We start from the raw sequence: 54,666 nt of genomic DNA on the forward strand, positions 1-54,666 counted from the left end.
ATAATGCTCCTACTGCGGATAGAAAAATTACAACTGATGCGTGGGGTACATTTATTTCAGGATATGCACCTATTCGCGATACCACTGGAGTGACTATTGCGATACTGGGCGTAGATAGCGATGGTACTTCTATACAGATTATGCAAAAAAGTACCAAGACGCGCGGAATAATTGTATTATTTACAGGTTTACTATTTATTATTTCGTTTACGACTTTAATAAAATATCATTAATTTATGAGAATTAATTTAATCTTAATATTATTTTGTTTAATCTGTTTTAACAGGGTATCTGCCGAGGAAAAACTTAATTGGGGTGATTGTATTAAAGAGGCTGCTAAGAATCACCCTGATTTAATTGCTGCTTTGGAAACTGTTAAACAATCCGAGGCTTCTAAGCAGCAAACTGTAAGCGGCTTATTTCCTCAAATAACCGCGGATGCAAGTGGAACTAGAGCAAAAACTACAGGTAGCTCAGGCAGCACAACTACTGATACGTATAGTTATGGAGTAACTGGTACGCAGCTAATTTTCGACGGGGCCAAGACAATTAACAATGTAAAGGCGGCTGCTGAAAACATATCTGCGGCAAAACAGGGTTTTAAATTTACCTCCACCACGGTTAGGTTTAGATTGCGTTCGGCGTTCATTGATCTCTTGAAAGCTCAGGAGTTGTTGCGTATTACTGAAGAGATTTATAATATACGTAGGGATAATTTAGAGTTAATTACTTTACGTTATAGTTCCGGGCTTGAACATAAAGGCGCCTTATTAACTGCCGAGGCGGATCTTGCTCAGGCAAAATACGGGATTTCCCAAAATAAGAGAGAAGTTGAGGTTGCCCAGAGAGAATTGGTTAAAGAAATGGGAAGAAAAGAGTTGACGCAGATATATGTTAATGGTGATTTCCAGGTAAAAGACAGTGCTGCAGAACAGCCTGATTTTACGAAATTGGCTAAAAACAATCCATCTTTACAACAACTTATTGCTCAGAAACGTTCAGCCGAATTTAGTTTAAAATCTACTTACGCTAACTTTTTTCCGGAACTTACCGGAACTGCGGTGGCAAATAGAACAGGATCTCATTGGGCTCCCAGGCAAGATCAGTGGAGTTTAGGGTTAGGATTATCTTTGCCTTTATTTGAAGGTGGTTTAAGGATTGCGCAGGTTTCTCAGGCTAGTGCTTTAGTAAGGCAATTGAAGGAAAATCAGAGGAGTGCCTACGATGGAGCAATTTTGACATTACAGCAAACTTGGGCGTCTTTGCAGGATGCGATAGAAAATGTTTCTGTGCAGTATAAGGTGTTGATTGCTACGCAAGAACGTTCTAAGATTGCTCAGGCGCAATATTCAATCGGGCTGGTTAGTTTTGATAACTGGACGATCATTGAGGATAATTTGGTAAAAGCCAAAAGTAATTATTTAGATGCTCAAGCGGCTGCGTTGCTAGCCGAAGCAAAGTGGATTCAGGCCAAAGGGGAGGTTTTAGAATATGAATAAAAAATTAAAAATAGGTTTAATTGCCGTAGGAGTTTTGATTGTTATCGTTTTTATCGTGATGAAGTTTAAGCCTAAGGTGGATACGGATAGTGTTGTTAGAGAGATAAATCCTGTTCGCGGCTCAATCCAGGCGATTATATCGACTACCGGGACAGTTTTACCTAAAAACCGGCTTGAAATTAAACCTCCGGTTGGCGGACGGGTAGAAAGTGTTTTAGTTAAAGAAGGCCAAAAGGTTAAAGCAGGACAGATACTTGCCTGGATGAGTTCAACTGAAAGGGCGGCCCTTCTTGATGCTGCACGCGGCCAAGGGGAAGAAAAATTAAAATATTGGCAGGAGGCTTATAAACCAATAGCTTTGTTGGCTCCTATCAATGCAGAGGTTATTGTGGCTACGACTCAACCCGGGCAAACCGTAACTACCGCGGATGCAGTGGTTGTTTTGTCAGACAAGCTTATCGCTCGGGCTCAGGTTGATGAAACAGATATAGGAAAAGTAAAGCTTGGGCAGAAAGCGATGGTTATTCTTGATGCTTACCCCAATACGAAGATTAAGGCTGCGGTTGAGCACATATATTATGAATCACAAACCGTAAATAATGTAACCATATATCCGGTTGACCTTCTTCCCGATAAAGTTCCGGAGTTTTTTCGTTCCGGGATGAATGCTACATTAGATTTTGTAGAGAAAAGTAAAGAAGATGTCCTGCTTGTTCCGGTGGGGGCTGTATATAGAGATAAACAAAAAAGTTTTGTTTTAATCAAAAAGGAAAACCAAGTTGAACCTGTGGTTCAAATGGTTGAATTGGGCATAACTGATGACAAAAATGTTGAGGTTATTTCCGGGGTTACCGAAAAAAATACGTTAATATTGAAAAATAAGCGATTTGTTCTTCCAAAAAGCAATACAGGCAGTAGTCCGTTTACGCCGTTTGGCCAGAAAAAAGAAGCGCCTAAAAAATAGTTTAAAATGATTGAAATTAAAAATATATTTAAAACCTATTCCATGGGCCAGTCAGAGGTTAAGGCCCTAAATGATGTGTCTTTAAAGATCTCATCCGGAGAGTTTGTAGCTATTATGGGGGCTTCTGGAAGCGGTAAGTCTACGCTCATGCATATTTTAGGTTTACTTGACCGTCCGGATTCAGGTTCTTATTATTTGGGTGGCCGTGAGATTACCAAGTTGTCTGATGAAGAGTTGGCTACTTTACGAAACAGGACTATCGGTTTTGTTTTTCAGCAGTTTCATCTGTTGCCGCGTATGACTGCTCTTGAAAATGCTGAATTGCCTTTAATTTATGCGGGTAAAAGGCATTTAAAAGCAAGGGCTAAACAGGAGCTTGAGGATGTGGGTTTAAAAGAAAGAATTCTGCATCGGCCTAATGAAATGTCAGGAGGTCAGCAGCAGAGAGTTGCAATCGCCCGCTCTTTGGTTAACGAGCCTTTGATTATATTTGCGGATGAGCCTACTGGTAACCTGGATTCAAAAAGTAAAACCGAAATAATTACTATATTGCAAAAACTCAACCAAAAAGGAAAGACGGTAGTTATTGTCACGCACGAACCAGAGATTGCTTCTTACTGCCGCAGAGTTATTCAGATGCGTGACGGGATAATTATTTCCGATGAGCGCAGGCAGCAAGAATCAAGAACAACCGAAGTGATTTCTATAGAGGATAATTTGGTAAATAGTATTCTCTCTAAACCGAGAAAAATTTCCGGAGAAACTAAATTCCTCGATTATCTACGCCAGGCAGTATCGGCTATGTTCTCCCATAAGATGCGTTCAGTTCTGTCTATTCTAGGTATATTAATTGGAGTTGCCGCGGTTATTGCTATGTTGGCATTAGGCCAAGGTGCTAAGGATGCTATTGAAAAACAATTGGCATCTTTAGGATCTAATCTTTTGGTAATTAGGCCTGGTTCTTCAAGGCTTCACGGTGTAGCAATGCAGACAGGTACGGTTACGCGCTTTACTCTAGAAGATGTGGCTGCTATTGGAAGGTTAACTGACGTGGTTAAGAGCGCTAGTCCTTCGGTGAGTGGACGCGGCCAGATGGTTTACGGGAATACTAATTGGAATACACGGGTTGAAGGGGTGGGGGCTGAATATGAATTTATCCGTGCGACATCTCCGCCAGTAGGGAGATTTTTTAGTGAGAGTGAAGTAAAGATGAGAGATAAGGTTGTTTTACTTGGCACAACAGTAGTTAAAGAATTATTCGGAGAAGCCGATCCTATCGGCCAAACTATAAAAATAAATCTGCTTAATTTTAAGGTAATCGGAATCCTACCTGCTAAAGGGGCTAATACTTTTCAAGATCAGGATGATACAGCGATTATTCCGATTACCACGGCTATGTTTCGGGTTTTTGGCAAGGAGTATGTTGATACTATTTACGTGGAAGCAAAAAGCCCGGATTTGATTGATATAGCTCAAACTGAAATATCTGATTTAATCATTAGGCTGCATCGGATTAATCCTAAAGAAGCAGGTGATTCATTCCAGATCCGTAATATGGCCGATATTAAGGATACGCTTGAGGCTACTACTAAAACGATGTCATTGCTATTAGGCGCAATTGCTGCGATATCGCTTCTTGTCGGCGGCATTGGTATTATGAATATTATGCTTGTTTCGGTAACCGAACGAACGCGTGAGATCGGATTACGTAAGGCAATCGGAGCAACCAATAAAGATATTATGGTGCAGTTTCTTATTGAAGCGATGTTGATGTCATTTTTGGGTGGAGTCTTTGGCGTGGCGTCAGGATGGGCGGTAGCTTCCTTGATTACAATCTTTGCCGGATGGAGCGTAAAAGTTTCATTATTTTCTGTGCTTTTATCGACCATATTTTCTTTAGCCATCGGAATAATCTTCGGCATTTGGCCTGCCAAAAAAGCTTCCGGCCTTGATCCTATTGAAGCATTGCGTTATGAATAATAGGGACAGCGACCGTTTATTTTTAAAGTGTCATTGCGAGGAGGGCCAAGCCCGACGAAGCAATCCATGCATTAGATTGCTTCGCTCGCTACCGCTCGCTCGCAATGACACATAAAATTTTAAAATAATGAAAATTTTAACCCAATTTGAAAGAAAACCTCTTTTATTTCAGGATCCGGAATTTATCATATCCTGCACGGATCCGGAATTTTTTGTAAAAAGTTTTGAGGGTATCGAGAGTGCTCTTGATAAAGGTTATTATTTGGCCGGGTTTATTTCTTATGAGGCTGGGTATTATTTTGAGAAAAAATTATACAAAGATAAACAATATGATTTTCCGCTTATCTATTTAGGGGCATATAGGAGGCCGCAGAAAAATAAAATTCATTATTCTAGAGAGATTCCTGTAGGCTATTTGGAAAATCTATCGTTAAACATTACCCGTAAGCAGTATTCTTTAGATATAGAAACAATCCGCGACTATATTGCCAAAGGTGATGTATACCAGATTACTTATTGCATTAAACTTCTTTTTAAATATTGCGCCGACCCGCTGCGCCTTTATTATCAGCTTTTTAATGAACAGCCTGTGCCGTATCCTGCCTATATTCAAACAGATAAATTTCATATTCTTTCATTATCACCGGAATTATTTCTCAAGAAGAATTATACTTGCCTGGTAACTAAACCGATGAAAGGCACCTGGCCGCGGGGAGTAAATATCTTTTCTGACCTATTTGCTCCCATACACCTTAAATATGACAAAAAAAACCGGGCAGAAAATGTAATGATTGCTGATCTTTTAAGAAATGACTTAGGAAGGCTTGGAGTTAGTATTAAGGCGCCGACATTATTTGAGGTAGCCAGGTATAAAACTCTTTGCCAGATGACCTCTACCGTGACTGCTAAGATAGACAAAAGGATATCTATCTACAAACTTTTTTCTTCAGTTTTTCCTTCCGGATCGGTTACCGGGGCTCCGAGGATTCGCGCTATGCAGGTAATAAATGAGCTAGAGAGACAGGAGCGCAAGATTTACACTGGTGCTATCGGATATATCAGCCCAGATAGGGATCTATTTTTTAATATTCCTATTCGTACACTTTTAATCCAGGGGGATCAGGGAGAGATGGGTATAGGCGGTGGGATTGTCTGGGATTCGACGCCTGAGGGGGAGTGGAATGAGGGATTGCTTAAGGCTAAGTTCCTTACCGGTCTTTCCAAAGCGCCTTTTACTCCAGAATAGTTTGAAAAAAGTGACAGTCACTGTCGTGTCTAATTTAATTATGGTTGACAAGCCGGATTTAAGGGGTATAATATAATAAAGATTAGAGAATTTTACGCCGCCAAGGACACCAACTAACCTTTGCGGCTTTTTTATGGTTTTATGGGTTAAGGAGGTGCAAGATCAAAAAAATAAAGACTTCACTCAAAGGAAGAAAATGTAAATATTTACACTGTAAGAACATTCTGAGTATTTATAATCATGAATCTTATTGTCATATTCACCTGGGTCTTTTAGCTTATGATGATAAACCTAAGATGATGGCTAAAGCCGCATGAATAGCAAGCCGATAATTACAAATAATACTGTACAAGTTAGCGCTAATTTTTATGGTTTAGGTATCGCTCCGAAAATCTTAGATATTTTAGAGCGTATGAAATTTAAAGTACCTACGCCTATTCAGCTAAAAGCAATACCTCTTGCCCTCGAAGGGAAGGATATTGTGGGCATTGCCCAGACTGGAACCGGCAAGACACATTCTTTTGCTATTCCGATGGTGCAGCGTCTTGTGCAGAAAAAGGGAATAGGGCTTGTGCTTGCTCCGACCAGAGAATTGGCGATTCAGATTGATGAAGCTTTTCAGGAAATTGCCCGCGCATTTAGCATGAAAACTGCTTGCCTTATTGGCGGAGCGCCGATGCCTCCTCAGGTGCAGGCTTTGCGCAGGGATCCGCATATAGTTATTGCAACACCCGGAAGGTTAATTGACCATATGTCGCAGTGGAATTTTATGCCGGATAGTGTGGTTATGCTTGTGCTTGATGAAGCCGACCGTATGCTGGATATGGGTTTTGCTCCGCAGATCGAGAAAATCCTACGTTTCCTGCCTAAAGACCGGCAAACGATGTTGTTTTCAGCGACTATGCCCAAAGAGATTATGAATATTGCCGCTAAATATATGAAATTGCCTTTGAGCGTTGAGATTGCCCCTTCAGGTACTACTGCCGAGCGCGTTACTCAGGAATTATTTATTGTTAAAAAAGAGGCCAAGACCCAATTATTAAAAAAATTGCTTGCTCAATATCATGGGGCAGTTTTATTATTTTCACGCACAAAATATAATGCCAAAAAAATCGTCAGATCCATCAGAGATATGGGGTATTCGGCTTCGGAGATACATTCCAATCGGTCCTTAGCCCAGCGCAGGGATGCCTTGGAAGGTTTTAAATCCGGTAAATACAGGGTATTGGTTGCTACTGATATTGCTTCCCGCGGAATTGACGTTACTGGTATTGAGTTAGTAGTTAATTATGATTTACCTGAGGATGCGGAGAATTATGTGCATCGTATCGGGCGCACTGCCCGCGCAGGGCATAAAGGGCACGCTATTTCCTTTGCTACTCCTGATCAAGGTCATGATGTGCGTGATATTGAAAAACTTATTAAGGCAACACTTCCGGTATCAAAACATGCTGAGCTTACCCTTGATAAATTTAGTGAATCCAGCCGTCAGTTTGGCCGCGCTTCAAACCATCAATCAAGAAATGGGCAGCCAAGGTATGCACAGGCGAAAAAACCCTTTCGATATCCCAAACCTAAATTTTATCGTTAGCAGGGTCAAAGGTGATAGTCATCTTTTTTGTTATATAATAATTCCCGCCACAAAGATTCCCGCCACAAATCCCAGCGCAGCCGCCAATTCTTATGGCGCAGGCGGGTCCTCCAAAGCAGTAATGGCGGAAATTTCTTGTTTTTTTAATCTCTCACCCTATAATAGGTATATCTGTTTTGGTTCCTTAACTTAAAATATGAAGAAAATAAACATAAAGAAATTATTATTTTTTAGTTTATTACTTTTTTTCTTTATTGCTTTAGCGATAGGTTCATTTACCGTATTTTTTGATCAGGCAGTAATTGTAAGAAGGGATACGATTTATCGCGTTCCTTCTAAAGAAAAAGTAGTAGCTTTGACCTTTGATGACGGCCCGTCTTTGATCTGGACTCCTCAAATCTTAGCTGTACTTAAGGCGGAGGATGTTAAGGCGACATTTTTTATGATTGGTGAACATGTTCAGCAATTTCCGGAATTAGCCATGAGTGTTGCCGAGGCAGGCCATGAGGTAGGTAATCATACTTATGATCACCACGGTATATTTTATTATAAGCCTGATGAATTAAATAAAGAAGTGGAGGAGGCGGAAAAGATAATAAAGATTGCTACAGGTGTTAAAACTAAATATTTTCGCCCGCCTAAGGCTTGGCTTACGAAACAAGAGAAGCAACAGCTCAAGGATATGGGTTATGAAACTGTACTCTGGTCGTTAAATTCCAAAGATTGGGTTACTTTTGATGATCGTTATATCGTAAACTATATATTGCATCATATTCGTCCGGGAGATATACTTCTTTTTCATGATAGTGGAGGAGTATTTAAGCCTGAGGGCGGAAACCGTAAGGAAACAGTAAAAGCAGTAAGCCGTTTGATTGAGAAACTAAAACAGCGCGGTTACAGGTTTGTAACTATTAGCCAGCTTCTGGGGCTACAGGTAAAAGATGAAAAGCAATAAATTTATAAAACATATTATTGTTTTAGCTATCCTTTCATATTTTTGTTTTATGTTTGGCAACGGTTTGCTTAGCCTTACTATCCCCGATGAAGTTTTTTATGCTCAAACTGCTAAAGAGATGGCCCAGCAGCATAGCTGGATGACTCCTTATTTATTTGGCCAGCCGCAGTTTGAAAAACCGATATTTCTTTATTGGTTGCTAAGATTAGGATTTATGATTTTTGGGATAACCAGTTTTGCTGCCAGGTTTTTCCCTGCATTATTTGGAATAATAGGAGTAATTGCTGTCTATCTACTTGGAAGGATAGGTTTTAAGGATCCAAATAAAGCTTTTATTTCAGCAATAGTTTTGATGACTGGTGGGCTCTATATAGGCTTGGCCCGTACCGTATTTACGGATTTGATTTTTGGTGTATTTATTCTGCTATCTTTATTATTCTTTTATTGGGGGTATTCATTTGTCAACAGAAAAGGCTTAGGAATAAAGTTATTTTTTGTTTTTGCGGCCTTGGCAACTTTAACTAAGGGGCCTTTAGGTTTACTCATTCCCTTCTTAACTGTAGCCTCATTTTTGTTTATCAAAAATGATTTAAAATATTTGATTGATCGGTATTGGCTTGGGGGATTATTAATTTTTGGATTAATCGCTTTGCCTTGGTATTTGCTGATGTTTAAGCTCTATGGCAATACTTTTATTCAGGAATTTTTCTATAATGATCATTTTAGAAGAATTATTGAAGCCGAGCATATTGGAAATGATACCTGGTATTTTTATCCTTTATCTATGGTAGGCTGTATTTTTCCCTGGAGTATTTTTTTTATAGCTTCCTTATTTTTCCTGCCGAGATATTTAAAACAGAAAGATAATCATTTTTACGTTTTTTTAATCTGCTTGATAGCCGCTGTTTTGATTATTTTTCAGAGCGCGCATTCCAAATTAGTAAGTTATATTTTTCCGCTTTTTCCTGCGCTAGCGTTATTAACGGGTAATTTTATTATTGATTTAATCACTAAAGAGAAGAAGCGGCTAATTTACTCTATTTTATTCTCTTGTTTGTTCATTGTTTTCCTAGTTCCTGTAGCTTTCAAAGTTGTTTCTTTTTGGTTTAAGGGTTATTTGAATCCTTATATCCCATCGCAATTACTAATTAATTTTTTTATTTTTATATTTTTGGTATTCGGTTTCACCATGTTTTTTTTAATAATAAAAAGAAAAATATTAAAAAGTATTTATTGCCTAGCTTTGTTTGTTCCTTTAACGTTATACTTTACTCCATTTGTTAAAAACGATATCGAGCCTTATCTTTCTCCTAAATACTCCTGTGAATATCTGTTTAAGAATTATAAAATTGATAACATGATTTTGAGTTCTAAGTTTTTTGTGCGTGGGGTAAAGTATTATACGGATAAAGAAGTAGCAGTAATTGATGTACCGGGGACTCCTTTTTTTAGTCCGCATCCGATACCTTTTTTAAACTCTGAAATTAAGATACGTGATTTTTTACGTAAGCAGAAAATCACTTATTGTGTTTTAAAGGAAAGTTCAGTGGAAGATATTCAACGTATTACTTCAGGTTTATTTAAATATACGGTGCTAAAGGTTATCGGCAACGAATATATCCTAAAGATCGAAACGCTCTAGAATAATTAGGTATGAATAATCACAAAAAATCTGCATTTCAATTAATTCTGCTTTTCGGGCTGGTTAGCCTTTTTGGAGATATGGTTTATGAGGGGGCCCGTTCTGTCAATGGGCCGTACCTTAAAACGCTCGGAGCCAATGCTGCGATAGTTGGATTGGTTGCCGGGGTTGCTGAATTCTTAGGGTATGCGATACGCCTGCTGTCAGGATATTTTGCCGATAAGACAAGAGCCTATTGGCTTTTTACCTTTTTAGGTTATGGGTTGTTAATCAGTGTGCCTTTACTTTCTTTGGCCGGAATATGGCAGGTTGCGGTTATTTTTATCATTATGGAAAGATTAGGCAAGGCTTTGCGTAGCCCGGCAAGGGATACTATTCTTTCACAAGCCACTAAGCAGGTAGGTACGGGGATTGGTTTTGCCATAGCTGAGGTACTTGATCAGATTGGAGCAATCAGCGGCCCGTTAATTTTTACCTTACTTTTTGTGATTCTCGGTAAAGGGGAACGCAACCTAGTAGACTATCAGCGTGGTTATGTTTTACTTTGGGTTCCGTTGATTTTAGTTTTACTCTGTCTTATTTTTGCCTGGCGCCGAATACCTCATCCTGAAGTTTTAGAGGAAGCAGCGATTAAAAATCCGCCAACAGATAAACTAAGTAAAGTTTTTTGGATTTATACCATTTTTACTTTTGTTACTACACTTGGGTTTGCTAATTTTGCTTTAATCGGTTATCACCTGAAAGCCAAGCATGTACTTACTGATGCGCAGATTCCTTTATTTTACGCTTTGGCTATGGGGGTTGACGCCGTAGCAGCTTTGGCCATTGGAAAGATCTACGACGTTTTTAAGTTAAGGCACGATAATGAAAAGGCAGGTTTAATTACTTTAATTGCTATCCCGGTTTTTTCGTTATTTATTCCCTTGCTTGTTTTTTCTAACAGTTTTTCTTTAGTTTTAACAGGAGCAATTATCTGGGGTGTCGTTATGGGCTGTCATGAAACAGTGATGAGGTCCGCAATCGCAGACACTACTGCATTAAAGAAAAGAGGAACAGGTTATGGCATATTTAATACCGCTTATGGCTTGGCAGTCTTTATTGGTAGCGTGTTCGTAGGCTTGCTATATGAGCATTCTATATTTGCGGTTATTGCTATTAGTATTATTATTGAAATAGCGGCGATATTTGTATTTTTTATTTTGAAAAAAGAAGTTTTAAAATAATATGCATATTCCTGATGGATATCTGGGCCCGGTAACATGCGGATTTTTTTATGCTGTAATGCTGCCGATATGGGGAATAGCTTCAAAGGTTGTGAAGAAAACACTCCTGGTGCGCCAGATTCCCATGTTGGCAATTGGGGCGGCATTTAGTTTTGTAATAATGATGCTTAATCTTCCTGTCCCGGGAGGGACAACGGCGCATGCGGTAGGGGGCGTTATAGTGGCAATATTACTGGGGCCCTGGGCTGCTTGTATTGCCGTAACTGTTACTTTAGTCATTCAAGCATTCTTATTTGGTGATGGGGGTATTACCGCTATCGGCGCCAATTCTTTTAATATGGCTTTTATTTTACCCTTTAGCGGATATTATATTTATAAAGCAATTAGTTATAAATCCCTTTTAAATTCAAAAAGAAGGATTATTGCTGCCGGGGTTGCCGGTTATCTTGCTATAACCTTAGCAGCTTTATTCACCGGAATTGAGCTGGGCTTGCAGCCGTTGTTGTATCAGCCAAGCGAACAGGTTTTTTATTTTCCTTATGGATTAAAAATAGTTTTGCCGGCAATGCTAGGTGGGCATCTCTTGCTAATAGGCTGGGTAGAAGCGGTTATGACTGGTTTGGTAATAAAATATTTACAAAAATATTCTTCGAAACTTTTTGCAGAAAGTAAGGGAAATTCTTAAACAAAAAAAGTAATTTATGATATAATTTCTAAATTACTTAATTTTATAAAAATCCTGTGTTAAAAACTCCACTTTACGATATTCATCTTGCGCTCGGCGCAAAAATTGCTCCTTTTGGCGGATGGCTGATGCCTATTCAATATCAGGGGATTTTGGCTGAGCACTCCCATATCCGCAATGCAGTTGGCGTATTCGATATCTGCCATATGGGAGAGTTTATGCTTGAGGCGGACCTGGCTTTAAGCGGCCTGGACCGTATTGTTACGCAGAATATAATTTCAATGCCGCAAGGTTCCTGCCGTTATGGTTTTATGCTCAATGATCAAGGGGGAATCCTGGATGACCTTGTCGTATACCGTGTTAATGAAAATAATTGGATGCTGGTAGTTAATGCCGCAACTACCTTGAGTGATTATGAACATCTAAAAAGAAATCTTTCAGGCCAATATATCCTGGAGGATGTTTCCAGCAAAACAGGAAAACTTGATGTCCAGGGGCCGCAATCACTGGATGTGCTGAAAAATATTTTTGGCGGCGGCATATTAAAACTTAAATATTATACTTCTTCTGAATTCTTTTTTCAAAACCAACGTTGTATAGTTAGCCGTACCGGTTATACCGGAGAGCTTGGGTTTGAAATATATATATCAACCGATTATGTTATAAAACTATGGGAAGTTTTACTTAAAGATGGGCGTGTAAAACCCGCTGGCCTTGGCTGTCGTGATACTCTGCGGCTTGAGATGGGGTATCCTCTTTATGGACAGGATTTGGATATAAATCATACGCCGTTATCTGCTGGCCTTATCAAGTTTGTGGATTTATCTAAGAATTTTATTGGCAAGGATGGCTTGTTAAAGGAGCAAAAGAGCGGCTCAAAAGAGTATTTAATTTATTTTCAGGCGGATTCGCGTAGAGCACCGCGGCATGGTTTTGCAATCTTTGCAAATGATCAACGTGTGGGCACAGTAACTAGCGGTTCATTTTCACCCAGTCTTTCTGTGGGTATTGGGATGGGATATGTTTCGGGTAATTATGATATTGGCGCAGAGCTTATTGTTAAAGAGGCAGGCATAGAAATTCCGGTAAAAGTTGCCAGGAAGCCTTTTAAAAAATTGACTTCGTTATAACAACTTCAATGGGGACAGTCATTTACTAGTAAATGACTGTCCCCATTGAAAAAGGAGAGATTTGATGAATATACCAAAAGATCTTTTTTATACCAAGGACCATGAATGGGCGCGTATTGATGGAGATACTGCTTATATCGGGATTACTGATTATGCCCAGCATTCCCTAGGTGATATTACTTTTGTGGAGTTGCCAAAAAAAAGTGAGGAGCTCAAGCAATCCAGATATTGCGCTACTGTTGAATCGGTTAAAGCTGCATCCGAAGTCTATGCGCCTTTATCGGGCAAGGTTTTATCCAATAATGAGCAGTTAGCGGCTCATCCGGAATTAATTAATCAGTCTGCATACGAAAAAGGTTATTTTTTCTCAATGCAGATTTCAAATGAAGCTGAAAAAGAAAAACTTATGGATGCAGTAAGTTATGAGCGTTATCTGGAAGGGCTTGCCAAATGAGCTATACCCCGCATACGCAGGAAGATATTAAACAGATGCTCTCGGCAATAGGAGCCAAGAGTATTGATGATCTTTTTCAAGATATCCCAGCGGCGCTTGCTCCAAAATCTTTTAATATTCCTGCTCCAAAATCGGAATTCGTTGTAACCCAGATTCTGCATAAGCTTTCTTTAAAGAATGCTACTAACCTGGTTAATTTTGTCGGCGGCGGTTTCTATGATCATTTTATTCCTGCTTCAGTTGAAGCTATTGTTAGCCGACCGGAGTTTTATACCGCTTATACTCCGTATCAGCCGGAATGTTCCCAGGGGTGGTTGCAGGCAATCTATGAATATCAGAGTATTATTTGTCAGCTAACCGCTCTTGATGTTTCAAATGCTTCTTTGTATGACGGTGGCACCGCTCTTTTTGAGGCGATGATGATAGCAATTAGGCAGACCGGGCGCAAAAAAATAATTTTGGATAGCGGAGTGAATCTAATTTATCGCACGATGCTTTATACTTATACAAAAAATCTTTCCGTAGAATTTATAGAGATTCCGGTTGCGCACGGCCAGAGCAGCAGAGAGGAATTAGTTAAATATTTAGATGATAAAACCGCCGCGGTAATTTTACAGAATCCTAATTTTTTCGGCGCTATTGATGACCATACTGATATAGTTGAAAAGGTTCATAAGTTTGGTGCTTTGGCAATTGCTTCGGTATATCCGGTTTCTTTGGGTATGTTAAAGTCTCCAGGAGAAATGGGGTTTGATATCGCTACAGGAGAAGGACAAAGTTTAGGGATTCCGCTTTTTTTTGGCGGCCCTTATTTGGGGTTTATGGCTGTAAAAAGTCAATTAGTGCGTCAGATGCCTGGTAGAATTGTAGGGGCTACGGTTGATAGCGATGGAAAAAGAGGGTTTGTATTAACTCTTCAGACACGCGAGCAGCATATTCGCCGCCAGAAAGCAACTTCTAACATTTGTTCAAATGAGGCTCTTTGCGCATTACGGGCAGCAGTGTTTGTTTCTCTCTTGGGCAGGGAAGGCTTAAAGGAATTAGCCGAGCATAACTATTCAAAAGCAGAATTTGCCAAAGAGCAACTATCGCGCATTAGCGGTGTGCAGGTGAAACGTTCTTCTCCGACTTTTAATGAATTTACGGTGTTATTGCCAAAAGGCGCCGATGAAGTAGTGCACCGGATGATTGATAAAGGTTTTGCCTGTGGTTTTCCGCTGGGCAGGTTCTATAAAGGGATGGATAATTATTTATTGATTGCTGTTACCGAGAAGAGGACTAAAGAAGAGATTCGTAGGCTTGTCGATAGCCTGGAGGCAGTGCTATGATTTTTCTTTTAAAAACATGGGACCGTTTCTATTTTTCTAAATTTAGAAAAATAGAAACGGTCCCAAGATTCAACATGAAAGCGGGTGCGGGGTGAAATTAATTTTTGAAAAACATAAAGAGGGAAGGCGGGGATTTTTATATGGCAAGTGTGATGTCGATAAGCCTAAGCCTTTGGCAGAAAAATACTGCCGTAAAACCCAGGCGCATTTAGCTTCTCTTAGCGAGCTGGACGTTGTGCGTCACTATACGAATATGTCCCGCTTTAATTTTTCTGTTGATACTCACTTCTATCCGCTTGGTTCATGTACCATGAAATATAACCCAAAATTCTGCGAACGGATTGCGTCATTTGAAGGATTTTCTGGCGTGCATCCTTTATTGCCTCAGCTTTCAGGTGGCGGTATGCTTGCGCAGGGTTCGTTGGAAGTTTTGTATGAAACAGAAAAGCTGCTTTGTGAAATTACCGGAATGAAAGCTTTCTCGATGCAGCCTTTAGCCGGAGCCCATGGTGAATTAACCGGAGTAATGCTTATTGCTGCATATCATAAAGATAAAGGAAACCGGCGTAAATATATAATTGTGCCGGATTCATCGCATGGCACAAATCCTTCCAGTGCCGCTATTGCCGGTTATGAGATTAAAGTTATCCCAACAGGCTTAGATGGCTATATGGACTTGGATGAATATAAAAAACAGTTGAATAACGAAGTGGCAGCTGTGATGTTGACTTGTCCGGATACCTTGGGGATTTTCAATCCGCGCATTAAAGAAATTGCTGATTTGGCGCATAAGTGCGCAGCTCTGATGTATTATGACGGAGCCAATCTCAATGCTATGCTTGGTAAGGCTCGTCCTGGGGATATTGGTTTTGATGTTATGCATATAAATTTGCATAAGACATTTGCTACGCCTCATGGAGGAGGCGGCCCGGGGGCAGGCCCAGTGGGGGTGAGTGAAAAGTTAGTTGAGTTTCTGCCGATTTCCCGGATTAAGAAGCGCGATGACGGCACCTATGCTTTGGATTATCATCAACAGAAATCAATCGGTTATATCGCTCCTTTTTACGGAAATTTCGGAGTGATTCTTAAAGCATATGCTTATATATTGGTTTTGGGTAAGGAAGGCTTGATTAAGGCAACAGAGATGGCGGTGTTAAACGCCAATTATTGCCAGGCAATCCTTAAGGATTATTATGAGCTGCCTTTTGATAAAAGGTGTATGCATGAATGTGTTTTTTCTGCCGTACGCCAGGCAAAAAATGGAGTTGCTGCTTTAGATATTGCCAAATATTTAATTGATAAAGGATATCATCCTCCGACAATATATTTTCCTTTAATCGTTAAAGAGGCATTGATGATTGAGCCGACAGAAACAGAGTCAAAGGAAACCATTGATGCTTTTATTGAGGTAATGATTGAGATTGCTCATCTGGCGCAAGAGAATCCAACTGCTGTAAATTGTGCACCTGTTAATATGCCGATAAAACGGCTCGATGAAGTAAGGGCAGCTCGACAGCCTGATCTTTGCTGGAAGGAGGAGTCATCCTGAGCTATGAGCAAAGCGAATGGCCAAGGATCTCGATTTAGATTCTTCAGTCGCTTGCGCTCCTTCAGAATGACGAATTTTATTAAATGAAAACATTTAAGTTAATTCGATCCCCGGCACAAAGCGCCGCTTATAACATGGCGCTTGATGAAAAAATATTTGAGCATTATTTAGAGGATGGTGTTGGAGTGTTTAGAGTGTATCGTTGGCAGATGCCGTCTTTTACGTATGGTTTTTCCCAAAACCCTCAAAATGAAATCAATTTAGCCCGATGTGCCTCTGATGGAGTGCAAATTGCTAAAAGAATGACTGGAGGAGGAATTCTTTTTCATGATGATGAAATGACTTATAGTTTTGTCTGTAGTAAGGAGGATGTAGGAGAGCCTGACCGTGTATTTGTTTCTTACCGCGGTATTTGTAAATTTCTCATCCGGTTTTATGAATCGCTTAAGCTTCTCCCTAGCTTTGCCCTTGAGTCAGAAGGTTTTAAAGATAAATGTGCCGCACATGAGCTTTGCAGCGCCTCGCATGAAAAATATGATATTGTTATTGGCGCAAAAAAAATCGGCGGGAATGCTCAGAAAAGAAAAAGGCAAGTTATTTTTCAGCATGGTTCAATTCCTTTAAGTGTCAATTGGGATTTTGTGCGTAAGTATCTTAATTCTTTGCCTAATGATATCTCTGGACATGTAACAACACTTAGTGAGCAGCTAAAGGTAATTCCGGGAAGAGACATCCTTGAGCAAAAACTAATAGATACATTTGCTTACACATTTAACATAAATTTTTTGAATTACAGTCATTGCGAGCCCGCCATTGATTTGGTGGCGGGCGAAGCAATCTAAAGTTATGGCCGTAAAGTATGGCTATATTTATATTTTAACTAATAGCACAGATATAGTTATTTATACTGGCGTTACGAGTAATTTACAGAAACGCGTATATGAACATAAGAAAAATTTAGTTAAAGGGTTTACTAGTAAATATAGCGTACATAAGCTTGTTTATTATGAAGTATTTGATAGTATGGAAGATGCTATAATTAGAGAAAAACAAATTAAGGGTGGTTCTCGAAAGAAGAAGGTTGATTTGATAAAAAATTTTAATCCGGAGTTTAAAGATTTGTATGGTGAATTATGAGATTGCGCAGCCTGTTGCGAGCCCGTTTTTGAGATTGCTTCGTCGTCCCGCTTTTGGCGGGACTCCTCGCAATGACGGGCGAAGCAATCGGTTCGTCCCCTCGCAATGACTGGTTTATGAGGCCTGCTTGGTTAAATAAAAAAATCAGCCTTCAAAATTGCTCCGTAATGAAGAGGGCTCTGCGTGATTTGCGGGTAGAGACGGTTTGTGAGCAGGCAATGTGCCCGAATATGGGGGAGTGTTTTGCGCGTAATGAAGCGACATTTTTGATTCTGGGCCGCAGTTGCACGCGTATGTGCAGTTTTTGTAATATTAATAAATCTGCGCCAATTGCGCCTGATTTAGATGAACCCAACCGCGTTGCGCAGGCAGTTAGAGAACTTGGTTTAAAACATGTTGTGATTACTAGTGTTACTCGGGATGATCTTGTTGATGGAGGCGCAGGTATTTTTGCTCAGACTGTTTTGTGTGTTAAGCAGAAGTCACCAAATGTGCTTATTGAAATTCTGATTCCTGATTTTAAGCTTTCTTTAGATGCTTTAGGGGTCGTTGTAGAATCCGGGCCGCATATTATTGCGCATAATATTGAAACAGTACCGTCACTTTATCGATTGGTGCGCCAGGGTGCAAATTATGCGCGATCGTTTAGCCTGCTGCGCACGCTTAAGAAAATATCTCCAACACTTAAGACTAAATCCGGCCTGATGCTGGGTTTAGGAGAAAAAGAAGAAGAGGTTATTTTGGTTATGGAGCATTTGCGTTCGGTTGATTGCGATTTTTTAAGTATTGGCCAGTATTTGGCGCCGAGTAAACAGCATTATCCGGTTAAGGAATATGTCAGGCCGGCGCAGTTTGATTACTACAAAGAAAAAGGTAATGAGCTTGGATTTTTACATATTGAAAGCGCCCCATATGTGCGTAGTTCATATATGGCAGCCCGATATTTATCTTAGAAAATAATGATAAATAAGCTATAAGTTGTAAGCTATAAGTTTTAAGCTTAAAACTTATAGCTTACAACTTTGTTAGTATTTCGAGTTAATATAGGGGGGATTAATTATGTCTAAAGTTACAATGAATGTTAAATTATTAGAGATGAGCCAGAATGCGATATCGCTTATCTATGTTGCCTGCCGGCAGTGTTATTCCGATAAATTCGCAGGTGAAGTTTTTTCTGATACGGAGGCGGACACTAAAAAGCAAGAGGAGTTTGTAAAAAAGATTGTGGCTTCGGGACACCTTAGCCCGCTTGAGCATGTTAAGTTTACATTTGCTATTGAGGGAGTATCTCGGGCACTTACACATCAATTGGTGCGGCATCGCCTGGCTTCATATAGCCAGCAGAGCCAGCGTTATGTTAAAGAAAAAGATTTTGATTACATTGTTCCGCCTGCTATTGAAAGAAATCTTGAGGCAAAAAATGAGTTTGATAAACTGATGGTTACGATTCAGCAAAGCTATACTAAATTACTCTTATTTTTAGGCAAAGACAATGTTAGCGGGGAGGCAGCAAACCAGGATGCGCGTTTTGCGCTTCCGCAGGCAGCCGAAACCAAAATTGTTGTGACCATGAATTGCCGTGAGTTATTACATTTTTTTGAGCATCGTTGTTGCTCTCGAGCGCAATGGGAGATACGTAGGTTAGCAAATAAAATGCTGGATATCTGCCGTAAGGAATTGCTAGCGGTTTTTTCGGTTGCCGGGGCCAAATGTGAAGCGCTAGAGTATTGCCCGGAAGGTGAAAAATTTTGCTGCGGAAAATATCCTGTAAAGGTTTAGGTAGTTAATGTTAAGAACCTCTTTTCGTCATCCTAAGGAGCGAAGCGACGAAGGATCTCAAGAGATTCTTCGTCAGCCGCCTATGGCGGCTTCCTCAGAATGACGATAGATGGTAAAAAATGAAGAACAATAACTTTATTCAACATTCTATCATCGAAGCCTTGGCATTCTTAAAAGAGCTGATTTTTGCTGAAGAGCTTGCTATGCGAGGAGGATTTTTGCAGTCGCTGGATCCAAGGTTTAAGGCGGTTACTTTTTTACTAATTATTATCCAATTACTGTTTACTCGTAATATTTTTATTTTGTTCTTTTTTTATGCGCTGTGCCTGCTACTCGTATTAATCTCTAAGATAAATTTAGGATTTTTCTTAAAAAGAACATGGATCTTTATTCCGTTGTTTTCATTATTTATTGCAATTCCTGCCTTTTTTATTAATTTCTCTGCGGCTTTGATTTTCGTTACGCGTGTGCTTATTTGTGTGTCTTATGCTGTGCTTTTAAGTATCACTACGAAGCATTTTGAATTATTAAAAGTTTTGCGTATTTTTAAAATCCCGCAGATTTTTGTGATGATTTTAGGGATGTGTTATCGATATATATATCTGTTTGTCGAAATAATTGAGCACACATATTTGGCGGTTAGAAGCCGAGTGGGTAAGGTTGTAAATTATAAATTTGGCCAGAATATTGTTGCCTGGAATGTGGTGTCTCTTTGGAACCGCTCAGTTAAACTTAATGAGGAAGTGTATGGGGCGATGCTTTCCCGGGGGTTTCGGGGAGAGGCAGTAGCCTGGAATGATTTCAAGATTAAGGGAAGGGATTGGTTGTGGTTAGTTACGGTACTAATAATCATTATAGTTGCTGCAAGGCAATGGTAGTGTGTCATTGCGAGGAGCCGTAGGCGGCGAAGCAATCTTTTAGATTGCTTCGCCCTTTGGGCTCGCAATGACACGGATTTTAGGGTGTTATTATGAATAATGTAATTTTTGAATTAAACGATGTTCATTTTTCTTACTTGGGCCAGTTTCCTGCTTTATGTGGTGTTGACATTGGAATTAATCAAGGCCAAAAGATAACTATAATCGGAGCAAACGGCTCAGGTAAGTCCACTTTTTTACAGATACTTGACGGGCTTATATTTGCTGGCAAGGGAAGGGTGGTTTTCTGTGGGGAAGAATTAAACGAAGAAATTTTTAATGATGATAAATTTTCGTTTAATTTCAGGCGAAGGGTAGGTTTTATTTTTCAGAATCCTGACGCACAGTTATTTTGTCCGACAGTAAAAGAGGATATAGTTTTTGGTCCGCTGCAGCTGGGTTTTCCAAAGGACCAAATTCAGCAACGTTTAGATAAACTTATCGATATTTTAGGGATTCAGGAATTATTAAATCGTTTGCCGCATCAATTAAGTATTGGAGAGAAGCGTAAAGTAGCTATTGCTTCTGTTTTGATAATTGAGCCGGAAATTATTATTTTAGATGAGCCGACTGCCGGCCTTGACCCGTTAACCTCCCGGCATATCATTGATTTGCTGATTGATGAGAATTCTAATGGTAAGACAATTATCACCTCGACCCATGATTTACATATTGTGGAAGAAATATCCGATATAGTTTATGTTTTTGATAGCCAAAAGAAAATTGCCGCTTTTGGGCATCCTGATGTGATTCTTCAGGATAACGCTTTGCTTCAGGCAAATAACTTAGTGCATATTCATAGCCACAGGCATAAGGATAAAATACATATTCATCCTCATTTACACCTGGAGCATCACGGAGAGGATCATTAGATTTATGGTAAAAGAGAAGGTTTTTTCTGTAGAGTTAAAAGGTAATCAAAAGTTTACGCGGCTTTTTGGCGATTCTTCTAAACCTAAAGGATTACGAAGTGGGTTTGTTACCTTGAAACCCAAAGAATCTGTAGGGTTACATAATACCGGATCAAGCGAAGAGGTTATTTTTATAATTACCGGAACAGCCGTAATTTATTACGGAACAAGGAAGAGAATTAGTGTAAAGAAAAATTCGTTTATTTATATCCCGCCTAAAACACCGCATAATATTAGTAATTCAGGTAGTAAATGTTTAAAGTACGTATATATTGCTGCTAGAGCTTGAAAAGTGGCAAAAGGGGGCGTTCCCTAGGAGGGGAAACCCTCCCTTTTTACTTTTCCAATAAATACTTGCAATATATATCTATTAAGGTAAAATAATTTAGTTAATCTTGTTAAATGTTAGTTTTCCTATTAAGATGAAGAAAGAAGCTAGCTTTATTATTGGAATATTCCTGGTTTTGGTGGTTAGCGGCTGCGTTCAACAACCGAAAAAGCTAACAAAGGTTAATATTGCCTTCCAGTCTTGGGTAGGCTATGGCCCATTTTATCTGGGGCAGGAAAAAGGATTCTTTAAGGATGAAGGAATAGATTTAATCTTTGTGGATGAACAGTCGGATGGTGGCCGTAGGGATGCCTTTAAAGCCGGCATGCTTGATTGCGAGGCTGGGACAATTGATTTGTTGGTTTCTAAAAAATCCCAAGATACGCCAATCGTAGCGGTTCTGGAAATTGACCGTTCTTTTGGCGGCGATGCCGTAGTAGTAAATAAGGAGATTAAAAACCTGGAAGATCTAATTGGGAAAAAGATAGTTTTTTCTCGAGATAATGTCGGAGAGGCATTCATCGCGTATCTTTTTTATAAAAACGGATTATCTCTTAAGGATATTACCATTGTTTCCTGTAGCCCCGAGGATGTAGCCTCCTCTTTTTTAAACGAAGATGCGGTTGCGGTAGTTACTTGGGAGCCATGGGTTTCTAAAGCCTTGAGCAAGCCGGGTGCTTATATTTTGATTTCTAGCAAAGAAGCCCCGGGTATAATTATAGATACTCTTAATGTCAGGGAACAGTTAGTGAAAAATAATCCTGAACTGGTTAAGGCTTTGATGCGGGCGTGGTTTAGGTCTGTAGGCTATTACAAAAAACATCCTGAGGAAGCAAATCGAATTATCGCCAAGTATTTTAATATTAGTCCTGAAGCCTACAGTAGAAGCGTTAATAGTTTGAGATGGACTGAATATAAAGAACAGATTAATTTTGGAAAATCCGGGAAATGGCAGGAGGCATTTGATATAATTACCAAGATCAAATTTGAGAACGGCAGGATTACTAAAAAGCCAGAAGCAAATAGTTCCATAAACACTATGTTAATTCAACAAATCTATGAAAATAGCCAATAAAATATCCCTCCTTTTTTTAATTCCTACAATTGCCTTTACCTTTATTACTTCGTTAGCCATTTATTTAATTGCCAAAAGTAACCTTCAGAGCGCGATTTACTCGCAGTTGGGGATAACCGCGGAGGAAAACGTCCGGCATATCGAAACATATTTGGAGTTAATAAAAATTTCGATAGCGCAGTTTTCAAAAAGTGTAGTTTTAGAGAATTTTCTGATAACGCTAAAAGATGCGCCTGAAGGCGATAAAGAAGCATTTGGTATAGCGATGAAACGGTTAAGGCGGACCAAAGAGGTTAATCCGGAAGTATATGAATTTTTACTTTTAGACTCAACCGGACGCATAGTTGCATCTTCTAATGAACATAATATCGGGATAGATAAATCAGCAGATATTATGTTTACCGCTGGGCAAAAAGGTCTTTTTATTAAAGACGCCTATTATTCTGAAGAGTTAAAAGAGCGTTTAATTACTACCTCAGCGCCAATATCGGATAGCCAAACGGGAAAATTACTTGGGGTATTAGCTGCTCGCGTGAAATTATCAGGGCTGGATAAAATAGCCTTAGATACAGGTAATCTGAGTAGAACTGAGGAGGTCTATATTGTAAATAAATATGGTTATATGGTTACGCCATCTTTATTTTTAAAGGATACTTTCTTAAAACAAAAAGTTGATGTTGTGGATGTCAAGAATCTTCTGCTCCGTCAAGGGCAAAATACTGCTAGCCTTAACAGGGCAAATGTGGTTCTTTTTTCAAGCTACCTCGGCGTAAAAGTCCTAGGTACATATAGGTATATCCCTGAAATGCAGTGGTATGTCTTTGCGGAAATAGACGAAAAAGAGGCATTTGCGCCCTTAGTGAAATTGCGTATTCTTTTCTTGCTTATATTGTTTATTGTGCCGTTTTCTGCCTACTTATTAGAAATGTACCTTGCCAAACTCGTTACGGAACCGATCCATAAGCTGCATAAAGGAACGGAGATAATCGGAAGGGGCAACCTAGATTATAAAGTAGGTACAGATGTGGATGATGAGATTGGCCAGCTTTCCCGGGCATTTGATACGATGACGGTTAGGTTAAAAACCTCTACAACCTCTCTTAAAAATCTTAATCTAGAAATTATTGAACGTAAGAGAGCGCAGGAAGGGCTAAGGCAAGCTGCCGTAGAATGGCAGAGAACATTTGATTCTATGGAGGATATGATTTTCATTCAGGATAGAGATTATAATATTATTAAGGCTAATAAGAGTTTTTTAGATTTTTTTAAGCTTAAACCCGAAGATGTGGTGGGAGTAAAGTGTTTTGAATTGGTCCATCATTTAGGCCACCCTTGGCCAAATTGTCCTTTTGCAGAAACTCGCTGCGACCTAAAAGCCCACACAGAGGAGGTGGATGATCCTGGCTTAGGCGGCGTTATGCTATTGATAACTACTTCTCCGATCTTTGAAGAAAATGGCGAATTTTTTGGGTGTGTCCATATTGCTAGAAATATTACTCGATTAAAAAAATACCAACAAGAATTGGAGGTCAAAAATAAAGAGCTGGAAAAACTCGATAAGCTCAAATCGGAGTTTGTTTCTATCGTTTCCCATGAATTACGCACTCCCCTTTCGATAACCAAAGAAGGGATCAGTTTGATTTTAGATGGGGTAGTCGGCGATATTAATCCTAAGCAGAACAAGATTTTGATTACCTCTAAGAATAATATTGACCGTTTGGCTAGGATTATTAATAGCCTGTTGGATATCTCTAGGATTGAATCAGGCAAGATGGAACTAAAAAATAAGAATGTTGATCTTAAGAACTTGATTGCTAATGTTGTTGCTTTATTTGCATTGAAGGTGAAGGAGAAAGGATTGGAGCTAAGAGTTAATTTGCCACAAAATAAGGAATTGAGCTTTTATATTGATGAAGATAAACTTATTCAGGTTTTTACTAACCTAATTGATAATTCTTTTAAGTTTACCGAGAAAGGCTATATTTGTATTTCGTTGATTGAGAAAGAGGATGAGTTGGAATTTGCAGTTACTGATACTGGTATTGGTATTGCTCCGGAAAATCTTCCTAAAGTATTCAACAAATTTATGCAGTTTGGGCGCACTGCCGGAGCAGGGGAAAAGGGTACGGGCTTAGGACTTTCTATTGCTAAGGGTTTGGTTGAGTTGTACGGTGGTAGGATTTGGGTAGAAAGTGAAGTAGGCCGTGGCTCAAAATTTATTTTTACACTGCCTAAACATTTCACAGATAAAATATCGGAGGGGCTATGAACAAGATAAAGGTATTAGTTGTCGACGATGAAGTTGATTATTTGGCCTTAATACAGGAGCATATTGAGTCTTGGGGGTATGATGTACTTTTGGCAGAAAGCGGTAAGGAGGCTTTAGCCATAATTAAAGAAAAGAAGCCTGATATTGTGGTTTTGGATTATCTTATGCCGAATATGGACGGTACGTCAGTTTTAAAGGAAATAAGAAAATCTGATAAAGATTTATTTGTAATTATGCTTACTGCTTATGCGGATATTAACAACATAAAAGCCGCGCAGGAGTTAGGGGTAAGCGCTTTTATCCCTAAGCTGAACATTTATTCTCCGGATATACAGGCAACCTTGATGTCGGTATTGGATTTACTGCGTAATAAAATTAACGAGGGCAAGGTTTAAGGTTATGGATAAGAAAAAGATACTTGTTGTTGATGATGAGCCGGAACTGGTAGAGATGCTTACCATAAGGCTAGAGGCAAACGATTATCAAGTGATTAAATCTTTTGACGGACAGGATGCCCTGGATAAGGCGCGCAAAGAAAAACCGGATTTAATTATTCTTGATCTTATGCTTCCTAAGCTTGATGGGTATAGTGTCTGCCGTCAGTTAAAATTTGATGAAAAATATAAACAGATTCCGATTATGCTTTTTACCGCCCGCACCCAGGAAACCGATATGGAATTAGGTAAAGAAGTGGGGGCGGATGCCTATATTGTTAAACCATTTGAGGCAAGTATTTTTTTAGCCAAGGTAGCTGAGCTTTTGAATAAATAGTTTTAATTTGTACGTCATTCTGAGCCCGCCATCAATTTAGTGGCGGGCGAAGAATCTAAAAACAAGATCCTTCCCTTTCGCTCCGCTCAAGGTCAGGATGACTAAGAATAGTATTTTATAATGGTTTCATAGGGAGGTGACCAGATGCAGAAAAAAATTCTGATTGTTGATGATGAACATAGCTTAGTGGATTTTGTACGACTGAGACTTGAAGCAAATAATTATCAGGTGGTTTCTGCTGCTGATGGAGAGGAGGCGCTTAGGGTTTTTGCTAAAGAAAAACCGGATTTGGTGTTGTTGGATATTCTAATGCCAAAGATAGATGGTTTTAAAGTGTGCCAAGTACTCAAAAAAGATCCATCTAGCTCTAGTATCCCCATAATTATGCTTACCGCTAAAGACCGCACGGATGACATAAAAAAAGCTCATGAATCAGGGGCGGATGCTTATATTATTAAGCCTTTTGATGCCTCCACTCTACTTCTTGATATTAAAGATCAGTTGACTAAGGTAAAGAAAGGTTAGTTATTAACAATGTATAATAAATTTCTACTCATAGGTTCTGGGCCTTCGATCTACGAAATCAAAGAGGTATTATCCAACCTTGCTTTGGAGGTGGAGATAGCCAACGTTTATAATGAAATAACTCCAAGGTTAAGAAAGGCACAGATAGTTATTTTTGATAAAGATTCCTACCTATCGAATCCCCGCTTGCTAAAGAATATTCTTAATACCCTTGTCCGATCCAAAAAAGATTTTGTGGTATTGTCGAGTGAAAAATCAATTTCAGCTGTCCTTGCGGCTAAAGCAGCGGGCGCCTCAGATTATATCCTTAAGCCTTATAATGTGCGTGAAGTAAATCTCAGGCTAAGCGCGATCTTGAACAATAAAAAAATAATTTCTTGTGTCGGCGGCGGGACAGGGTTATTTAACCTTCTTTTGGGTATTAAGAGTTTGCCGGCTATTCTGCCTATTTCTATTGTTAGTACAACTGATGATGGAGGCTCATCCGGTAGATTGCGGGATTCTTTTGGAATCTTGCCTCCTGGAGATATACGCCGGAGCTTAGTTGCCCTTTCCAACGCGCCCGAGATAATGAATAAAATTATCCAGTATAGGTTTAGCAAGGGGGAGGGTTTTAGGGGGCATAGTTTTGGCAACCTTCTCTTAACTGTGCTCAGTGACATTGAAGGCTCGATGTCCAATGCGACAAGAGGCGTAGGAGATATACTCAACATTAACGGCATAGTCTATCCTATTGCTTCTACAGAATCTATTTTGTATGCTAAGTTTGAAGATGGGAGTATGGTTAAGGGCGAGAATAATATTGATCTGTGTAAAGGCCGCTCGCCTGAATTACGTATAAAGAAATGCTGGCATAAACCGCTTCCAAAATGCGACATCAATGCCTATTCCGCTATTATTAATTCCGATATTGTTACTATAGGCCCTGGCGATCTTTATACCAGCGTTATAACTAACCTTTTAATCAAAGATATTCGCCAGGCAATAGTTAAGAGCCGGGCGAAAAAGATTTATATTTGTAATTTAATGACTAAACCGGGAGAGACCTTTGGTTATGATGCTTTTGACCATATTAGCCAAATCCTGCGCTATTTAGAGAAAGATTGCCTTGATTATATTATTCTTGCTGACAATAGTAAACTACACACAGAGGCACTTCTTAAGTACGCCAAGAAGGGGCAGTTTCCGGTTCAGATAGGAAATTTGGCTAAGATCAGAAAGCTTACCAGGGCTAGTATTATAATTACCGATTTATCTGATGAGCAGGAGTTGATTCGCCATGATGCCCAGAAGATAAGAAACCAAATTGCCAAGATTATTAACGGGAGAGCTTAATTATGAATGATTCGCATATTTTGGTTATTGATGACGATAAAGAAGCAACAGCTTTGATTTCCGTAAGACTAAAACGCCATGGTTTCCAAGTATCTGTCGTCAATATTCCGGAGGAGGCGATTGAATTCCTAAAGAAAGATGTGCCTGATCTTGTAATTCTTGATTTAGTAATGCCAGGGATAGACGGTTATGAAATTTTACGTAAAATCCGGCTTGATGAAACTACTAAAGCAGTTCCTGTTATAGTGCTTACCGCAAAATCGGACCAATCGGACAGGGTGAATGCGTTTAATATGGGCGCGCAGGATTATATTACCAAGCCTTACGAGCCAGAGGAGTTTTTGGCAAGGATTAAAGCCGCGCTAAGAAGGGTAAATCATGAGGTGGTTACGAAGAAAATTAAGAATGTATTGATTACCGGAGGCGCAGGATTTATTGGCTCGGCTTTGGCAAGGCGGCTTCTGGCCGAAGAATATAAAATAACCGTTATCGATGATTTTTCTACCGGAAGCAGAGAAAATATTCAGGATATGCTTAATAATAAGAATTTTAATCTGATAGTCGGCTCAATAACCGACGAGACGATATTGAGCAAGGCGATAGAAGAGAGTGATTTAATTTATCATTTGGCCGCCACTGTTGGGGTTAAAAATGTGATTGAGAAGCCGCTGGATACCGTTATCTATGATACTATCGGTACCAGTATTATCTTAAAATATGCTTCATCAAAAGGCGTAAAGGTGGTTTTAACATCGACTTCAGAAGTATATGGCAAATCTAATAAGTATCCTTTTAAAGAAGATGATGATGTTGTGATTGGGCCTCCTGACGTGAACAGATGGAGTTATGCCTGTTCGAAATTACTGGATGAATTTTTTGCTATTGGATATTATCGTGAAAGAGGGCTGCCGGTTGTAATTGTCAGGTTTTTTAATATAGTCGGCCCCAGGCAGGTGGGCCGTTACGGGATGGTTATCCCGAGGTTTTTTAAGAGCGCCTTACAAAATCAGCCTATCTATGTATATGGAAATGGGAAACAGTCTCGGTGTTTTACTTATATTGATGACGCTATAAATATAATACTGAAACTTGCACAGAATCAACAGGCTGTTGGCCAGGTTATTAATCTTGGCTCCAATAACCTGATTTCAATTAAGGATCTGGCTTGTGAAATAAAGCGCATTACTAAAAGTTCTTCTAAAATAGTCTTTGAGCCGTATCAGAAATATTACGGCAACAGGTTTGAGGATATAAAAAAGAGGATTCCGGACTTAACTAAATTAAAGAAGATTTCCGGAGTTACCCCTGAGACTACGATACCGCAGATACTTAAGAAGATGAAAGATTATTTTGAAGAGAACCCGAAAGAGCTGGATAGAATATAGAACGAAAGGAGCACAATGGAAAAGAAAAAAATATTGCTGGTGGATGATGAGGTAGATTTTTTGCAGTTATTAAAACTTAGATTAGAGGCCAATGACTATAACGTTATTACTGCGATGAATGGTAAGGAGGCTTTGGAAAAATTTAAACGGGAAAAGCCGGACATGCTTATTCTTGACGTAATGATGCCGGAAATAAATGGCCTTGAAGTTTTAAGGGAAATAAGAAAAGATGACCAGAAAATACCTATATTTATAATTACGGCATTCAGTAATGAAGAAAGATTTAAAGAAGCTAATCAATTTAATGCCTCTGGGTTCATTATGAAGACCAGCGATCTACAAACTGAGATAGATAAGATAAGCAATACTTTGGGGATAGCGCCAAAGCATAAAAAATGAGAAAATGTATCATTTTTATTTTTACGCTGATATTTATCGCGCCTTTGATTGTTTACGCATCCGGCGAATCTCCGACTGAACAAATGTTAAGGACAGTTTTACCTGCGCCAAGCATTGTAAAAGAGCAAGTAGAGGCCAAGGGAGAGATTCTAGTTGATTCTTATTATGAACCTAGCAAGGTAGTGCAGGGGTCCCGTCCCGGAAGGTGGAGGGAGATTACTAACCGGATAGGCTACAGATACAAGAATGTTCAGGGATATCTTACTATGTCGCAATGGAATCGGTTTAGCGTGAATAACTATACGGCGTATTTGGGCACTTATCTTAGTTTTCCGAATTCCTACGCGCATGTCGAAGCAGGCTGGGGCTGGGATGTTACCTATATGTATAAATTTCAATCTATCATTGAATACGGCCATCGGATTAAAAACGGCCTCTATTGGCAGGCGGGATATAATTTCCGCAATTACGCTATTAATGATACTCATATGGTTTATCCGGGGTTGATATATTATTTTGGGGATAATTATGTCAGCGTAGATTATGGCATGACTCTTACTGAGAGCCGAGGTGTAGCGCATTTTGGTACAGTAAAAGGAAATTTTGCGTTGGGTAAACGTTTTTCTCTGTTGTTAGGAGCGGCTGCAGGCAGGCGGCTTTATGACATTTTTGAGCTGCCGGCATATGATCAGTTTGGTTATATAGTTTTTACCGGGCTCAACTTCAATATTTGCTCTTGGGCTACCGCTAGGATTGGCTATTCTTACGGGACAGAGAAACCCGATTTTATTAAGCGCAGCATCAATACTTCTATATCACTTAAATTTTAAATGTATAATTATCATGCGGATTTAATTTGGGTTATTGATAGAATACTATTTTTTCTAGTAATCCTATTAGGGTTATTTACTATTTTTTATTCGCTAGCCCAAGAATACTACTGGAAAAAACGCGCCCGCACCCTATTAAATATTAAGAGGAATATTTATGAGTTAGTTTCTTCCGGCAAGCGTTCGGATAATAAGGTATGCCTGCCGATAGTCTCTGAAATTACTCAACAACAGTTTCTTGATGTAGCTACTAACAGAAACAGGGAAGTAGTTTTTTTCAACGAGGCCGAACAAAATATCCTAAAAGAGTGTTTTGTTTCAGTTGAGAAATTGGCCGCGATAGAAAAAACAGCGGTCTCTTCCTGGAGTAAATGGCGCCGCGTTGAGGCTATTTTAACTTTAGGGTATGCCCAAATTGATTCGTCCGTAAACACCCTTAAGAAAACAATTAATGATTTAGATACTGATATTTCGTATTTTTCAATTATTGCGCTTGGCCAGATTAAAAATATTCCATCCGCTAGAATTCTTTTGGATTTTATTAGAAAACGCCTTTTTTACCGCTACAGGATACTTTCGCTCTTAGAGTCATTTCCTTCTGAAATAGCCACTGAGGTTATTGGGCTGGTTAACAATATGAATCATGAAATTAGGAGTTGGTCGGTTAAACTTATTTGTAAACTTAAGGCCTCGCAGTATTCTGACAAAATAGAGGAGCTTACAAGGGATAAATCTGCACAAGTGCGCGCTTGTGCAACTGATTGCCTAGGTGAATTTGGCAGTAAAGATTCGGCAGGGGCGATCGTAAAATGTCTTGCTGATGATTCCTGGATGGTCAGGGTTTCTTCGGTAAAGGCGCTTTTTAAGGTTTTGGGTAAAAACGGCCTTCCTGAAATTATGAGTAGGATTAACGACGGGTCTCTTTCGGTGATAGAGAGCGTAAAGGCTCTGATGACCGAGAATATAGATTTATGCCTTTCTTATGTGGAAAAGTTCCTGTATGGTAATGATGAAATAGCCAGAAGGGTCTGCGTAGAATCACTGGAAGCATCAGGTTACATTATTAAGTTGTTTAGGAATATATTAACGGCCGAGCATGAAAAAGATAAAGATGTGGCTACTGGCTTGCTAAAAGGCTTAATAATTTCTCGCGCTTATGCCGGGCTCCAAGGGTCATTATTAATTCTTTCAGCAGATGAACGCAGCAGGCTCTTGGATATTATAAGGTATCTAGATAAGGCGGCTGCGAATATTTTAGAAAAAGATATTGCAGGAGACAAAGGTTGATGGTTATGAATATACCGATCATAAAGATTACTTATTTTATTTTTATTTTTTTCTTCGGTTACTTTCTACTTCTTCTGGTTTTTTACTTGTTCCTGGCGTTTCTTAGTTTTATTGAAGGAAAAAAAAGGTCGTGGGAGAGTCAGACAGAAGATTATCCTTTGGTTTACCTAGCTAGTAACGCCATATCTGTAAGTATTATTATGCCGGCCAGGAATGAAGAAGGGTGGATAGCCGATGCTTTATTGTCTGTTCTCAACCTTAACTATCCTAAATTTGAAGTCATTATCGTTGATGACGGCTCTAAGGATAAAACCTTAGAGACAGTGGATAAGATTTTGAAATTAGAGCTTCTGGATATACCGTATATAAAACATTATAAAGATGGTGTTGTGCTAAAGGTATTTAAGAGCTTAAAATATCCTTTTGTTACAGTGATAAGCAAGGATGCGGGCATGAAGAAAGCCGGGGCGGTTAATGCCGGGCTCAATTTCGCCAGGAATGAATATGTGTGTTTTGTTGACGCTGATACTGTGCTTGAGCAGGATGCGTTACTGAAAGTAATGGCCTACGTTGACCGGGATCCGGATAAGATTATAGGGATTGGCAGTTACTTTGGGCTTTCTAATGACCTTAAAATAAAAGAGGGGAGAATTTTAGATAGGCATTTTTCCTTTAACCCGTTAATAGCTTATCAGAACCTGGAATATATCCGTTCTTTTATAGGTAATCGTATCGGCTGGAGTAAGTATAATGCCATGCCGGTTGTGGCAGGGGGATTTAGCATGTGGCGCAGGGACATTTTGTATGAATTAGGCGGTTTCTCGGCGGATTTTACCTGTGAAGATATCGAGTTTACTTTTCGCGCCCATGATTATTTAGTGAAGAACAAGGATAAGGATTATAGGATAGTTATGTTGCCGTATTCGGTTGGATGGACCGAAGGGCCAGCCAACATAACTTCTATTATCTCGCAGCGTAGCCGTTGGCAGAGGGTTACGGATGAAACTGTGGCACGCTATAAATATATGATCCTTAATCCGCGTTTTGGCGCCTTCGCATTTATTACTCTTCCCTATTTTCTACTTTATGAAGTTTTCGGAGTTTTTTTTGAGGTTGCAAGTATTTTTTTTGTTGGTTTAGGGTGGGCGCTGGGTGCGTTGGATTTAAGGGTTTTTATTTTATTTACTTTGTTTATGTCTTTGACTCAGGCATTCATCTCTATCTTTTCCATATTTTCGTCCATACGTATTCAAAGGCTGTTCCCATTGCGTTATATAATGTATCTCATATTCCTTAGCCTTACTGAGTTTTTGTGGTATAGGTGGATAATTTCCGCTGCAAGGTTATTAGGGACCTATACTTTTTTAAGAGGGGTAAAAGAGTTTGATCAATATAAGAGGGTTAGGAGGGCGTAGTAATAATATAGAAAAGATATTTTCTTGCTTGACAAAATATTCCTATCATGTTACATTTTATAGTGATACAAAAGGTGCACTTTAGTGTGAGCTTGAAGATTAATATCTTATGAATCTAGTCTTAATTATTGGATACAACGATAAGAATTAGTTTTTAAGTTAACGCGAAAAGTCAATTTAACCTTAGGAAGGAGGAGAGCTTTTCAATGAATAGAAAAGGTTTTACACTCGTCGAAATTATGATCGTAGTTGCGATTATTGCATTATTAGCTGCGATTGCAGTACCTAATTTGCTTACTGCAAGAAGGACAGCTAATGAGGCAGCAGCAAAAGCTACAGTACGTAGTTTATCTACTGCGGCAGAAACCTTCTCAACCAGTCACAGTGGTGCCTATCCTACAGCTGTAGGTGCAGGTGGTTTGCAAGATTTTATAGCCTCTGCAGGCAACTATTGCGCTGACGCAGGTGGTGGAACTACTGCTGTTCAGGGTTATAACTATGCTTGTACTTTAACTGCAGGCGGTTATACCTTTGTAGCTAGTCCTGTTACTCAAGGAACAACCGGAAGCGTAACTTATACAGCTTCTACAGGTGGAGTGCTTACACCATTATAAAAATTGTTTTTTGTGAAAAAGGGGTCGGATCTATTAGATCTGGCCCCTTTTTATTTATTAGAGCGAAAGTCATCCTGAGGGCCGCAGGCCCGAAGGATCTAGATTCTTCGTCCGTCACTGAAGTGATTGCGGACTCAGAATGACGGGAAAATAATGAAAATTAAATTTTTTGTTTTTATTCTAATTGCTACTGTATGTTTTCTTGCTTATTTTACTAGCCTGGGAAATCCTTTTATTTGGGATGATGAGGCCTTGGTGGTTCAAAATACACTTATCCGCAGTGTGCAGAATTTACCTTTAAGTTTTACCAACGATCTTTACTTTGGAGTAAATAGTGGCTCTAACTTTTATCGTCCGCTTCAAACTATCTCCTATATATTTGATTATCATTTCTGGCAGTTAGAACCTTCGGGCTTTCATTTAACCAATATTATTTTGCAAATTGGTGTTTCTTTTTTGGTTTTTCTTCTCATATTTAATCTGATTGAAAATTTGCCTGTGGCAATAGCCAGCGCTGTTTTTTTTGCTGCCAGCCCTATTCATACTGAGGCTGTTACTTATATTTCGGGCAGGGCAGAGATGCTTATGGGACTTTTTGTGATTCTTAGCCTTTTGTTTTTTATCAGAAGCCAAAATAATATTAAAAGGCCACTTTTTCTCTATATTTTATCCATATTTAGTTTTGTATTGGCCATATTATCTAAAGAGGTTGCCATCGTTTTTCCTTTTATAATTTGCGGTTATATTTTTTTCTTCCTGAAGGAAAAATTAAAAAAAAAGCATTATTTTGTCAAAACCATTTTTCCATATTTTGTTATAAGTATAATTTATCTTCTCTTAAGGTTAACCCTATTTAATTTTTTAACCTTACGTCCTCCTGCCTTGGCCAATGTTTCCTGGTTTATCCGCTTGAGTGTTTTTCCTAAAGTTATCCTTACTTATTTTAAGCTACTTTTTTTTCCGGTTGGCCTGCATATGAATAGGGAGTTGCTTAGGCCTACAAGCCCTGTTGGCATCTTAGTGGCTGTATTTTTTATTGGGTTAATTATTTTTACCTGTTGGCGTTATCTTATCTATCGAGAGAAAAACAAAGTTGTTTCATTTATGCTTCTTTGGTCGTTGGTTTTTTTTATTCCCCAATCCGGAATTTTTCCTATCAATGCTTTTGTTGCCGAACATTTTATTTATCTTCCATCGATAAGTTTCTTTATGCTGGTTGCCTATATTTTTCATAGGGCCTTAAGAAAAGGATTATTTATTCTAGTGGTAGGGTTATTTACTGTATTTTATATTATTCTTTCTGCCGGCAGAAATTTTGAGTGGAGGAACCCGTTAGTTTTTTATAAAAATATTATCAAGTATTCTCCAAACAGCTTTCAGGCACATAATAATTTGGGCCTGCAATATGAATATCTTGGGCGCCTTAAAGAAGCAGAAAATGAGTATAAGAGAGCCATAGAGATTAAATCGGATTTAATTGAGGCCCATTCAAATTTAGCTAATCTTTATTTTAAACTAAAACTTTATAATCAGGCAAAAGCCGAATACATTTTATTGGAAAAAAGCCAGCTTGGCGCAAAAGCTGCAGAGGTGTATAATAATTTGGGGAATATTTATGAAGTTACGAGGTTTCTGGATGATGCAATTGTAAAATACAATCAGGCGCTTAAACTTGATCCGAGCCTTAAATTTACGCATTTTAACCTGGCACGCATTTATTTGGTCAGAGGTAATTTTGATTTGGCGGTATCTCATATTTTAGGGTCTTTGGGTGAATCTGGGCTTGGCACTGATACGCTAAAACGTAAAATTATTGCTGATTTCCTTAAAAATACAACTTTTATTAATAATGCCGCTATGTTTTATAATAATTTAGGAATCAATTTTGCCCAAAATAATCTTTGGAACCAGGCAGTTAGCGCTTTTATTTGCGCCTTGGATCTGGATCCAAAATCCTGCGATTACTATTATAATTTGGGTTTAGCTTATTTGAATAAAGGGGAGGATGCTAAGGCAAAATTTGCTTTAAATAAGGCTTTAAAAATTAATCCTAATCATATCAGGGCCAAGAGGTTAATAGCTGATAAAAAGTAATTGCTAAATACTGTCTTTATGTTATTATAAAAATAATGTTTAAGCCAAAAACTGGGTTTACACTTATTGAGATAATGATGGTTATGGCCATTGTTTCTCTTCTTGTCTCTGTGGCTATTGTTGAGGGTGTACAATTTAGAAAACAGGCTAACGAATCTAATTGTATGGCTAATCTTAAGGCTATTGCCAGCGGTTTTGAAGTATATTCAGCACGCCATGCTGGAGTATACGCTCCTGCGGAGGAAACAAATTTACAATTTCTTATCGACGATAATTGTCTTTTCCAGGATTTAATCAGCATAGGCCAAATCGGTAATTTCCGTTATATCATTAATTCGGTAAATCCTGCAGGTTATGATATCAAAGCTTTGAGTGTAAATCCGGCACTAGCTGACCATAATTATCAGATTTCTACCGGAGGCATCCTCAAGCGTTCCGATACTTCCGTATCCAATGACATGGATTTTAAGGATTTCTAACTATGTTTAATCGACAGGCCAGAAGCTTTGTTACCATTATGATTCTTGTAGCTTTGTTCGCATTATTATTGCGCATGGCGATACATAAGGTAATCATTTATAATATCCAGCAGAATCAGCTCTTGGCTCAGGTTAACCTCAAGCTACTTTCTACTGCCCTGGAGAATTATGCTAAGGATAATAAAAATCAGTATCCTGAAAATATCGAGGCTTTTACTAAGAATAAACCTGCTTATTTAGAAAGGAATTATCTGGCTGTTTCTTCGGTACGTGGTTATCAGTATGATTGCCAGCGCCTTGATCCGGGAGGATATAACTGTTCGGCAACCCCGTTGGATTGTAAATTTACTGGAAAAATGGTTTACAGTATTTCTACCGGAGGCCTGATCATTGCAGAGAGCTGCGATAAGAAATAAAAAAGGTTTTACCTTAGTTGAATTAATGGTGGCCGTAGCAATTACTCTTTTAGTAATTGTAGGGTCGATTTTGAGTTTTGTGCAACTTATATTTTTAGCTGATTCTAGCGTTAATTTAACCACTGCCGTCAATGATGCGCAATATGTCCTTGAACAGCTAAAAGGTGTTAGTTATGGGGCGATATCAGGCTATACAGCGCCAGTTTTTCATAATTTACCAGGGGAAACCGTAGCCCTTATTCGCAGCGTAGGGGTAAATTTAGCTAATTTAACCGTAAATGTCAGTTGGCAGGAAAAAAATCAGACAAAGAGCTTTTCTTTGTCCACTTGTATTGCTAAATAATAAACGCGCCTTTACTATTATCGAGATACTTATTTGCGCGATAATCGGTGCTTTTATAGTAACGGCTCTGTTTTATATTTTAAACACTGGACAAAATATAAATGATTTAAGTTCGGCTAAGGTTCAGGCTCAGTCACAAGCGCGCAGGGTGAGTGATTGGATTGGGCAAGATTTGCGCCAGGCAGTGGTGTGGGATTTAGCTAATAATAACCCTAGCGCAACACATATAAAATTCAGGCCGGTATTAGGCTGGGATATTGCGGGCAATACTTACCAGCTGGATGCTAACTATATAGAATATAATTATAATGCTGCTGCTAAGATTCTTACTCGAAACCTGGTTAATGGTGCAGGCGCAGTTTTAAACTCATGGGTATTTAATGGGATAGTGGCACAACCATTTTTTACGCGCGATGGTTTGGGAAACTTAATTAATTTAGATAATAGCGTAGGAACAAGCAAAAAAATAATTACCTTAATTTCAGTAAGTAAGGTTTCCGAAAAGGGAGTAAATTTTACAGTTTCTTTAACTGCAGAGACAAAAATACGCAATGAATAATCGCCAAGGGTTTGTGCTTATTTTTTCATTGTTAGTTACTTTAATACTTTCGTTACTTCTTACTGCATTTTATTTACAGAATATTAACGAGAGTAATCTTGCGAAAAGATCTGCTGATTCCACGCGTGCTTTTTGGTTGGCCGAAGCAGGGGTGGCGAATGCTTATGTTAATTTTCCCGCAGGTGCCAGCGGTGCTTTGGGGGGAGTAAATTATACTTATAATGCAGTAGTTACGCCCATAAGCGGCAATTACTATACCATTACTTCCACCGGAGGAGTTAATCGTGCCGATGGGGCTGTGATTACGCGTGTAATCACCGCTTCTGTTAAGATTGGCAATACGAATCCTGCAAAGTTTAAATATGGGATTGAAACTACTACGGAATTAGAGATAAAAGGGAGTGTGGATATTAACCCCAACGATAGCTCCAAGGAATATTCTACTTTGGATTTTTCCGACCTTTTTGGGGTGACTAAGGCTCAGATGCAGGCCGGGGCTACCCATTATTATACCCCAAGTAATTTTGGCGCTCCGGTTAATGGCATTACATGGATTGAAGTTCCTTCGGGCCAAACTTTAAGTGTAGCTGGAAATCTTACCGGCAGCGGAGTGCTCGTGATTAATGGCAATGTGAGGTTTTCCGGTACGGTTGTTTTCGACGGGATCATCTATGTAATTGGCACTCTTACTATGGCTGGAAATGTTACTACCAGCGGTAGTGTTTTAGCAGAAAGTAGCACAACAGTAGACACAACTATTACCGGTAATGTTACTATTAATTATGATATCGATAAAATAACTACTGCCTTAGGAGCAGTTGCTTCATTAAATAAACAGGTAGTTTCCTGGAAATCTAATTAAAGATGAATATTTTTTCTAAAATAAAGTTACCCAGAACAAAGGATAAGTTTAGTATTGGGCTGGATATTGGTACGCAGTCGATTAAATGCGTAAGATTAAAAATTAATAATATTATCGAGCTTGTTAATTTTGATTTAGAGGAAGGCCAGCTTGATCCGACGGATGTGCTCAAGAAAATTAGGCATGTTCAGGATGCCGACCTGGTAAATTTATCTTTTTGCGGTACATCTACGGTTATTCGTTACGTAAATTTTATGCGGATGAGTAAAACCGAACTTAGGCAGGCACTTAAATTTGAAGCCCAAAAATATATTCCTTTTTCACTTAATGAGGTTTATCTTGATGCTGAGATTTTGAAGAATGACTTGCCCGAAAATAAGATGTTGGTATTGATTGCTGCTATAAAAAAAGAATTGATGCAGCAAAGGTTCCGGATCCTGGAGAATGCGGGATTAAGGCCCAATATTATTGATATAGATTCGCTTGCCCTGGTTAATTCTTTTAATTTTAATTATCCTAGGGTAGATGTTCCGGAAGATAAGTCTATTTGCCTTTTAAATATCGGCGCATCAGTCAGTAATGTTAATATCCTTGATAATGGAATCCCGCGTTTGAGCCGCGATATACATTGTGGGGGTGCAAATTTTACCAAGAAACTTATGGATATCTTTGAGATTGATTTTAAGCAGGCAGAGGAGCAAAAGATCAATCCTGCCGAGGATAAGGCTGATAAAGTAAAGGCTGGGATTGAGAGTGTGCTCACAAGCCTGGCCACCGAGATACGTACCTCATTCGATTATTATGAAAGTCAAAATACCTCCAGTGTAGTTAAAATATTCTTAAGCGGCGGGGGTAGTAAAATTAACGGCTTAATCCAGATGCTATCTGCTTGTTTAGGTATTCCGGTAGAGCCTTGGGATCCGTTTAAACAGATAAAGATCTCCGACAAAATAGATATGCAAAAATTAAACGATTTTTCCGCTCAGTTTAATATTGCCGTTGGTTTGGCGTTGCGTTAAAAATGATAGAGATAAATTTATTACCTGAAGAGTTAAGAGTTAAAACTAGAGAGAAGGTTTCTGAACAGGTTACCGTAGAGACCAGATCGTTTTTGAATCAGGACCAATTATTTGTTTTTGCTATTCCCGTTTTGCTTAGCTTGTTGGTTTTAGTGCATTTATATTTTGGAGTCGTTAGTATATCCCAGAATGGGAAACTGGCGTCTTTGAACCGAAAATGGATAGAACTTGGCCCACAGAAAAAAGTGTTGGATGAATTTAATCAGAGATATTCGACAGCTTCTCAAGATGCGGGCCTTATGCAGCTTTTGATCAGGCAAAGGGTTCTTTGGGCGCAGAAATTAAATGATTTAAGTTTAAATTTACCCGTTGGGGTTTGGTTTAATGATATATCGTTTGTTAAGCAGAATATAACTATTCAGGGTTCGGTGGTTTCATTGAAAATGGAGGAGCTTAACTTGATTAATAGGCTCCTGAATAGTTTGAAAACGGATAATGGATTTTCAAAAGATTTCACCAATCTTGAATTGAGTAATGTGCAGAAACGGGCTGTTGGCAGTTATGATGTTGCAGATTTTGTTTTACAAGGGGCTTTGAAGTTAAAATGAGCTTAGCTAATATACAATTGGATAAGCAGAAAAAGGTATTAATTGTGATATTCTGTATTCTTATTGTTTATGTGGATATAACTTATATCTTGAAAACTCAAGTTGCTGATTTAAATAAACTAAACCCTAAGATTATCAGGCTGGAAAATGACCTTAAGAATTTAAACCGCGATCTTAAAAAGATGCGTGATTCTGAGGGTAAGCAGAGTTTACCAGTAGAGAAGCCTATCCTAAAATCTTCTAAGATTCTTTTTGAGGGACAGATACCTGGACTCCTGCAGGATATTTCAAATGAGGCCAATAAATTAGGCATAAAGATTAAAAAGATACGGCCAAGCCATGAAGTCCAAACTGAAAAACCAATTATGCCTATGGGCAAGCTTGTGCCTATTCTGATTAACTTAGATTTGATTTGCGACTACCATAATTTAGGCAAGTTCATCAATAAGTTAGAGAGTTCCGATGTTTTTATGGGGATACAAGAGCTTAAAATTTCAACGGAGTTGCCGGATTATTTAAAACAGAAAGTTACCTTGGTTATAAAAACATATGTTATTAAATAAGAAATTTTTAATTTCTTTATTTTTTCTTTTGGTAAATTTATCTTTGGTTTTTGGGCAAAATGAATTTATTTACGATGCCAAAGGTAAGCGTAATCCTTTCATTCCTTTGGTAACTCCTGAAGGCAGGCTGCTTAAGCTCGATAAGCAGGAGGTTGCCTCTTCGGGTGGCCTGATGATAGAAGGAATTATTTATGATAAACTTGGCCGTTCACTTGCCATAGTTAATGGTGAAGTTGTTGGGATTGGAGATCCCGTAGGAGATTATCAGGTTTTAAAAATTTATGAAAATAAGGTAGTTTTCGTAAAGAATGGCGAACCTTTCGAAGTGGAGTTAAATAAGGAGGAGACAAAGTGAGAAAGTTATTATTAATATTTATCTTTACTTTTTATGCCTTAGCATTTGCTGCTCAAGGTACTCAAAGCATGCAAGAGGATCATCTATCCAAAAAACAGCTGGCGTTGCCTTCGGTTACTACTCCTCCTCAGGCTACAGGGGTAGCTGTGCCGGATCCTGTTTCTTCTGTACCTGGAAACGTCTCTCTTGATTTTAAAGAGGCCGATATTAGTAATGTTCTTAAAATTATTTCTTATAAATCCGGAGTAAATATTGTAACTACTCCGGATGTTATCGGTAATGTTTCGGTGCGCCTAACTGATGTGCCTTGGGATATGGCGCTGGATGTAATCTTGAAAACTTATGGTTTCGGATATCAGCGGCAAGGCAATGTTATTTTAGTTACTAAGATGGAAAATGTGGCCAAGATTGCCGCGGATGAGCCTCTGCAGACAGAGATTATCACGCTTAAATTTTTAGACGCCCAGGATGCGCAAAAGATCATTATACCTTTACTTTCTCCGCGTGGAAGAGTGTCGGTTTTATATACACGCGGCCAGAAAGGGTGGCAGTTCGGGACATTTCAGATTGGTAAGGGGACTACTGGCTCCAGTTCGGCTTTGACAAAAGAATCAGCCGGGCAGACTAAAGCCGAAACGATTTCTTATGAGAAGAGCGCTACCGGAGAAACAGTGATGAAAAAAGCAGAGTTTGATCCTTCCGTAAAATCTAAAATTCTGATAATTACCGATACTGCCAGTACGCTTGATAGAATACGTAATATTATTTTACCTAAGATCGATATTAAGCCCAAACAGGTGCTTATTGAAACTAGGATTATCGAAGTTAGCCGGGATAAGCTAAGAGACCTTGGCCTTGATTGGGGTTTAGGTGGAAGTAATACCGCTAGGACAAATACGATTACGATGCAGGAAGTTGCCAAAGGTAAAGATATAGGAGGCCACGGAGGTACTCTTACGACAACTACTAGCCCTCTGACGCCTTCTTTGTTTGATCCGGCGACAAGTACGATTTTAGGGCATGAGCCTTATAATGCAGGGGCTGAATTTGTATTCCAGAAATTAACCGGCACAAGATTCGAGGCAGTTGTGCATGCTTTGGAGGATGACGCCAATACCAATACTTTATCCGCGCCAAGTATTCTTACTATTGATAACCAAGAAGCTTCTATCTTAGTGGGTCTGCATACGCCGATTCTAAGCTCAAGCGTTACTGCCGGCTCAACTAATTCCGGCCCTACGCAAACACAAACCCTGGATTATTATCAGGAGATTGGTATTCGGCTCAATGTTGTCCCTCAAATAAGTGAGGAAGGCTATATCAATATGATAATCCATCCTAGTGTAACTTCGTCTTCGGCAAATGTTACCGCGACCAATGTAGCAGGGGATCCGGTTACAGGCGCAATATCAACAACAGTTTCTTATCCGATCATTGATGTGCGCGAAGCGCAGACACAAGTTTTACTTAGAAATGGAGAAACCGTTGTGATTGGCGGTTTACTTAAGGATGTTAAAGGAAAAGAGCTTATCGGAATACCTTTCTTAAAAGACCTCCCCTGGGGGCTGGGTAAGCTTTTTGGCCGGGAGACAACACATGTAACTAAGATTGATCTTTTGATCTTTATCAAGGCAAAGATAGTTAATGAGGGCGATCTTACCCCAGAAGAATTGGCTAAGCTTGAGAAAAGGCTTGGCCAGCCACAGGTTGTTGAAATCAAAAAAGAACCTTTAGATCGTAAGAAAAAGAAATAGAAAATTAGGGACCGTTTCTATTTTTTAATAAAGTCACATTTTTTAAAAAAATAGTAAAAAATAGAAACGGTCCCAGTTTTCAGTATTATTATGTACAGAGTAAATTTTAGTTTTTCTAAAACAGGACTGATGCGTTATATTTCGCATTTAGACCTTATGCGGCTATTTTTTCGCGCAATGCGACGGGCAGATTTACCCCTGAAGTTGTCAGAAGGTTTTAGCCCGCATCCTAAATTAAGCTTTAAGCGGGCTTTAAAGCTGGGAGTAGAGAGTGAAAATGAAGAAGCTTCGATAATCTTGAGGTTTCCGATTGCGCCTGCGGATTTTAAGAATAGCTTGCAAAAACAATTACCAGAAGGGATTAAGTTAAAAGATGTCCAAGGAAATTTTAATTAATGTTGAAACACAAGAGAAGCGGGTTGCTATAGTTGAAGATGGGCAACTCTTAGAGTTTCATATCGAGCGCCCGCAGGATCGTACCATCGTTGGTAATATCTATAAGGGAAGGATTGAGGCGGTTATGCCTTCAATCGGGGCAGCCTTTGTGGATATTGGTTTAGCCAAGAATGGTTTTTTATATTTATCAGAAATTTCATCTGCTTATGAATCTGTGGAAGCACCGCAGCAGACTCCGATTAAAGAGGTAAAAAAAGGCCAGGAGGTTTTGGTTCAGGTGGTCAAGGAGTCTTTTGGCACTAAAGGGCCCCGGCTTTCCACACAAATTGGTTTGGCCGGAAGATACCTAGTAATTATGCCGCTTGATAAACAAGGTGGAATTTCCCGTCGTATCGAAGATGAAGCTGAAAGAAGAAGGCTGCGGGAAATTTTTAAGGGCCTTAAATTTCCTGATCCTGTAGGTTTTATTGTGCGTACTGCCTCCAGCGGAAGGAGCCAGCAGGAGCTGACTCGTGACGCGCAGTTTCTCTATAAGATGTGGAAACGCCTGGAGAAAAATGCGCAGGGCAGGAAAGCCCCGGCTTTAGTTTATGAGGAGTATGATTTAACCTTACGGGCAATCCGCGATTCATTTACTGAAGATGTCACTAAGCTTATTGTAGATTCTAAGCCTGAATTTTACCGTATTCAGCATTTCATGCGTACTTTTTTAAGTTATCTGTGTAAAAAGGTTGAGTTTTATAAAGGGGATGACCTTTTTGGCGCAAAAGACGTAGAAAAACAGATCAATCATATTTTTGAGAGCCATGTTTACATGAAATCAAAGGCTTACCTGATTATCGAACCCACAGAAGGCCTGGTTGTAATCGATGTAAACAGCGGTGGTTTTAAGAAAAAAGTTGAACAAGAGGAGATGGCCTTTAAGGTTAATGCTGAGGCCGCAGTTGAGATTGCCCGGCAACTTGTTTTACGTGATTTAGGCGGCATCATTGTGATTGATTTCATCGATATGGAACGTGAAAGCCATCGCCGGGAGCTGCTTAATATTCTTAAAAAAGCATTATCCGGTGACCGGGCAAAGTATGACATTTTGGGGATCTCTAAATTTGGAATAGTAGAGATGACCCGCGAACGGATTCATAAAACAGTGCAGATGCTTTCTTTTCATCCCTGCCCGTATTGTAAGGGTAAAGGTAAACTGCGTTCACCCCAAACTATGGGGATTTTTGCCTTAAAAGAGCTCAAGCGTTACCTTAAAGGCAAATCCTTAAAACAGGTTTCAGTTACTATGGCTGCGCCTGTGATTGATGAAATCTTAAAAGATAAGGAGGCCCTGCGCGCGCTTGAGCATAAATACAGGATCAAGATTAACCTTATCTCAAACCCTGCTGCGCATTTGGAAGACATCAAAATAGCTTGACCCGTTAATCCGTCAGGTATATAATATTAAGTTCAAATTTAACTAATTATTCACTCAAAAAGCCTGCTCTGTTTTTTGTTTAGGCTAGGTTCGGTTGCCTTTGGCAGCCAGGAAGGTAAGTAAAATGTATGCGATAATTGAAGTTGGTTCAAAACAGTATAATGTGAAAAAAGATGATATTATTGAGGTAAATAAGCAGGTGGTGGCAAAAGGGGACAATCTTATCATAGATAAGGTTCTTTTGGTTGTAAAAGACAAGAGTATTGAGATTGGCCAGCCTTACGTTTCAGGCGCTAAAGTTGAGGCGCAAGTTTTAAAACAGACTTTGGGTGAAAAAACCACAGCCTATAAATATAAACGTAGAAAAAATTTCCACTGGCAAAAAGGCCATCGTGCTCAGCTTACCGAGCTTAAAATTAAATCTATTAATTTAGGCTACTGAGCCTCCAATAAATAATGGGCACATTGGCTGAGCTGATTTTGGAGCGAGACAAGGAACGAGGACGCAGGCGTAGTCTTGCACTACGCCAAGGACGAGTGACGCAGTCGCAGCCCAAAATCAGCCAGCCCATAACTATAAATGAGGGGGAAGCCCGCCTTTTAGCCGTCTGCGGCGTTGCTCCTCCTCGGCGTAGTACTACGACTACGCTTTCGTCGTCGCGCCTTGCATACGGCCAAAACTCGGGCTTCCAATGTGCCCATTATTTATTGGAGGCTCAGTAAGTGTTTATAGATAGCGCTAAAATCCAGGTTCGGGCCGGTTCCGGTGGTAATGGTTGTCGTAGTAAATATCGCGATAAATACCAGCGTTTAGGGATTCCTGATGGAGGGGACGGGGGTAAAGGTGCGGATATTATTATCCAGGCGGATCGTAACCTGCTTACACTTTTGGATTTTCAGCATCATCGGCATTTTTTTGGGGCACACGGCGGGCATGGTTCAGGTAACCATAAAAAAGGCAAAGGGGCAGCTGATATAATTGTATGTGTTCCTCTGGGTACGATTGTTCGCGACGCCGCAACAGATTCTGTTTTACGTGACTTAAGTGTTGAAGGGGATCAGGTAATTGTTGCCCGTGGCGGCAAAGGCGGGATTGGTAATTGGCATCGTAATGAACCAACTCTAGGAGAAAAAGGAGAAGAAAAAACAATTATCCTGGACCTAAAACTTTTAGCTGATGTGGCAGTAGTTGGATTCCCTAATGTAGGCAAATCTACTTTGATTGCTGCGATTTCTAATGCTCATCCAAAGATTGCCGCATATCCTTTTACAACTATAGCTCCAATTTTAGGCGTGGCAACTGGTACGCATAAGAGATTTGTGGTTGCCGATATCCCAGGATTAATCGAGGGAGCTTGGGAAGGGCGCGGGTTAGGTGATAAATTTTTAAAGCATATTGAGCGTACAAAGGTTTTAATCCATTTATTGGATATGGCAAGCTTTGAAGGAAGGGATCCGGTAGATGATTACAAAAAGATTAATTTAGAATTAAAAAATTATAGTAAGGAAGTCTATAAGAAGCCTCAGGTTATCTGTGCTAATAAAATGGATATAGTTGGTGCGCAAGACAATCTGAAAAGGTTTAAGAAATTAATCAAAAAACCGGTTTATCCGATTTCAGCGCTTGAAAAAACGAATTTAGAGGAGTTAATTGATGCAGTCGCAAAAAAATTATAAAAGAATCGTAGTAAAAATCGGTGCTAGTATCTTTGCCGCAAATAAGCACAAACCAGATACTGCCTTAATTAGTAATATCGCCAGACAAATATCCGATTTAATGGGGCAAGGCCGCGAGCTAGTGCTTGTTTCTTCAGGGGCAATTGCTATCGGTATGTCAATTCTAAAAATTACCAATCGGCCCAAAGGCCTTGCTTATTTACAGGCGACTGCAGCCATTGGCCAGCATGAATTGATGCATATTTATAAGTTGGCGCTTAATAAACACGGCATAAATTGTGCGCAATTACTTCTTACCTGGGATGATTTTTCAGATAAGCGTTATCAGAATGCTAAAAATACATTAAATACCCTGCTTAAGTTAAAGTGCGTGCCGATCATAAATGAAAATGATACGGTGGCAACTGAAGAAATTAAATTCGGCGACAATGATAAGCTTTCGGCTCTGGTTTCTGTTTTGGTTAGCGCCGATCTTTTGATTATTCTTTCCGATGTTGATGGGTTATTGGATAAAAATAAAAAAGTCATCCGCCAGGTTTCAAAAATTACCCCTCAAATAAAATCTTTGGCTTGCCCGACTGAAAAGAAAGCTTGTGTTGGAGGCATGATCACTAAAATTGAAGCAGCACGTTTTACAGTCAATTCTGGTATTCCTTGTGTGATTGCAAATGGCAGCAGAAAAGGGGTTATTGAGCAGGTTGTCAAAAATCCTTTTAGTGGCAATGGAACTATATTTACATCTAAAAAGATATGAATCAAAATCTTCAAAAACAGATAGAATCTATTGCTCGAGGAGCTCAAAAAGCATCAAGAGAGCTTGCTGTTTTGCCTCCAGAGGACAAAAATAAAGTGCTTATTGATATGGCTATTGCTTTATTGGCTAACAAAGAAGTAATTTTGAAAGCGAATAAATTAGATGTTGCCTCCTCAACTAATAAGCGTAAGGCTTTTGTTGACCGGCTCACTTTGAATGAAGAAAGAATCAAACAGATGGCAGATTCTTTGCAAGATATCGCTAAATTAAATGATCCAATCGGTGAAATTATGCGGGATTGGTCTGTGCCTAGCGGCTTGCATATTCAAAAATACCGTTGTCCAATCGGAGTAATTGCTATAATTTATGAGTCGCGTCCTAATGTTACTGCAGATTGTATTGGGCTTTGTTTTAAAAGCGGCAATAGCGTGATTTTACGCGGAGGTAGTGAGTCGTTGAATTCTAATTTAGCAATTTATAATGTGCTTTCTCAGGTAATGAAGAAATATAAAATAGCAGATGGCGTAATTAATCTTATTAATACCAGTGACCGTCGAGCCGTAGATATTCTGTTAAAATTAAATAAATATATCGATGTAGTTATGCCGCGGGGAGGAGAAGAGTTGATTAACAAGGTAGTTAAATCTTCGCGTATACCGGTGATTAAACATTATAAAGGTATTTGTCATGTTTATGTCGATGAATGGGCAGATTTGAATATGGCCACCAGGATTTGTTTTAATGCCAAGGTGCAGAGGCCGGGAGTTTGCAATGCTATGGAAAGTATGCTTGTGCATCAGGATATTGCCGCAAGATTTCTGCCTGGGATGCTTAAACAGTTTAAAGAGGCCAATGTTCAAATCCGCGGATGCGCCTTTACAAGAAAAATAGCTAAATGGGCTCATGTTGCTACAGAAAAAGATTATCGGACTGAGTATCTTGACCTGATTTTATCAGTTAAAGTGGTTAGTGATTTGGATGCGGCAATCAGGCACATTAATGATTATGGTTCGCATCATTCGGATAGTATTGTTACGGACAATCAGGAAAATGCCTTAAAATTCTTAAAAAATGTGGATTCGGCATGTGTTTATGTAAATGCTTCTACTCGTTTTACCGACGGTAATCAGTTTGGCATGGGCGCAGAGATTGGTATTTCAACGGATAAATTACATGCTCGCGGGCCGATGGCTTTGGAAGAGTTAACCAGTTATAAATATATGGTTTTTGGCTCGGGGCAGACTAGGCAATGAAAATAGGAATCCTTGGTGGTACTTTTAATCCGGTGCATATCGGCCATTTAATTCTGGCTGAAGAAGTAAGGGAAAAGCTGGGACTAGGGAGGATTATTTTTATTCCTACGGCGCTGCCGCCGCATAAAGATAATGTGGATATTGCTCCTGCGCCTGATCGCTTGAAAATGTTAAAATTAGCAATTAAGGGAAATAAATTTTTCGGGTTTTCTGATATTGAAATAAAACGTAAAGGGCGTTCTTATACAATTGATACTTTGAAAGAACTGAAAAATAAATTTATTCAGGATGAGCTTTATTTTATTATTGGTTCTGATTTGCTTAAGTATTTAAACGAATGGAAAGACCTTAATGAAATAAACAAAATGGTAAAATTTGTGGCTGCTACAAGGCCAGGTTATCCGCTTGAACAGATACCATCTTATATTCAGAAATTGGCTATTCGAGCTGTAGATGTTTCAGGTTTTGAAGTGCGCCAGTGTATCAAAGAAAATAAATCTTTTAGGTATCTTGTGCCGGATAAAGTTTTTGATTTTATAAATAAAAGGAAACTATACAAGTGAAAATAAAGGTAGCTGCGTCGATATTGTCAGCAGATTTTTCTAAACTTGGGGTTGAATTAAAAAAATGTGAGCGCGCAGGAGCTGATTTATTTCATGTTGACGTAATGGATGGCCACTTCGTACCTAATATTACTATTGGCCCGCAAGTTGTAAAATATATGCGTAAAGCAACTAGGCTTCCATTAGATGTGCATTTAATGATTGAAAATCCTGCTAAATATATTGATGCTTTTGTTAAAGCGGGAAGCGATATGATTACCGTGCATATTGAGACAGTTAGTTTTAAGGAATTAGCAGCTATTGCCAAAAGGTTAAAGGGTAAAGGGATTAAGCTTGGAGTTTCTTTAAATCCGCAGACTCCTTTGGTAAAAATTAAAAAAGTGTTAGTTTTGGTAGATTTTGTCTTGGTTATGTCAGTCAATCCGGGGTTTGGTGGGCAGGCTTTTATTCCCGGAGCAATAAAAAAGATAAGTCAGTTGCGGGCAATTTTTAAAAAGGATATTTCTGTTGATGGAGGAATAAACAACATTACGGCAAAACTTGTAAAAAGCGCCGGAGCAAATGTTTTGGCAGCCGGATCGTATATTTTTGGGGCTAAAAGTATAAAAAACGCAATCAATAGTTTAAGATAATACCTTACGTTTATAACACCCGGCGCTTAATGGAATTGCGCCGGTGTTCCCTTGTGGGAAGGAGAAAATAATATGAGTAATACTGTTTCACAAATTAAGTTTGGTACTGACGGATGGCGTGCGATTATCGCAGACACCTATACTTTGGAGAATGTTAAGATTCTTGCTCAGGCAGTAGCGGATTATTTAGGTCGCGGCAAAAAAGTTGCGGTTGGTTTTGATACGCGTTTTATGTCTGATAAATTCGCCCTGGCAGTTGCCATAGTGTTAAAGAGCAATGATATAGATGTAATTCTTGCTGATTGCCCTACACCTACTCCGGCTTTGAGTTTTGCGATAAAGTCGCGTAAGCTGGATTTGGGGATTATGATTACTGCTTCGCATAATCCGGCCGAATATAACGGTTTTAAAATTAAGAACTCCAGCGGCGGAGGAGCCAGCTCTGAGTTAACTAAAGAGGTAGAGGGTTTACTTGGCAGAAGCCTAGTAAAAGATTCTGCGCCAGCTAGTTCGATTCAGGCTGTGGATATCATAAAAGATTATATAAAGTTTATCCGCAATTATATTGATTTAAAGAAAATTAAAAACAAAAAATTCAAAGTTTTAGTCGATTCGATGTATGGCTCAGGTGATAGTTTTATTGCTCAAGTTTTAAAAGGCACAAAAATAGAGTTAAAATTTATGCGTAATACCATTAATCCTTCTTTCGGAGGAGGCAGGCCAGAACCGGTTGAAGATAACTTAAAGGAATTAAAAGCGCGCGTCAAAAAAGAAAAATTCGATTTGGGTATTGCTCTTGACGGCGATGCTGACAGGATTGCTGCAGTTGCCCCTGGCGGAGTATTTATCCATCCGCAGAAAATTTTAGGGTTATTGGCATTGCATTTAAACCAGGATCGCCATTTTAGCGGCGGGTTGGTCAAGACTATTTGCGGCACTACTATGATGGATAATATTGCAAAATTTTTAGGAATTAAACTGTATGAAACCCCTGTAGGTTTTAAATACATTTCTAATCTTATGGAGACCGAAGATATTGTCGCCGGCGGCGAAGAGGCAGGCGGTATGGGAGTTAAAAATTATATCCCCGAGCGTGACGGGACAATGGCAGGGTTACTTTTAATAGAAATGATGGTTTATCGTAACAAAAATATGTTAAAGATCTTAAATGAGACTGAAAAAAAGTTCGGAAAATATTATTATGTGCGACAAGATTTCCATTTAGAGAAGCGTATTGAGCCGAAAAAAGAAAATCTGCCGAAAGAATTATTGGGGAAAAAAGTTATAGATATTAAAGATTACGACGGAATAAAACTTATTTGTGAGGATCAGAGCTGGCTGATGTTCCGCGGTTCAGGCACTGAGCCGATTATGCGTACCTATGCAGAAGCAAAAAGTTTGACTCAGGCAAAGAAATTGTTAGCTTTAGGCAAGGAAATTATTTTGAAGAACGGAGTATAAAATTAATATATTTATACTAGAACAAATTCACATAGAAAGGGGGAAGCCTTATCAAGAAATTTCGAATATGATAATGGCTAGTATTAAACGATTATCGAATAGCCAAAATTAGTGTCATTGCGAGGAGTCCGCCACTGAACCAATGGCGGACGGCAAAGCAATCTTTTATTAGATTGCTTCGCCCTTCGGGCTCGCAATGACAGAATATAAAATAATAAGAAAGGGAGTAGATAGAAAATGTCAGATACTAGAGCAGAATTAGAGCAGATGTATAATCAAAGTATCAAAGTTTTAAAAGAAGGGCAAGTTGTAAGTGGTAAGATTGTTGAAATCAGAAGTAAGGAAGTGTTGGTGGATGTAGGATTTAAATCCGAAGGAATTGTATCTATCACGGAATTCAGTGCCGCGGATTTGGTGATTGGCCGCGAGATGGAGTTTTTGTTGGAAACTATGGAGAATGACGCAGGAGTCATGACTTTATCGCGTGAAAAGGCTATGCGTATGCAGGGTTGGGACAAGATCGTAAAATTATCCAATGATGGCACTTTAGTCGAAGGAAAGCCGGTTAAGAAGGTTAAAGGCGGATTCCTCATTGATATCATGGGAATTGAAGGGTTCCTTCCCAGCTCGCTTTCTTCTTTTCGTAACATTGCTGATAAGGATATTCTGTATAAGATATTTAAGTTTAAAATCGTCAAAGTCAATAATTTACGGCGTTCTATTATCGTTAGCCGCCGTGAGGCAGTGCAGCAAGATCGCGATGTAGCCAAGAGTAAGATCTGGGGTGAATTAAAGATCGGTAATATTTATCCCGGATTGGTTAAAGCCATCACAGATTTCGGAGCCTTTATTGATCTGGGCGGAGTTGATGGGCTTTTGCATATTACGGATATGTCTTGGTCAAAGATCAGCCATCCTTCTGAAATTGTGGCTATTGGGGATAAGATTGAGGTTATGATTTTAAATCTTGACCAGGCAACGGGAAAAGTTTCTTTAGGTTTAAAGCAGAGGCTTGCTGACCCCTGGAAAGATATCGAGAACAAATTTACCGTTGGCTCAAAGGTAAAAGGAAAAGTAGTAAATATTTTACCCTATGGCGTTTTTGTAGAGCTGGAAAAAGGCATTGAAGGCCTAATCCATGTTTCTGAGATCTCTTGGACCAAGCGCGTAAATAATCCGGGCGAGATGTTTGCCGTCGGAGATATGGTGGAAACTCAGATATTGAGCGTGGAAAAAGATTCACGCAGGATTTCTCTTAGTTTAAAACAACTAGAGCAGAATCCTTGGCTTGAGGCAGAGTCAAAATATCCGGTTGGAACTACTGTATCTGGCAAAGTTCGCGGTTTTACCGAATATGGAGCGTTTGTGGAATTGGATTCTAATCTTGAAGGTATGATTCATGTTTCTGATATCTCCTGGACCAAAAGAATTGGGCATCCTCAGGATGTTTTAAAAAAGGGACAGAAAGTGGATGTGGTTGTTATTTCTGTAGATTCTGCCAATCGCAGAATCGCCTTGGGGCTAAAACAATTACAGGATAATCCCTGGCCAAAAATTGCAGAAAGTTATCCTTTGGATACTCAATTAGAGGTTGAGGTATCCAGTTTGACTGAGTTTGGTGTATTCGCCAAGATTAATGATGAGCTGGAAGGATTAATTTATTCCAGTGAAATCGATAAGGATACAGTAGCAAATTTGAAGCCTGGAGATAAAGTGAAAGTAAAAGTAATTAAGGTGGATGTGGAGCAGGCCAAGATTGGTTTAACGGCTAGGATATAGTCATTTTTTCATTGCGGAACTGTGTCATTGCGAGCGACCGAAGGGAGCGAAGCAATCTTTTTATTAGATTACTTCGTCGCCTCTGGCTCCTCGCAATGACACTCGTTAATTATGATAATAAATATCGACGAACAATTAAGTATTATTAGGCGTGGCGCAGTTGAAATAATCTCCGAGGAAGAGTTACGCAAGAAACTTGAGATTAGCCTTAAAACTAAGCGTCCCTTAAAAATTAAAGCGGGTTTTGATCCTACTGCGCCTGACCTGCATTTGGGCCACACCGTACTTTTAAGGAAACTGCGCCAGTTTCAGGATTTAGGCCATGAGGTTTATTTTCTTATCGGTGATTTTACGGGCCAAATCGGAGATCCATCCGGTCGTTCAGAGATTAGAAAACAACTTACTAAGCAAGAAGTGGCTAGCAATGCTGGAACCTATAAAAAACAGGTAGCCAAGATTCTAGATATTCGTAAATTAAAAATAGTTTTTAACAGCAAATGGTTTGAAAAGATGTCAGGGGCAGAAATGCTGCAACTTACTACTCATGCTTCGGTTTCTCAGATGTTGGCTCGCGAAGATTTTAAGAAGCGTTTTACAAATGGAGAAAATATTTCTATTTTGGAATTTGTTTATCCGCTAATGCAGGGGTATGATTCGGTTATGCTTGAGGCTGATGTGGAGATCGGGGGCACGGATCAGATATTTAATTTATTGGTTGGCAGAGAGTTCCAAAAAGATTATAACCAGCCGCAGCAGGTAGTTTTAACTATGCCGCTCTTAGAAGGCACCGATGGTGTTGCCAAAATGAGTAAGTCTTATACTAATTACATCGGCATTAATGAATCGGCAAAGGAGATATTTGGTAAAATTATGTCAATCTCCGACGGGATGATGCTTAAATATTATGAATTACTTACGGATGAGGACTTGGAAAAAGTTAAATCGATGCATCCTAAAGAGGCAAAGGTAAATTTAGCCAAGATTATCATTGCTCAATATCATTCAACTCAGGCAGCAGAAAATGAAGCTAAAGAATTTGAGCGCGTTTTCTCGCAGAAAGAGGTTCCTCAGGATATGCCTACTTTTAAAACCGATGGCAAAAAAGATATTCTGGCCATACTTATTGAAAGTAAGTTAGTGGCTAGCGGTAATGAAGCGCGCAGGCTTATAAAACAAGGGGCAGTCAGCTTTAATAATAAAAAAATCGATAAAGACGATTTTGTCCCACAAGTAGCCGGTATCCTCAAAGCCGGTTCCCGCAGGTTCCTAAAGATAGTAGTTTAGAATCCTAAATGGAATACAAATATTCCGTAAGCAAAGATAACCTCCTGGTTGTAACTGGCGCTGGACAAAAACCCCTAAAACCCAAAGGCAATTTTCAAATTAACCAAAATAACCAGCTGGAGTATTGGCTTAATGAGCCGCAAAACTGGCGTAGGATTTATAATCTGCCTGGAAAAATCACATTTGAAGGTAAGTGGCGGCTGGATTCTAATCATGATTTGGAATTAATTTTAAATAAAACCCGCGGTCAATCCGAAAACAGCCGTCTTACTTTAAGAGGAGAAATAATTTCAGTTAAGGAGAACATCCTGGCCTTTGAAATAATTACGCACACAGCAGGGGACGGTTCTCGAAGAGAACCGTCCCCTGCTACTTTCCATATTCTTAAACTTACCGGTATTTGGAAAGCGGATGAAGCTAACCGCCTGGTTTTTCAGGTTAGCAAAAAAGATACTCCGGATACGCTTACTTTAAAAGCCTCTTGGTTTATTAATAAAAATCAGCAAATTGAATATACCTATGAAAAGATAAATCTGGTTACAAAATCCAAAATAAGCCAAACTCTGACTTTCGAAGGTTTCTGGAAAATTGATTCCAGTCATAAATTGGTTTATATTTTATCCAAACAACTGGATTCTCAATTCGATTTCCGTGTCTACCTTGAGAATCCCAATATATACCCGCAACAAAATGCCATAAAATACCGCCTAGGGATTGGAGTTAAGCAGCCAAAAGCCTCAAATTATAAACTTATAACTCTTTATGGCCAATGGAAGTTCAACCGTAATCTAGGCTTAATTTTTAGCATGGATTACGGTAATGGTAGAGTTCAAGAGGTAGAATTTGGTTCAGAGATTACCTTTGAACGTAATAAATTGATCTTGAGTTTAAAAAACTCAAAAGGCCAACCCCTGGGGATTATATTAACTTATACTTATAGATTACTCAATATCCTCCAGCCGCAAGCATTTATCCGCTTAAAGTCATATCAGAAACAACTTGGTGTTGAAGCAGGCCTAACCATTCCTTTTTAGGTAAGAATCTCCTGTAATCGCAATATAATAATGTCCTAAATTAGCAAAGTAAGAATGTCCTATTTTTAAACTGCTATAATGCCTTTTAGAAGGAGGGGCATTATGGCGCAAGAGGAGATTCTTACGATGAGCCACAAG

General features: G+C 39.1%; 56 protein-coding genes (1 of these 56 cut by a window edge). All 56 read left to right on the forward strand.

Going from position 1 to position 54,666, the window contains the following annotated elements:
- Positions 1-233 carry the end of a hypothetical protein gene (locus tag PHC29_01785; GenBank protein MDD5108229.1) on the forward strand. 421 nt of this gene lie to the left of the window's left edge, so 233 of the gene's 654 nt are visible here — the last part of the coding sequence; its start codon lies off the left edge, out of view; the stop codon is at positions 231-233.
- A 3-nt stretch (positions 234-236) separates the two neighbouring features.
- The gene (locus PHC29_01790) at positions 237-1,499 is read left to right on the forward strand and encodes a TolC family protein (protein MDD5108230.1); all 1,263 of its coding nucleotides are present in this window, start codon (positions 237-239) and stop codon (positions 1,497-1,499) included.
- Positions 1,492-2,463 (forward strand): HlyD family efflux transporter periplasmic adaptor subunit, encoded by a 972-nt coding sequence (locus PHC29_01795; GenBank protein MDD5108231.1) that lies wholly within the window; start codon positions 1,492-1,494, stop codon positions 2,461-2,463. The genes PHC29_01790 and PHC29_01795 overlap by 8 nt, the downstream gene beginning before the upstream one ends.
- A 6-nt stretch (positions 2,464-2,469) precedes the next feature.
- Positions 2,470-4,443, forward strand: a complete 1,974-nt coding sequence (locus PHC29_01800) for an ABC transporter permease (protein ID MDD5108232.1) — start codon at positions 2,470-2,472, stop codon at positions 4,441-4,443.
- Positions 4,444-4,570: 127 nt separating this feature from the next.
- On the forward strand, positions 4,571-5,689 hold the full coding sequence (locus tag PHC29_01805; protein ID MDD5108233.1) for a chorismate-binding protein: 1,119 nt from the start codon (positions 4,571-4,573) through the stop codon (positions 5,687-5,689).
- Positions 5,690-6,002: 313 nt separating this feature from the next.
- Positions 6,003-7,280 (forward strand): DEAD/DEAH box helicase, encoded by a 1,278-nt coding sequence (locus tag PHC29_01810; protein ID MDD5108234.1) that lies wholly within the window; start codon positions 6,003-6,005, stop codon positions 7,278-7,280.
- Positions 7,281-7,476: 196 nt separating this feature from the next.
- Positions 7,477-8,235: a polysaccharide deacetylase family protein gene (locus PHC29_01815; protein ID MDD5108235.1), complete on the forward strand. Its 759-nt coding sequence runs from the start codon at positions 7,477-7,479 to the stop codon at positions 8,233-8,235.
- Positions 8,222-9,877: a glycosyltransferase family 39 protein gene (locus tag PHC29_01820; protein ID MDD5108236.1), complete on the forward strand. Its 1,656-nt coding sequence runs from the start codon at positions 8,222-8,224 to the stop codon at positions 9,875-9,877. The genes PHC29_01815 and PHC29_01820 overlap by 14 nt, the downstream gene beginning before the upstream one ends.
- Positions 9,878-9,888: 11 nt before the next feature.
- Positions 9,889-11,100 (forward strand): MFS transporter, encoded by a 1,212-nt coding sequence (locus PHC29_01825; protein MDD5108237.1) that lies wholly within the window; start codon positions 9,889-9,891, stop codon positions 11,098-11,100.
- A gap of 1 nt (position 11,101) precedes the next feature.
- Positions 11,102-11,785, forward strand: a complete 684-nt coding sequence (gene cbiM, locus PHC29_01830; protein MDD5108238.1) for a cobalt transporter CbiM — start codon at positions 11,102-11,104, stop codon at positions 11,783-11,785.
- A 56-nt stretch (positions 11,786-11,841) separates the two neighbouring features.
- The gene (gene gcvT, locus PHC29_01835) at positions 11,842-12,915 is read left to right on the forward strand and encodes a glycine cleavage system aminomethyltransferase GcvT (GenBank protein ID MDD5108239.1); all 1,074 of its coding nucleotides are present in this window, start codon (positions 11,842-11,844) and stop codon (positions 12,913-12,915) included.
- Between the two features lie 64 nt (positions 12,916-12,979).
- Positions 12,980-13,369: a glycine cleavage system protein GcvH gene (gcvH, locus tag PHC29_01840; protein MDD5108240.1), complete on the forward strand. Its 390-nt coding sequence runs from the start codon at positions 12,980-12,982 to the stop codon at positions 13,367-13,369.
- Positions 13,366-14,697 carry an aminomethyl-transferring glycine dehydrogenase subunit GcvPA gene (gene gcvPA, locus PHC29_01845; protein ID MDD5108241.1) on the forward strand — a complete coding sequence of 444 codons (1,332 nt, stop codon included), beginning with the start codon at positions 13,366-13,368 and terminating at the stop codon, positions 14,695-14,697. The genes gcvH and gcvPA overlap by 4 nt, the downstream gene beginning before the upstream one ends.
- Positions 14,698-14,788: 91 nt before the next feature.
- Positions 14,789-16,246: an aminomethyl-transferring glycine dehydrogenase subunit GcvPB gene (gene gcvPB / locus PHC29_01850; protein ID MDD5108242.1), complete on the forward strand. Its 1,458-nt coding sequence runs from the start codon at positions 14,789-14,791 to the stop codon at positions 16,244-16,246.
- An 83-nt stretch (positions 16,247-16,329) separates the two neighbouring features.
- Entirely contained in the window at positions 16,330-17,088 is a 759-nt protein-coding gene (locus tag PHC29_01855; GenBank protein MDD5108243.1) for a lipoate--protein ligase family protein, read from the forward strand.
- Between the two features lie 4 nt (positions 17,089-17,092).
- A complete protein-coding gene (locus PHC29_01860; GenBank protein MDD5108244.1) occupies positions 17,093-17,383 on the forward strand; it encodes a GIY-YIG nuclease family protein in 291 nt (96 codons plus the stop codon).
- 116 nt (positions 17,384-17,499) lie between these two features.
- A complete protein-coding gene (lipA, locus tag PHC29_01865; GenBank protein ID MDD5108245.1) occupies positions 17,500-18,336 on the forward strand; it encodes a lipoyl synthase in 837 nt (278 codons plus the stop codon).
- Positions 18,337-18,442: 106 nt separating this feature from the next.
- The gene (thyX, locus tag PHC29_01870) at positions 18,443-19,162 is read left to right on the forward strand and encodes an FAD-dependent thymidylate synthase (protein MDD5108246.1); all 720 of its coding nucleotides are present in this window, start codon (positions 18,443-18,445) and stop codon (positions 19,160-19,162) included.
- A 119-nt stretch (positions 19,163-19,281) separates the two neighbouring features.
- Positions 19,282-20,040 carry an energy-coupling factor transporter transmembrane component T gene (locus PHC29_01875; GenBank protein MDD5108247.1) on the forward strand — a complete coding sequence of 253 codons (759 nt, stop codon included), beginning with the start codon at positions 19,282-19,284 and terminating at the stop codon, positions 20,038-20,040.
- Between the two features lie 92 nt (positions 20,041-20,132).
- Positions 20,133-20,951 (forward strand): ABC transporter ATP-binding protein, encoded by an 819-nt coding sequence (locus PHC29_01880; protein MDD5108248.1) that lies wholly within the window; start codon positions 20,133-20,135, stop codon positions 20,949-20,951.
- A gap of 4 nt (positions 20,952-20,955) precedes the next feature.
- A complete protein-coding gene (locus tag PHC29_01885) occupies positions 20,956-21,279 on the forward strand; it encodes a cupin domain-containing protein (GenBank protein ID MDD5108249.1) in 324 nt (107 codons plus the stop codon).
- 133 nt (positions 21,280-21,412) lie between these two features.
- On the forward strand, positions 21,413-22,393 hold the full coding sequence (locus PHC29_01890) for an ABC transporter substrate-binding protein (GenBank protein MDD5108250.1): 981 nt from the start codon (positions 21,413-21,415) through the stop codon (positions 22,391-22,393).
- Positions 22,377-24,662 (forward strand): ATP-binding protein, encoded by a 2,286-nt coding sequence (locus tag PHC29_01895; GenBank protein MDD5108251.1) that lies wholly within the window; start codon positions 22,377-22,379, stop codon positions 24,660-24,662. The genes PHC29_01890 and PHC29_01895 overlap by 17 nt, the downstream gene beginning before the upstream one ends.
- Complete coding sequence (locus tag PHC29_01900) at positions 24,659-25,057, forward strand: response regulator (GenBank protein MDD5108252.1); 399 nt, start codon at positions 24,659-24,661, stop codon at positions 25,055-25,057. Before PHC29_01895 ends, PHC29_01900 begins: the two co-directional genes overlap by 4 nt.
- 4 nt (positions 25,058-25,061) lie before the next feature.
- Positions 25,062-25,433, forward strand: coding sequence for a response regulator (locus tag PHC29_01905; protein MDD5108253.1), 372 nt, complete (start codon positions 25,062-25,064; stop codon positions 25,431-25,433).
- A gap of 144 nt (positions 25,434-25,577) precedes the next feature.
- Positions 25,578-25,958, forward strand: a complete 381-nt coding sequence (locus PHC29_01910; GenBank protein MDD5108254.1) for a response regulator — start codon at positions 25,578-25,580, stop codon at positions 25,956-25,958.
- Between the two features lie 9 nt (positions 25,959-25,967).
- On the forward strand, positions 25,968-27,293 hold the full coding sequence (yvcK, locus tag PHC29_01915; GenBank protein ID MDD5108255.1) for a uridine diphosphate-N-acetylglucosamine-binding protein YvcK: 1,326 nt from the start codon (positions 25,968-25,970) through the stop codon (positions 27,291-27,293).
- A gap of 2 nt (positions 27,294-27,295) precedes the next feature.
- Positions 27,296-28,678, forward strand: coding sequence for a GDP-mannose 4,6-dehydratase (locus tag PHC29_01920; GenBank protein MDD5108256.1), 1,383 nt, complete (start codon positions 27,296-27,298; stop codon positions 28,676-28,678).
- A gap of 15 nt (positions 28,679-28,693) precedes the next feature.
- Positions 28,694-29,077 (forward strand): response regulator, encoded by a 384-nt coding sequence (locus tag PHC29_01925; GenBank protein ID MDD5108257.1) that lies wholly within the window; start codon positions 28,694-28,696, stop codon positions 29,075-29,077.
- Positions 29,074-29,907: a hypothetical protein gene (locus PHC29_01930; protein ID MDD5108258.1), complete on the forward strand. Its 834-nt coding sequence runs from the start codon at positions 29,074-29,076 to the stop codon at positions 29,905-29,907. The genes PHC29_01925 and PHC29_01930 overlap by 4 nt, the downstream gene beginning before the upstream one ends.
- A complete protein-coding gene (locus tag PHC29_01935; protein MDD5108259.1) occupies positions 29,908-31,194 on the forward strand; it encodes a HEAT repeat domain-containing protein in 1,287 nt (428 codons plus the stop codon). It abuts the gene before it with no gap.
- Positions 31,195-31,199: 5 nt separating this feature from the next.
- Positions 31,200-32,609, forward strand: coding sequence for a glycosyltransferase family 2 protein (locus PHC29_01940; protein MDD5108260.1), 1,410 nt, complete (start codon positions 31,200-31,202; stop codon positions 32,607-32,609).
- 206 nt (positions 32,610-32,815) lie between these two features.
- Positions 32,816-33,223 carry a prepilin-type N-terminal cleavage/methylation domain-containing protein gene (locus tag PHC29_01945; protein MDD5108261.1) on the forward strand — a complete coding sequence of 136 codons (408 nt, stop codon included), beginning with the start codon at positions 32,816-32,818 and terminating at the stop codon, positions 33,221-33,223.
- 153 nt (positions 33,224-33,376) lie between these two features.
- Positions 33,377-35,317, forward strand: a complete 1,941-nt coding sequence (locus tag PHC29_01950; GenBank protein MDD5108262.1) for a tetratricopeptide repeat protein — start codon at positions 33,377-33,379, stop codon at positions 35,315-35,317.
- 35 nt (positions 35,318-35,352) lie between these two features.
- On the forward strand, positions 35,353-35,796 hold the full coding sequence (locus tag PHC29_01955) for a prepilin-type N-terminal cleavage/methylation domain-containing protein (GenBank protein MDD5108263.1): 444 nt from the start codon (positions 35,353-35,355) through the stop codon (positions 35,794-35,796).
- A 2-nt stretch (positions 35,797-35,798) separates the two neighbouring features.
- Positions 35,799-36,212 (forward strand): hypothetical protein, encoded by a 414-nt coding sequence (locus tag PHC29_01960; protein ID MDD5108264.1) that lies wholly within the window; start codon positions 35,799-35,801, stop codon positions 36,210-36,212.
- Entirely contained in the window at positions 36,187-36,555 is a 369-nt protein-coding gene (locus PHC29_01965) for a prepilin-type N-terminal cleavage/methylation domain-containing protein (GenBank protein MDD5108265.1), read from the forward strand. Before PHC29_01960 ends, PHC29_01965 begins: the two co-directional genes overlap by 26 nt.
- The gene (locus PHC29_01970; protein ID MDD5108266.1) at positions 36,545-37,114 is read left to right on the forward strand and encodes a prepilin-type N-terminal cleavage/methylation domain-containing protein; all 570 of its coding nucleotides are present in this window, start codon (positions 36,545-36,547) and stop codon (positions 37,112-37,114) included. Before PHC29_01965 ends, PHC29_01970 begins: the two co-directional genes overlap by 11 nt.
- Positions 37,107-37,976, forward strand: coding sequence for a hypothetical protein (locus PHC29_01975; protein MDD5108267.1), 870 nt, complete (start codon positions 37,107-37,109; stop codon positions 37,974-37,976). Before PHC29_01970 ends, PHC29_01975 begins: the two co-directional genes overlap by 8 nt.
- Positions 37,977-37,978: 2 nt before the next feature.
- Positions 37,979-38,995 carry a type IV pilus assembly protein PilM gene (gene pilM / locus PHC29_01980; GenBank protein ID MDD5108268.1) on the forward strand — a complete coding sequence of 339 codons (1,017 nt, stop codon included), beginning with the start codon at positions 37,979-37,981 and terminating at the stop codon, positions 38,993-38,995.
- A 2-nt stretch (positions 38,996-38,997) separates the two neighbouring features.
- Positions 38,998-39,603 (forward strand): PilN domain-containing protein, encoded by a 606-nt coding sequence (locus PHC29_01985; protein MDD5108269.1) that lies wholly within the window; start codon positions 38,998-39,000, stop codon positions 39,601-39,603.
- Positions 39,600-40,166: a type 4a pilus biogenesis protein PilO gene (gene pilO / locus PHC29_01990; protein ID MDD5108270.1), complete on the forward strand. Its 567-nt coding sequence runs from the start codon at positions 39,600-39,602 to the stop codon at positions 40,164-40,166. The genes PHC29_01985 and pilO overlap by 4 nt, the downstream gene beginning before the upstream one ends.
- A complete protein-coding gene (locus tag PHC29_01995; GenBank protein ID MDD5108271.1) occupies positions 40,153-40,521 on the forward strand; it encodes a hypothetical protein in 369 nt (122 codons plus the stop codon). Before pilO ends, PHC29_01995 begins: the two co-directional genes overlap by 14 nt.
- Entirely contained in the window at positions 40,518-42,275 is a 1,758-nt protein-coding gene (locus PHC29_02000) for a secretin and TonB N-terminal domain-containing protein (protein ID MDD5108272.1), read from the forward strand. Before PHC29_01995 ends, PHC29_02000 begins: the two co-directional genes overlap by 4 nt.
- 90 nt (positions 42,276-42,365) lie before the next feature.
- Complete coding sequence (locus PHC29_02005; GenBank protein MDD5108273.1) at positions 42,366-42,671, forward strand: TIGR03936 family radical SAM-associated protein; 306 nt, start codon at positions 42,366-42,368, stop codon at positions 42,669-42,671.
- Positions 42,649-44,091: an Rne/Rng family ribonuclease gene (locus tag PHC29_02010; GenBank protein MDD5108274.1), complete on the forward strand. Its 1,443-nt coding sequence runs from the start codon at positions 42,649-42,651 to the stop codon at positions 44,089-44,091. Before PHC29_02005 ends, PHC29_02010 begins: the two co-directional genes overlap by 23 nt.
- Positions 44,092-44,215: 124 nt before the next feature.
- Positions 44,216-44,533 carry a 50S ribosomal protein L21 gene (gene rplU, locus PHC29_02015; protein MDD5108275.1) on the forward strand — a complete coding sequence of 106 codons (318 nt, stop codon included), beginning with the start codon at positions 44,216-44,218 and terminating at the stop codon, positions 44,531-44,533.
- 281 nt (positions 44,534-44,814) lie between these two features.
- Positions 44,815-45,768 carry a GTPase ObgE gene (obgE, locus tag PHC29_02020; protein MDD5108276.1) on the forward strand — a complete coding sequence of 318 codons (954 nt, stop codon included), beginning with the start codon at positions 44,815-44,817 and terminating at the stop codon, positions 45,766-45,768.
- Positions 45,746-46,522: a glutamate 5-kinase gene (proB, locus tag PHC29_02025; GenBank protein MDD5108277.1), complete on the forward strand. Its 777-nt coding sequence runs from the start codon at positions 45,746-45,748 to the stop codon at positions 46,520-46,522. Before obgE ends, proB begins: the two co-directional genes overlap by 23 nt.
- Entirely contained in the window at positions 46,519-47,775 is a 1,257-nt protein-coding gene (locus PHC29_02030; protein ID MDD5108278.1) for a glutamate-5-semialdehyde dehydrogenase, read from the forward strand. Before proB ends, PHC29_02030 begins: the two co-directional genes overlap by 4 nt.
- Positions 47,772-48,338 (forward strand): nicotinate-nucleotide adenylyltransferase, encoded by a 567-nt coding sequence (nadD, locus tag PHC29_02035; protein MDD5108279.1) that lies wholly within the window; start codon positions 47,772-47,774, stop codon positions 48,336-48,338. The genes PHC29_02030 and nadD overlap by 4 nt, the downstream gene beginning before the upstream one ends.
- Positions 48,335-48,970, forward strand: coding sequence for a ribulose-phosphate 3-epimerase (gene rpe, locus PHC29_02040; protein ID MDD5108280.1), 636 nt, complete (start codon positions 48,335-48,337; stop codon positions 48,968-48,970). Before nadD ends, rpe begins: the two co-directional genes overlap by 4 nt.
- Positions 48,971-49,042: 72 nt before the next feature.
- Entirely contained in the window at positions 49,043-50,431 is a 1,389-nt protein-coding gene (locus PHC29_02045; GenBank protein ID MDD5108281.1) for a phosphoglucomutase/phosphomannomutase family protein, read from the forward strand.
- Positions 50,432-50,668: 237 nt separating this feature from the next.
- On the forward strand, positions 50,669-52,210 hold the full coding sequence (locus tag PHC29_02050; GenBank protein MDD5108282.1) for a 30S ribosomal protein S1: 1,542 nt from the start codon (positions 50,669-50,671) through the stop codon (positions 52,208-52,210).
- Between the two features lie 117 nt (positions 52,211-52,327).
- Positions 52,328-53,494: a tyrosine--tRNA ligase gene (gene tyrS / locus PHC29_02055; protein MDD5108283.1), complete on the forward strand. Its 1,167-nt coding sequence runs from the start codon at positions 52,328-52,330 to the stop codon at positions 53,492-53,494.
- 8 nt (positions 53,495-53,502) lie between these two features.
- Positions 53,503-54,528, forward strand: a complete 1,026-nt coding sequence (locus PHC29_02060; GenBank protein MDD5108284.1) for a hypothetical protein — start codon at positions 53,503-53,505, stop codon at positions 54,526-54,528.
- The last annotated feature ends 138 nt before the right edge of the window (positions 54,529-54,666 follow it).

The organism is Candidatus Omnitrophota bacterium (assembly GCA_028712255.1).
Taxonomy (GTDB): Bacteria; Omnitrophota; Gorgyraeia; order Gygaellales; family Profunditerraquicolaceae; genus UBA6249.

Excerpts from the sequence above, each read along its gene's own strand:
- PHC29_02060 (MDD5108284.1), top strand. The coding sequence starts at position 53,503 with ATGGAATACAAATATTCCGTAAGCAAAGATAACCTCCTGGTTGTAACT.
- PHC29_01810 (MDD5108234.1), top strand. The coding sequence starts at position 6,003 with ATGAATAGCAAGCCGATAATTACAAATAATACTGTACAAGTTAGCGCT.
- PHC29_01940 (MDD5108260.1), top strand. The coding sequence starts at position 31,200 with ATGAATATACCGATCATAAAGATTACTTATTTTATTTTTATTTTTTTC.
- PHC29_01900 (MDD5108252.1), top strand. The coding sequence starts at position 24,659 with ATGAACAAGATAAAGGTATTAGTTGTCGACGATGAAGTTGATTATTTG.
- PHC29_01880 (MDD5108248.1), top strand. The coding sequence starts at position 20,133 with ATGAATAATGTAATTTTTGAATTAAACGATGTTCATTTTTCTTACTTG.
- cbiM (MDD5108238.1), top strand. The coding sequence starts at position 11,102 with ATGCATATTCCTGATGGATATCTGGGCCCGGTAACATGCGGATTTTTT.
- PHC29_01825 (MDD5108237.1), top strand. The coding sequence starts at position 9,889 with ATGAATAATCACAAAAAATCTGCATTTCAATTAATTCTGCTTTTCGGG.
- proB (MDD5108277.1), top strand. The coding sequence starts at position 45,746 with ATGCAGTCGCAAAAAAATTATAAAAGAATCGTAGTAAAAATCGGTGCT.
- pilO (MDD5108270.1), top strand. The coding sequence starts at position 39,600 with ATGAGCTTAGCTAATATACAATTGGATAAGCAGAAAAAGGTATTAATT.
- PHC29_01855 (MDD5108243.1), top strand. The coding sequence starts at position 16,330 with ATGAAAACATTTAAGTTAATTCGATCCCCGGCACAAAGCGCCGCTTAT.
- rplU (MDD5108275.1), top strand. The coding sequence starts at position 44,216 with ATGTATGCGATAATTGAAGTTGGTTCAAAACAGTATAATGTGAAAAAA.
- pilM (MDD5108268.1), top strand. The coding sequence starts at position 37,979 with ATGAATATTTTTTCTAAAATAAAGTTACCCAGAACAAAGGATAAGTTT.
- PHC29_01860 (MDD5108244.1), top strand. The coding sequence starts at position 17,093 with ATGGCCGTAAAGTATGGCTATATTTATATTTTAACTAATAGCACAGAT.
- PHC29_02045 (MDD5108281.1), top strand. The coding sequence starts at position 49,043 with ATGAGTAATACTGTTTCACAAATTAAGTTTGGTACTGACGGATGGCGT.
- PHC29_01805 (MDD5108233.1), top strand. The coding sequence starts at position 4,571 with ATGAAAATTTTAACCCAATTTGAAAGAAAACCTCTTTTATTTCAGGAT.
- PHC29_01895 (MDD5108251.1), top strand. The coding sequence starts at position 22,377 with ATGAAAATAGCCAATAAAATATCCCTCCTTTTTTTAATTCCTACAATT.
- PHC29_01820 (MDD5108236.1), top strand. The coding sequence starts at position 8,222 with ATGAAAAGCAATAAATTTATAAAACATATTATTGTTTTAGCTATCCTT.
- PHC29_01815 (MDD5108235.1), top strand. The coding sequence starts at position 7,477 with ATGAAGAAAATAAACATAAAGAAATTATTATTTTTTAGTTTATTACTT.
- PHC29_01890 (MDD5108250.1), top strand. The coding sequence starts at position 21,413 with ATGAAGAAAGAAGCTAGCTTTATTATTGGAATATTCCTGGTTTTGGTG.
- yvcK (MDD5108255.1), top strand. The coding sequence starts at position 25,968 with ATGTATAATAAATTTCTACTCATAGGTTCTGGGCCTTCGATCTACGAA.
- gcvH (MDD5108240.1), top strand. The coding sequence starts at position 12,980 with ATGAATATACCAAAAGATCTTTTTTATACCAAGGACCATGAATGGGCG.
- PHC29_01945 (MDD5108261.1), top strand. The coding sequence starts at position 32,816 with ATGAATAGAAAAGGTTTTACACTCGTCGAAATTATGATCGTAGTTGCG.
- PHC29_01885 (MDD5108249.1), top strand. The coding sequence starts at position 20,956 with ATGGTAAAAGAGAAGGTTTTTTCTGTAGAGTTAAAAGGTAATCAAAAG.
- PHC29_01925 (MDD5108257.1), top strand. The coding sequence starts at position 28,694 with ATGGAAAAGAAAAAAATATTGCTGGTGGATGATGAGGTAGATTTTTTG.
- PHC29_01905 (MDD5108253.1), top strand. The coding sequence starts at position 25,062 with ATGGATAAGAAAAAGATACTTGTTGTTGATGATGAGCCGGAACTGGTA.
- PHC29_01910 (MDD5108254.1), top strand. The coding sequence starts at position 25,578 with ATGCAGAAAAAAATTCTGATTGTTGATGATGAACATAGCTTAGTGGAT.
- thyX (MDD5108246.1), top strand. The coding sequence starts at position 18,443 with ATGTCTAAAGTTACAATGAATGTTAAATTATTAGAGATGAGCCAGAAT.
- nadD (MDD5108279.1), top strand. The coding sequence starts at position 47,772 with ATGAAAATAGGAATCCTTGGTGGTACTTTTAATCCGGTGCATATCGGC.
- PHC29_01985 (MDD5108269.1), top strand. The coding sequence starts at position 38,998 with ATGATAGAGATAAATTTATTACCTGAAGAGTTAAGAGTTAAAACTAGA.
- PHC29_01800 (MDD5108232.1), top strand. The coding sequence starts at position 2,470 with ATGATTGAAATTAAAAATATATTTAAAACCTATTCCATGGGCCAGTCA.
- PHC29_01930 (MDD5108258.1), top strand. The coding sequence starts at position 29,074 with ATGAGAAAATGTATCATTTTTATTTTTACGCTGATATTTATCGCGCCT.
- gcvPA (MDD5108241.1), top strand. The coding sequence starts at position 13,366 with ATGAGCTATACCCCGCATACGCAGGAAGATATTAAACAGATGCTCTCG.
- PHC29_02030 (MDD5108278.1), top strand. The coding sequence starts at position 46,519 with ATGAATCAAAATCTTCAAAAACAGATAGAATCTATTGCTCGAGGAGCT.
- PHC29_02050 (MDD5108282.1), top strand. The coding sequence starts at position 50,669 with ATGTCAGATACTAGAGCAGAATTAGAGCAGATGTATAATCAAAGTATC.
- PHC29_01790 (MDD5108230.1), top strand. The coding sequence starts at position 237 with ATGAGAATTAATTTAATCTTAATATTATTTTGTTTAATCTGTTTTAAC.
- PHC29_01920 (MDD5108256.1), top strand. The coding sequence starts at position 27,296 with ATGAATGATTCGCATATTTTGGTTATTGATGACGATAAAGAAGCAACA.
- lipA (MDD5108245.1), top strand. The coding sequence starts at position 17,500 with ATGAGGCCTGCTTGGTTAAATAAAAAAATCAGCCTTCAAAATTGCTCC.
- PHC29_01935 (MDD5108259.1), top strand. The coding sequence starts at position 29,908 with ATGTATAATTATCATGCGGATTTAATTTGGGTTATTGATAGAATACTA.
- PHC29_01960 (MDD5108264.1), top strand. The coding sequence starts at position 35,799 with ATGTTTAATCGACAGGCCAGAAGCTTTGTTACCATTATGATTCTTGTA.
- PHC29_01875 (MDD5108247.1), top strand. The coding sequence starts at position 19,282 with ATGAAGAACAATAACTTTATTCAACATTCTATCATCGAAGCCTTGGCA.
- PHC29_01955 (MDD5108263.1), top strand. The coding sequence starts at position 35,353 with ATGTTTAAGCCAAAAACTGGGTTTACACTTATTGAGATAATGATGGTT.
- PHC29_02005 (MDD5108273.1), top strand. The coding sequence starts at position 42,366 with ATGTACAGAGTAAATTTTAGTTTTTCTAAAACAGGACTGATGCGTTAT.
- PHC29_01795 (MDD5108231.1), top strand. The coding sequence starts at position 1,492 with ATGAATAAAAAATTAAAAATAGGTTTAATTGCCGTAGGAGTTTTGATT.
- PHC29_01975 (MDD5108267.1), top strand. The coding sequence starts at position 37,107 with ATGAATAATCGCCAAGGGTTTGTGCTTATTTTTTCATTGTTAGTTACT.
- PHC29_01995 (MDD5108271.1), top strand. The coding sequence starts at position 40,153 with ATGTTATTAAATAAGAAATTTTTAATTTCTTTATTTTTTCTTTTGGTA.
- PHC29_02010 (MDD5108274.1), top strand. The coding sequence starts at position 42,649 with ATGTCCAAGGAAATTTTAATTAATGTTGAAACACAAGAGAAGCGGGTT.
- PHC29_01950 (MDD5108262.1), top strand. The coding sequence starts at position 33,377 with ATGAAAATTAAATTTTTTGTTTTTATTCTAATTGCTACTGTATGTTTT.